The sequence below is a fragment of the Roseimicrobium gellanilyticum genome (assembly GCF_003315205.1).
GTDB lineage: Bacteria > Verrucomicrobiota > Verrucomicrobiia > Verrucomicrobiales > Verrucomicrobiaceae > Roseimicrobium > Roseimicrobium gellanilyticum.
On the sequence record NZ_QNRR01000012.1, the window covers coordinates 173015 to 230685 of the forward strand.

At 58.8% G+C, this 57671-nt stretch carries 50 protein-coding genes and 1 pseudogene (2 of these 51 running past the window's edge); 30 read left to right on the forward strand and 21 right to left on the reverse strand.

Translation table 11 applies throughout. From position 1 onward, the window contains the following. The 4 genes in view from DES53_RS26050 to DES53_RS26065 are tightly spaced (at most 32 nt apart) and all read left to right on the forward strand, a layout consistent with a single transcriptional unit that may run on beyond the window. On the forward strand, nt 1–745 hold the 3' portion of the coding sequence (locus tag DES53_RS26050) for an aldehyde dehydrogenase family protein (RefSeq protein WP_113961319.1). 656 nt of this gene lie to the left of the window's left edge; only the last 745 of its 1401 coding nucleotides appear in the window; its start codon lies off the left edge, out of view; its stop codon occupies nt 743–745. 14 nt (nt 746–759) lie between these two features. Then, entirely contained in the window at nt 760–1524 is a 765-nt protein-coding gene (locus DES53_RS26055; protein ID WP_113961264.1) for an alpha/beta fold hydrolase, read from the forward strand. A 29-nt stretch (nt 1525–1553) separates the two neighbouring features. Next, nucleotides 1554–1886: a putative quinol monooxygenase gene (locus DES53_RS26060; RefSeq protein WP_211325696.1), complete on the forward strand. Its 333-nt coding sequence runs from the start codon at nt 1554–1556 to the stop codon at nt 1884–1886. A 32-nt stretch (nt 1887–1918) separates the two neighbouring features. After that, the gene (locus DES53_RS26065; protein WP_113961265.1) at nt 1919–2590 is read left to right on the forward strand and encodes a type 1 glutamine amidotransferase domain-containing protein; all 672 of its coding nucleotides are present in this window, start codon (nt 1919–1921) and stop codon (nt 2588–2590) included. Nucleotides 2591–2737: 147 nt separating this feature from the next. Here the strand turns inward: DES53_RS26065 and vccD are convergent, their stop codons facing one another. The 6 genes from vccD to DES53_RS26095 all read right to left on the reverse strand — a co-directional run bounded on the left by vccD (nt 2738) and on the right by DES53_RS26095 (nt 17454). Further along, a complete protein-coding gene (vccD, locus tag DES53_RS26070; protein ID WP_113961266.1) occupies nt 2738–3379 on the reverse strand; it encodes a Verru_Chthon cassette protein D in 642 nt (213 codons plus the stop codon). Beyond that, nucleotides 3369–4481 (reverse strand): Verru_Chthon cassette protein C, encoded by a 1113-nt coding sequence (gene vccC, locus DES53_RS26075; protein WP_113961267.1) that lies wholly within the window; start codon nt 4479–4481, stop codon nt 3369–3371. The genes vccD and vccC overlap by 11 nt, the downstream gene beginning before the upstream one ends. A 7-nt stretch (nt 4482–4488) precedes the next feature. Further along, complete coding sequence (vccB, locus tag DES53_RS26080) at nt 4489–5007, reverse strand: Verru_Chthon cassette protein B (RefSeq protein ID WP_113961268.1); 519 nt, start codon at nt 5005–5007, stop codon at nt 4489–4491. Then, complete coding sequence (gene vccA / locus DES53_RS26085; protein ID WP_113961269.1) at nt 5004–9017, reverse strand: Verru_Chthon cassette protein A; 4014 nt, start codon at nt 9015–9017, stop codon at nt 5004–5006. The genes vccB and vccA overlap by 4 nt, the downstream gene beginning before the upstream one ends. Before the next feature lie 85 nt (nt 9018–9102). Continuing rightward, complete coding sequence (locus DES53_RS26090) at nt 9103–16407, reverse strand: autotransporter-associated beta strand repeat-containing protein (RefSeq protein ID WP_113961270.1); 7305 nt, start codon at nt 16405–16407, stop codon at nt 9103–9105. 330 nt (nt 16408–16737) lie between these two features. Then, nucleotides 16738–17454 (reverse strand): AraC family transcriptional regulator, encoded by a 717-nt coding sequence (locus tag DES53_RS26095; protein WP_113961321.1) that lies wholly within the window; start codon nt 17452–17454, stop codon nt 16738–16740. A gap of 431 nt (nt 17455–17885) precedes the next feature. Here DES53_RS26095 and DES53_RS26100 point away from each other — a divergent pair, with 431 nt between their 5' ends. The 4 genes from DES53_RS26100 to DES53_RS26115 all read left to right on the forward strand — a co-directional run bounded on the left by DES53_RS26100 (nt 17886) and on the right by DES53_RS26115 (nt 24143). After that, a complete protein-coding gene (locus DES53_RS26100) occupies nt 17886–20936 on the forward strand; it encodes a sensor histidine kinase (protein WP_113961271.1) in 3051 nt (1016 codons plus the stop codon). An 11-nt stretch (nt 20937–20947) separates the two neighbouring features. Then, entirely contained in the window at nt 20948–21574 is a 627-nt protein-coding gene (locus DES53_RS26105) for a response regulator transcription factor (RefSeq protein ID WP_113961272.1), read from the forward strand. Nucleotides 21575–21870: 296 nt separating this feature from the next. Next, nucleotides 21871–23208, forward strand: coding sequence for a tyrosine-type recombinase/integrase (locus tag DES53_RS26110; RefSeq protein ID WP_113961273.1), 1338 nt, complete (start codon nt 21871–21873; stop codon nt 23206–23208). Between the two features lie 158 nt (nt 23209–23366). Beyond that, nucleotides 23367–24143 (forward strand): polysaccharide deacetylase family protein, encoded by a 777-nt coding sequence (locus tag DES53_RS26115; protein WP_170157422.1) that lies wholly within the window; start codon nt 23367–23369, stop codon nt 24141–24143. Here the strand turns inward: DES53_RS26115 and DES53_RS26120 are convergent. From DES53_RS26120 to DES53_RS26145, 6 genes are all read right to left on the reverse strand, one after another. Then, nucleotides 24112–24825 carry a hypothetical protein gene (locus DES53_RS26120; RefSeq protein ID WP_113961275.1) on the reverse strand — a complete coding sequence of 238 codons (714 nt, stop codon included), beginning with the start codon at nt 24823–24825 and terminating at the stop codon, nt 24112–24114. The genes DES53_RS26115 and DES53_RS26120 overlap by 32 nt on opposite strands. A gap of 161 nt (nt 24826–24986) precedes the next feature. After that, nucleotides 24987–26000, reverse strand: a complete 1014-nt coding sequence (locus tag DES53_RS26125) for a zinc-binding alcohol dehydrogenase family protein (protein WP_113961322.1) — start codon at nt 25998–26000, stop codon at nt 24987–24989. A 29-nt stretch (nt 26001–26029) separates the two neighbouring features. Next, complete coding sequence (locus DES53_RS34100) at nt 26030–26458, reverse strand: sensor histidine kinase (protein ID WP_113961276.1); 429 nt, start codon at nt 26456–26458, stop codon at nt 26030–26032. Then, nucleotides 26419–27072, reverse strand: coding sequence for a response regulator (locus DES53_RS26135; RefSeq protein ID WP_170157423.1), 654 nt, complete (start codon nt 27070–27072; stop codon nt 26419–26421). The genes DES53_RS34100 and DES53_RS26135 overlap by 40 nt, the downstream gene beginning before the upstream one ends. A 54-nt stretch (nt 27073–27126) precedes the next feature. Continuing rightward, nucleotides 27127–27552, reverse strand: coding sequence for a c-type cytochrome domain-containing protein (locus DES53_RS26140; protein ID WP_113961278.1), 426 nt, complete (start codon nt 27550–27552; stop codon nt 27127–27129). A gap of 18 nt (nt 27553–27570) precedes the next feature. Beyond that, nucleotides 27571–27855 carry a hypothetical protein gene (locus DES53_RS26145; protein ID WP_113961279.1) on the reverse strand — a complete coding sequence of 95 codons (285 nt, stop codon included), beginning with the start codon at nt 27853–27855 and terminating at the stop codon, nt 27571–27573. A 326-nt stretch (nt 27856–28181) separates the two neighbouring features. Here DES53_RS26145 and DES53_RS26150 point away from each other — a divergent pair, with 326 nt between their 5' ends. The 6 genes and pseudogenes from DES53_RS26150 (at nt 28182) to DES53_RS33615 (ending at nt 32441) form a co-directional block, all read left to right on the forward strand. Further along, on the forward strand, nt 28182–28658 hold the full coding sequence (locus DES53_RS26150) for an Hsp20/alpha crystallin family protein (RefSeq protein WP_113961280.1): 477 nt from the start codon (nt 28182–28184) through the stop codon (nt 28656–28658). 158 nt (nt 28659–28816) lie between these two features. Then, nucleotides 28817–30445 (forward strand): annotated as a pseudogene (groL, locus tag DES53_RS26155) (chaperonin GroEL). A 177-nt stretch (nt 30446–30622) separates the two neighbouring features. Further along, nucleotides 30623–31039: a TraR/DksA family transcriptional regulator gene (locus DES53_RS26160; protein WP_211325697.1), complete on the forward strand. Its 417-nt coding sequence runs from the start codon at nt 30623–30625 to the stop codon at nt 31037–31039. Further along, nucleotides 31036–31725: a dienelactone hydrolase family protein gene (locus tag DES53_RS26165; protein WP_245958273.1), complete on the forward strand. Its 690-nt coding sequence runs from the start codon at nt 31036–31038 to the stop codon at nt 31723–31725. The genes DES53_RS26160 and DES53_RS26165 overlap by 4 nt, the downstream gene beginning before the upstream one ends. Before the next feature lie 23 nt (nt 31726–31748). Beyond that, nucleotides 31749–32255 (forward strand): phosphoribosyltransferase, encoded by a 507-nt coding sequence (locus tag DES53_RS33610; protein ID WP_281270208.1) that lies wholly within the window; start codon nt 31749–31751, stop codon nt 32253–32255. A gap of 27 nt (nt 32256–32282) precedes the next feature. Continuing rightward, the gene (locus DES53_RS33615) at nt 32283–32441 is read left to right on the forward strand and encodes a hypothetical protein (protein WP_211325699.1); all 159 of its coding nucleotides are present in this window, start codon (nt 32283–32285) and stop codon (nt 32439–32441) included. 59 nt (nt 32442–32500) lie between these two features. Here DES53_RS33615 and DES53_RS26175 read toward each other — a convergent pair whose 3' ends face one another. After that, the gene (locus DES53_RS26175; RefSeq protein WP_113961282.1) at nt 32501–33445 is read right to left on the reverse strand and encodes a universal stress protein; all 945 of its coding nucleotides are present in this window, start codon (nt 33443–33445) and stop codon (nt 32501–32503) included. Between the two features lie 174 nt (nt 33446–33619). Between DES53_RS26175 and DES53_RS26180 the strand changes: the two genes are divergently transcribed. Beyond that, on the forward strand, nt 33620–34981 hold the full coding sequence (locus tag DES53_RS26180) for a universal stress protein (RefSeq protein WP_170157425.1): 1362 nt from the start codon (nt 33620–33622) through the stop codon (nt 34979–34981). 151 nt (nt 34982–35132) lie between these two features. Further along, nucleotides 35133–36743, forward strand: a complete 1611-nt coding sequence (locus DES53_RS26185; RefSeq protein ID WP_113961284.1) for a bifunctional aminoglycoside phosphotransferase/ATP-binding protein — start codon at nt 35133–35135, stop codon at nt 36741–36743. A 156-nt stretch (nt 36744–36899) separates the two neighbouring features. Here DES53_RS26185 and DES53_RS33985 read toward each other — a convergent pair whose 3' ends face one another. Then, a complete protein-coding gene (locus DES53_RS33985; protein WP_113961285.1) occupies nt 36900–37574 on the reverse strand; it encodes a DUF2934 domain-containing protein in 675 nt (224 codons plus the stop codon). Continuing rightward, nucleotides 37519–38463, reverse strand: a complete 945-nt coding sequence (locus tag DES53_RS26195; protein WP_113961286.1) for a universal stress protein — start codon at nt 38461–38463, stop codon at nt 37519–37521. Before DES53_RS26195 ends, DES53_RS33985 begins: the two co-directional genes overlap by 56 nt. Nucleotides 38464–38752: 289 nt before the next feature. Here DES53_RS26195 and DES53_RS26200 point away from each other — a divergent pair, with 289 nt between their 5' ends. The 9 genes from DES53_RS26200 to DES53_RS26240 all read left to right on the forward strand — a co-directional run bounded on the left by DES53_RS26200 (nt 38753) and on the right by DES53_RS26240 (nt 49931). Then, nucleotides 38753–39808: a zinc-binding dehydrogenase gene (locus DES53_RS26200; RefSeq protein WP_113961324.1), complete on the forward strand. Its 1056-nt coding sequence runs from the start codon at nt 38753–38755 to the stop codon at nt 39806–39808. Between the two features lie 38 nt (nt 39809–39846). Beyond that, complete coding sequence (locus DES53_RS26205) at nt 39847–42528, forward strand: cation-translocating P-type ATPase (RefSeq protein WP_113961287.1); 2682 nt, start codon at nt 39847–39849, stop codon at nt 42526–42528. A gap of 684 nt (nt 42529–43212) precedes the next feature. After that, nucleotides 43213–43803, forward strand: a complete 591-nt coding sequence (locus DES53_RS26210) for a YceI family protein (RefSeq protein ID WP_147263626.1) — start codon at nt 43213–43215, stop codon at nt 43801–43803. A 6-nt stretch (nt 43804–43809) separates the two neighbouring features. Beyond that, nucleotides 43810–44979: a type III polyketide synthase gene (locus DES53_RS26215; RefSeq protein ID WP_113961289.1), complete on the forward strand. Its 1170-nt coding sequence runs from the start codon at nt 43810–43812 to the stop codon at nt 44977–44979. Nucleotides 44980–45100: 121 nt separating this feature from the next. After that, the gene (locus DES53_RS26220) at nt 45101–47038 is read left to right on the forward strand and encodes an FAD-dependent monooxygenase (protein ID WP_211325701.1); all 1938 of its coding nucleotides are present in this window, start codon (nt 45101–45103) and stop codon (nt 47036–47038) included. 126 nt (nt 47039–47164) lie between these two features. Beyond that, nucleotides 47165–47959, forward strand: a complete 795-nt coding sequence (locus tag DES53_RS26225) for a helix-turn-helix domain-containing protein (protein WP_113961291.1) — start codon at nt 47165–47167, stop codon at nt 47957–47959. Between the two features lie 77 nt (nt 47960–48036). Next, entirely contained in the window at nt 48037–48516 is a 480-nt protein-coding gene (locus DES53_RS26230; RefSeq protein WP_170157426.1) for a c-type cytochrome domain-containing protein, read from the forward strand. Nucleotides 48517–48578: 62 nt separating this feature from the next. Further along, nucleotides 48579–49520 carry a universal stress protein gene (locus DES53_RS26235; RefSeq protein WP_113961293.1) on the forward strand — a complete coding sequence of 314 codons (942 nt, stop codon included), beginning with the start codon at nt 48579–48581 and terminating at the stop codon, nt 49518–49520. 57 nt (nt 49521–49577) lie between these two features. Then, complete coding sequence (locus tag DES53_RS26240; RefSeq protein ID WP_113961294.1) at nt 49578–49931, forward strand: helix-turn-helix transcriptional regulator; 354 nt, start codon at nt 49578–49580, stop codon at nt 49929–49931. Nucleotides 49932–50001: 70 nt separating this feature from the next. Here DES53_RS26240 and DES53_RS26245 read toward each other — a convergent pair whose 3' ends face one another. The 4 genes from DES53_RS26245 to DES53_RS34105 form a co-directional block, all read right to left on the reverse strand. Further along, nucleotides 50002–50796: a sulfite exporter TauE/SafE family protein gene (locus DES53_RS26245; protein ID WP_113961295.1), complete on the reverse strand. Its 795-nt coding sequence runs from the start codon at nt 50794–50796 to the stop codon at nt 50002–50004. A gap of 42 nt (nt 50797–50838) precedes the next feature. Then, a complete protein-coding gene (locus DES53_RS26250; protein WP_113961296.1) occupies nt 50839–52263 on the reverse strand; it encodes an MBL fold metallo-hydrolase in 1425 nt (474 codons plus the stop codon). A 26-nt stretch (nt 52264–52289) separates the two neighbouring features. Further along, nucleotides 52290–52862, reverse strand: a complete 573-nt coding sequence (locus tag DES53_RS26255) for a rhodanese-like domain-containing protein (RefSeq protein ID WP_113961297.1) — start codon at nt 52860–52862, stop codon at nt 52290–52292. 101 nt (nt 52863–52963) lie between these two features. Further along, nucleotides 52964–53557 carry a rhodanese-like domain-containing protein gene (locus DES53_RS34105; protein WP_113961298.1) on the reverse strand — a complete coding sequence of 198 codons (594 nt, stop codon included), beginning with the start codon at nt 53555–53557 and terminating at the stop codon, nt 52964–52966. A gap of 61 nt (nt 53558–53618) precedes the next feature. Here DES53_RS34105 and DES53_RS26265 point away from each other — a divergent pair, with 61 nt between their 5' ends. Continuing rightward, the gene (locus DES53_RS26265) at nt 53619–53942 is read left to right on the forward strand and encodes an ArsR/SmtB family transcription factor (protein ID WP_113961299.1); all 324 of its coding nucleotides are present in this window, start codon (nt 53619–53621) and stop codon (nt 53940–53942) included. Between the two features lie 90 nt (nt 53943–54032). On the opposite strand, the gene DES53_RS34110 is transcribed toward DES53_RS26265, so the two are convergent. Then, nucleotides 54033–54437, reverse strand: a complete 405-nt coding sequence (locus DES53_RS34110) for a c-type cytochrome domain-containing protein (RefSeq protein ID WP_113961300.1) — start codon at nt 54435–54437, stop codon at nt 54033–54035. 251 nt (nt 54438–54688) lie between these two features. Next, nucleotides 54689–54928 (reverse strand): hypothetical protein, encoded by a 240-nt coding sequence (locus DES53_RS26275; RefSeq protein ID WP_113961301.1) that lies wholly within the window; start codon nt 54926–54928, stop codon nt 54689–54691. A 451-nt stretch (nt 54929–55379) separates the two neighbouring features. Here DES53_RS26275 and DES53_RS26280 point away from each other — a divergent pair, with 451 nt between their 5' ends. From DES53_RS26280 to DES53_RS26295, 4 genes are all read left to right on the forward strand, one after another. After that, the gene (locus DES53_RS26280; protein WP_113961302.1) at nt 55380–55682 is read left to right on the forward strand and encodes a hypothetical protein; all 303 of its coding nucleotides are present in this window, start codon (nt 55380–55382) and stop codon (nt 55680–55682) included. A gap of 265 nt (nt 55683–55947) precedes the next feature. Then, nucleotides 55948–56172, forward strand: a complete 225-nt coding sequence (locus tag DES53_RS26285) for a hypothetical protein (protein WP_113961303.1) — start codon at nt 55948–55950, stop codon at nt 56170–56172. Between the two features lie 111 nt (nt 56173–56283). After that, on the forward strand, nt 56284–56877 hold the full coding sequence (locus DES53_RS26290; protein ID WP_113961304.1) for a hypothetical protein: 594 nt from the start codon (nt 56284–56286) through the stop codon (nt 56875–56877). Further along, nucleotides 56874–57671, forward strand: partial view of a RecB family exonuclease gene (locus DES53_RS26295; protein ID WP_113961305.1) — the 5' portion only. It continues 39 nt past the right edge of the window; 798 of the gene's 837 nt are visible here — the first part of the coding sequence; it begins with the start codon at nt 56874–56876; its stop codon lies beyond the right edge, outside the window. Before DES53_RS26290 ends, DES53_RS26295 begins: the two co-directional genes overlap by 4 nt.

Below are 57671 nucleotides of genomic sequence, written 5' to 3' on the forward strand. Positions count from 1 at the left end.
TCTCCGCTCCAAGATTGCGCCGGGCACACGCTGCGCTTTGGAGCATGGCGGCTCAGCGCCGGTCATCATCGATCGTCATGCCGATCTTGACCAGATCATCGAGCCTCTGGTGAAGGGCGGCTACTACCACGCCGGACAGGTCTGTGTATCCGTCCAGCGCATCTATGTGCATGCAGACTTGGAGAAGGAGTTCGCGGAGCGCTTCGCCGCACGAGTAGCGCACTTGATTGTCGGCGATCCCACCAAACCTGAAACGGAAGTCGGCCCCTTGATCGCACCACGTGAGGCAGACCGTGTGGCGGAGTGGATTGACGAGGCCGGGAGCAAGGGTGCCCGACTTATTGGCGGAGGACGACTGAGTGAAACGACGCTGCGTCCGGCCATCCTCGTGGAACCTCCCCCAGACGCAAAGGTTTCGACCCACGAAGTCTTCGGACCAGTCACCTGTGTCTACCGCTATACCGAACTCGATGACGCCATCGCACGAGCGAATGCACTTCCGGTGGCATTCCAGTCGAGCATCTTCACCCAGGACCTGCAAACCGCCTTCTACGCTGCGGAACGTCTCGATGCCTCCGCTGTGATGATCAACGAGCATACCGCATTCCGGACTGACTGGATGCCATTCGCCGGCCGCCGCCAGTCAGGCTACGGCATCGGCGGCATTCCCTGGACCATGCGGGAAATGACGTCCGAGAAGATGATTGTCATTTCGGATTCACCCCAAGCACCAAGCCAAACTTAACACCCCACCTGCATATGAAGCTAGCCACTGCCATCACTGTCACCGCCTTCACCCTGCTCTCAAGCGCCCTTGGCCAAGACGAAAAACCCATGAACGCAAAACCCACCATTGTCCTCGTCCACGGTCTGTGGGCAGATGGTTCCTCCTGGAACAAAGTCATCACCCCCCTGGTAGAGGATGGATTCGAAGTCATCTCCGTGCAGAATCCCACCACCACCCTCGAGGATGATGTGGCTGCGGCCAACGCGGCGATCGAGCGTGCCAAAGGTGATGTGATTCTCGTCGGACACTCGTGGGGTGGATTTGTCATCACCGAATCCGGAGCCCATCCCAAGGTTAAAGGATTGGTCTATGTCGCGGCGTTCGCTCCGGACAAAGGGGAAACCGTGCCGACACTCAGCGCGAATGCGGCTCCGACCAAGCTCACAGATTTCCTCAAAGAAGCCAACGGCCTGCTGACTGTCTCCAAGGAAGGCGTCGCCAAGGTGTTCGCCGGTGATTTGCCGAAGAGCGAGCAGGAGGTAATCTACGTCGTTCAGCAACCGGCTTCGCCCAAAGTCTTCGCCGGAGTCGGCCAGCATGCCGCATGGAAAACGAAGCCCTCCTGGTATGTCGTTGCATCACAGGACAAGACCATCAATCCCCAGCTTGAAGAGTGGATGGCGAAGCGCGCCAAGTCGAAAATCACCGTTCTGGAAGCCAGCCACGTGGCGATGCTCTCCAAGCCCAAGGAAGTGCTGGAAGTCATCCTGGATGCGGTGAAGAGCACCAGCAAGTGACGCCCCAAACCTCGCCGGAGGCCGTGTCCATGAAACGCGTGCTCCGTCCCAACACTGAGAGGAAACGCATCATGCAAAAAGAGATCATCGCCATTTGGAAAGTCAGGGCATCGGAAACAGAAAGGGTCCTCGGGCTGCTGCCAGCGTTGGCGGCGCAGACGATGAATGAAGAGGGAAACATCTTCTACTCCGTCTACAGGTCGGAGACTGACCCCAATGAGTTCATCCTGCACGAGTGCTATGCCGACGAGCATGCAGCCGATTCTCACCGCAAGTCGGACCACTACCAGAACATCGTTGTAGCTGAAATCATCCCTTGTCTGGAATCCCGAACCGTGACGGTCGTCAGAAAGCTTCTGTGAATTAGTGAATCGTTCTCAACCTGCAAACCCATATGTCCAAGAAAGTCCTTATCATTGTATCGAACGCCAATGTCATCGGCCCACACAACCGGAGAACAGGCATCTTCCTTCCCGAGGTGGCGCATCCGTATGCCGAGTTCGACAAGGTCAAATATCAGGTCGACTTCGCGAGCCTTACGGGAGACACCCCGTACCTTGACGCGCTCCATCTCGCCAATGATCCTGCGAACCTGGCATTCCTCGTGGGCGACGGATGGACCAGGATGCAGAAGGCCAAAAAGCTCTCAGACGTCGATGTTCGCCCATACGACGCGATTTTTATCCCGGGTGGTCTGGCACCCATGGTTGATATGCCCGAGCATCCGCTGTTGAAGCAAGTCGTGCGCGAGACCTATGAGCGCAAGGCCATCGTTGGAGCTGTGTGTCATGGCCCGGTGTCGCTGCTGAATGTGAAATTGAGCGACGGTTCCTACATCGTGAAAGGCAAGAACATCACCTCATTCACGAATGAGGAGGAGGAGAACTACGCCAAGACCGATGTCCCCTTCGAACTGCAAACAGCGCTCACTGGCCAGGGCGCCATCTTCCATACGGTGAGCCCCTGGCAACCCAACAGCATCACAGACGGGCTCCTCGTCACCGGTCAGAATCCGGCGTCCGCCCAAGGAGTCGCCCAGAAGATGATCAAGCTGTTGGAAGCTTGAAGAACACTTGAAACCCGGTCGCAGGCGGACGTGGTGTGCAGTTCGATGATCACTCCCGCAAGATCGAAAGTGTTGCTGCTACCGCTAAAAGTGATGAATTGCCACTGCTTGCGCTGCTGGCGTCCCTCGATCGTGTTCGGCGGGACGTCAGTATTCCGCAATGGCTCCAGTGTGGGCGTTGAGCACAAGTGTGCGAAAATTCGCAGGCAATCTTCCTGGCGTACGTTCAACGTCGCCCGACAGCGCGAGAGTAACGCACCATTTGGGGGCGCTGGCAAACTTGGGAAGGGTGGTGCCTCCGTTGGGCTTGAAGGCGAAGAGCGGCGGCGTGGTATCCTCATCGTCCACATCTCCGGGATTCGCGAGTGAGGTGACGTGCAACAGGGTGGAGTAGATATCATGCGTCATCATCACCGTGGACGGATCGAGCCGGTATGCCTCACCGAGGGGACGCCATTTTCCGGTCGTGCGGTCGGGTGCCAAAAGCTGCCAGGCGCGGTACTCCTCCGCTGCGCCTGGATCGGATTCATCCGGAAGCTTGAGAAAGCGGATGCCGACGAGGCGGTTCTCCCTTGCTGCAAGCTGGGCAGCGTAGGCAAGGTCATTGCTGAAGCGCATCGTGGAGGACGATAACTGCTGGGCGGCTATCACATGGCTCACGGAGGTTGTCGCAAGCGTCAGGAGTATCGCCATGATCGAGACCACGAGCAGCAGCTCGATCAGCGTAAAGGCGCGGGCAACTCGGCACGCGTGTCCGTCTGGGCAAGGGACTGGAGGTCTAGTCTTCAAGGCTGGAGGTGAGCTTGGCCGCCGGTATCTGGACGGCAGTGGAAAATACGCGGAAGCTGAGCTTGCGCTGGCCCAGCTCGGCTTCTAGTCGTTGAAGGTCCTGCTCATAATCTGCAGACTTCTGAAAGAGCGTGTTGTTTACCAGCCCAGTGAGTTCCAGGGCGAGCGCGTCCGCTTTCGCGGTGTCGAATGCGCTCCATTCACGTTCATCCAGGGCGATGAGGGTGAGCCGCAACACCGGAGGAAGCTGGTGACGGGAGTGGATGGCTTCGGTGGAAGTCTCCGGCCACTGGTAGCGGCGGGTGTCGTAGAGGTAGTTGGCTGCGGCATCGATGCTCGCTCCAGTCTTTCCGGTGGTGGCAGGCCATACGGGCTGGATGAGGACGGCGAGGACATTTTCCGCCACCGGCTGGGAGTCGACTTCGAGAGAGTCACGAAACCACTGGTACAAGGCGTCCCTGCCGGTCTGCGCTTCCACCCACGGCACGGGCATGCTGCCGCCCTTGGGATCGGGGACCACACCATAAAGAGCAAGCTTTTCCGTCGGCTGGCGAAACTCCATGAGACGGAAACGCTTCTTCTCCGGGTGGGCGACGTCGGGCCCGAGAAAGTCGGGGCGGCGTGGCAGGTCGCTCTCATATTGCGCATACCAGCCCCAGCCATTCAGAAGGTTCTCCAGCGAGGATGAGGAGGCAGTGGCGCTGGTATCGAGCGTTTCCCCGAGCGGTGCCTGGAAAAAGACGGCATGTCCCGCAGTGTGCTGGGCATCGGGAAGGAGGGCGGCTGCGGGCCCGCTTACGTAGTGCAGCTCAGACTGGCGGTGATAGAGAGTGGGGGTGCCATTGCTGTCCAGCTTGTACCCCCAGTAGGAGTTCAGTGTCACCTGTGAAAGACGGCGGGCAATGGCCTCAAAGGCCGCGCGCGACTCGCGGAACTCGCCGACACGCGCCCTGGCCTGGCCCCAAGTGCGCTGCGTGTCAGACAGCACTTGCGCGAGGAAGATCATGAGCACGGACAGTACGGTCATGGAAACCAGCAGTTCCACCAGGGTGAAGCCACGCATTGTCACCACTCGCCTCGATGATCCGGGGGGCGCATTCATAGCAGGGTTAGTTAGACGCCACCGGCTGGTTCACCGCGTATTTGTCCATCTGCGCTACGAGGGTCTGCGCCTTGCGACAGGATTCCGGTTTGGCCAGGGCCGCAGCAGGGTTCGGACTTTCCGTCATGAGCATCTGCACGGACTTCAGCCGCGGATTGGTCTGCTGCATGCCCGGCAGCGTCGGCGCGTCGCTCACGGTGACTCGCACGGTGAAGATGGCACTGGTGTCGCCGTCTTTGACGCGGGTCCCCTGGCCGTCAAAGATGTAGTCCTTGCTTCCACCGCTATTCTGCTGTTGCAGCACCTCGCTCCACTCCCGCATACGATAGTCTGCGGCGATCGCCTGCACAATGCGAGCCTCAGCGGCCACGTTGGAGGACTGGCGGAGCGCATCCAGAGAAAGAGGAATCATTCCCACGAGGGTGACGATCACAGAGGCGGCGATACCCACGGCAACCGCTGTTTCCGCGAGTGAGAATCCCGCCTGGTATTTTTTTGAGGCAGGTGATTGGGGTTTCGTATTCATGGCGCAAAAGTTTTTCTTCCGATCACGCGGAAGCGGTAGTAGTCGTCCAGCGAACCGTCCTGGTCCGGATTGGCGATAAAGTCGGGCAGGCTGGGATCATTGGGATCCAGATAGCGCTCGATGGTGGCGGATCCGCGCTGCTCGGCGGAGATGGTGTCCGTCTCTTCATCCCATTCGGCGGGCCCAGTGGAGCGCGCTTTCTTGAGCACCTGCACACGGTAGTGCACCTGGTAGATGTTGGACTTGGTGGTGAGGCGCGGGTAGAGCTGGTTATAGGGGGACTCACGTGTGTTGTCGCCCGTAAGCTCGAAGCCATCTTTCTGGGTATTGAGGTTGCCATTCCACCACTCAGTCATGTCATCGTAGCTGGGAGACTTGCTGGGTTTGCCGTCGGATCGCGGATAATAGGGCGAATCCCCAGAGCCGGTCTTGGTCTTGGGTTTGGGCACCAGAAAGATGTCGCAGATCTCCGACGCGGAGCGGAAGATGTCGCCCTGTTCGAAGCGACGTTGGAGGCCCTTCACCGTCTCCTCCGCGTTTACCTCGTAGACGGTGTCGTATTTCAGCCAGTGTTCCCAGCTCTTGTAACACTCCTCCAGTTGGGATGCGGTGACGGCCAGCGTGGTGCCGTCCTTGACCCAGGCGATTTCATAAGGAAGTGCGCTGATCCTGACGCTACGCAAAGCAGCGTGCAATCCGGTGGCACGCTGAATGTAGGCGAAGGGCATGATCTGGCTGTTCATGTTGATCTTGCCCGCCGTGGAAAGCGGCTCGCTGATGGCATAGGGTTCCACGACCGGCATCCAGAACAGATCCAGCATCAGGTGATCGCGTGGTGCTTTGAAGCCGTAGTGATCCGTCTGGGCCGGGTCTGCGGTCGAGGCGCGGGACCGTGAAGGTGGATTAGGACAGAAGAGAAGCGTCTGCCACGGACTCACCTTGTTTGAATTTGCCGGGATGGGATGGATTCCCGTAGGCAGGGATCCGAAGGCTACAGCGGAGCAGATCTGGCGGTTGGGAGCGTAGACTCTGCCGGAATTCTCCTCAGTGAATCCATCACGGGCGAAGTAGCCATTTCTGACACCCGTGTTTCCTGTCATGCCCGTGTCATCCGGCTTGTTGATGTAGGGGCCATCTTCGATACGTCCCATACCATTGTCCCAGTCTCCTGGGCGACCTGCACCGATGGCATTATAGGCGCCATCCAGGCGGTAAGGCGTAGCAGGCTGGCAGTCCTGCCAGTAGGGCACGTCTTTGAGGAGGCCATACGGCTTGTCGATCTTGGTGGGTGAGGTGATCACATAGCCCGCCATCTGCCAGGTGTGCTGCCTGCCTTTCGTGTTGGGAGTGATGTAGGAAGCCGCAAAGCCCCGGCCGTAGTGACCTGACCACGACGTGCCTGAGTGGCGCAGGGATTGAGCCTCCTCCTTGGTGTCGCTGTCGTAGTCCGCGTGCTTGGTATAGTAGTCCTGGCTGATCTCGCGCATGGCACACATCACCCTGAAGTCGCCCTTGGCCGGACTGGTGGCGCTGGTCACCACAGAGCGGGCGGTGTCACCGAGCACGATCAGATAGTTCTGGGGATCATTCTTTCCGAGTCGCTGTTGCAGATCCATGTTCGCCATGGAGACGGTCCAGTCCTTGCTGGGGTCGACCCCCGAATCCACCCGGACGCGCGGGACGGGCCAGCGGCCAGTGGGGGTGGGGAAATTCAACGTCGCCGTCTGGATGAGTGTCTTGTCATCCAATTGACCGGGCGGGCCGGCGCCGAGGTGAATCTCCACCGTGATGGGACCTCCGGTGAACTGAAAATTCGGGTTATCAGACACATCCACTTCCTGGCTCACAAAGGGGAAGGAATTCGTCTCATCCGCACCTGATCCGCCCACGGCCACGGTCTTTGCCGTCTTGTTGGCCTTGAAGAATTGGGCGTGCATGGAGGTGTACGCCGTGGAGTGTCCTCCATCGAAGGTGGATCCTGCGGGCACCCAGGAGCGGTTCACCGCGGCGGAGGGGAAACCCAGGGGTTTGCCATTGGCCTTCCAGCTTTCCAAACCCTTGATGCGGTAGCGCACATTGGGAGTGTAAGGCGGCATACCCACCACCGGGGTGAACGGCTGCAACACCAGAAAGGCCCGCATCTTCTTCGTTTTGTCCGCCCTGTTATCCTTGGGAGCCTTGTCGAGGGGCTGTGCCGGTGTCGTGGTAGTATCCATCTCCACCTCGGTGGCCATGAATACGACGGAGGCCTCGATGATCGTGGGGTAGCGGCCAAAGGCCTTGAGTTTCGTGCCGAAAGACTCGGTGCTGGTACCCGAGGCGACGACCGGCACCGCGGAAGCCTCCGCGAGAAAGGAGGCATTGAGCCCGGTGTAGGCACGAGGAGGAATGTAGTGGTACTTCGGCGTAGTGTACGGATTGGAGGCATTCACCCCCCAGCGAACCAGATCGAACATGGAGAGCAGGATCTGATTGCGGTTCAGTGCACCATACTTCTCATCAAATGTGGCCGCGCCGAAGCCGGGCACGCCCTTCTTCGTGAGTGTCTGGAGATAACCAAACACCTTCTGGTTTTGCGAGAGCGCGAAGTCCTCCGTGGGGCTCTGGGATGAACCTTGCTTGGTCGAGTTGTTCTCCCACGTGGAGGCGCGCTGGAAGCAAGCTGTCTGCCCGGCGGCAGTGGTGCAGAAGGCCAGCAGCTTGTCCTTGGCGGTGCGTTTGGTTGTCTCTGCCTGGATGGGCCAGAGGGATACTCGCGGACGGTTGAAGACATTCACCTCCGGCGAGCGGCTGTGTGCGGTGAGAAAGAAGCGGCTCATCTGCAGATCCGCTGCATCTACCGCACCGCCGGAGGGGTTCACCGCGCGCTGGGCCGTGCCGGTGTTGAAAGTGGAACCATAGAAAAACTCGTCCACCGAGGTGAAGAGCCGCTCACGCTTCACAGGAAGGCCGTCGGCATTGGTGGGCGTCTCCGTACCTCCGCGTGTCCCTTCGCCCGCGAGACCTGGATTGGTCCTGGGAATGAGATCGTAGATGCTCTTCAGGTAAGTCTGGTAGGCGGACTTGTTTCCGACGGTGCCATCGTTCTGCACAATCGGAAGCTGGGGTTTGTAGCGGTCGTCAAAAGCCTGGAGCACCGTGCTGAGGCACGTCATGGCCGGATGACCCGGAAAGCGCTGGAATTCATTCTGCGCGGGAATGTAGTAGGCGAAGTTCCGATCAGACCAGCCTGCGGCCCTGGGAACATCCCAAGGCGTGCCCTCGGCAGCGGTGTTGAGGTTGACCTTGCAGCTTTCATCATCCGTCCAGAAAGCAATGCGACCGACGATGGGATTGGCCCTGGTGACAACGCCTTCATCAAACGTGGCTTTGTCCCCTGCCCCGCCATTGGGAACCACCAGCCGTCCATCCTGCAAGACATAGAGCCAGCGCACCGGCATGGGCAACGGCTGCTCCGAGGTGCTTCCTGGAACGGGTATGGTGTTTGAGAGGCCGAAGCCAGCGACCTTCCCAGTCTTGCTGCCGCCCGCAGCATCCTGGAGTGCGGATGCATCCAGAATCGGATAGACGCGCCTGGTATTTCCCTCGCCATTGATCTGGGCCACTGGCTCATTCAGGTCCGTGAATTGCGCTCGTGTCTCCTTCCATTTGCTGAGTGTATCCGCCTCGGTTGCGGCGTTGAAACGCGTGCCTTCTTCCGACATCTTGTCAGAAGAATAGAGCCGCCATGCGGTCTCCAGTCTGGAGCGGCCGCCCGGTCCTCCTGACTCCGTGCCGAACACGCGAATCATACCGGGCTGTGACGCCCACGACTTCGTCATCCCCAGACCGGAAGTTGCCTGCCGGATCTGCCCCATGATGATGCTCACGGGCATGTCCGAGAGGGTGCGAACCTGGGAGGACTGGCTGAACGCGGATGAGGAACGCGTCTCGGACGACCCCATCGACAGAAGCGCGAGCACCAGCACCATGAGCAGGGCCATGATGGCGAGCACCATGACAATCGCCATGCCGGATGGCCGCAAGCGCCTGGATATGAATTGCTGTTTCATCGTGGTATACGACTTTCTAGTACAAACTAATACTACATAGTACTCACGGGCGGCGGCGACGCAGGACGAGGAGCGCGAGGCCACCCAGCAGAAGAAGAGCCCGGTCAGGCTCCGGCACGACAGCCACCGCGATGTAAAACCCACTGGCATCTGTGGAAGTGATCCAACTGAGTCCCGAATCCAGCGAGGGAAGGTCCAGTGTGGTGAAGCCGCCCGTAAACTTTGTGGCCTCGGTGACACCAGACCAGTCGAGCAACTGCCACTTGTCCCCTGCCGCCCAGTCCGTGGCGGAGAAGGTAGTGGTATCCGTGACCTTCAGCGTGCCGCTGAGAACAATACTGGTATCGCTGAAGAGGAGAAGCTGGTCATTCGATTCTGCGGAATTCTCGCCACCGAGATTGTCGTAGATATCAAAATCCAGCGTGCCCAGGAGAGAAATGGTTCCTGCGCCGCTGGTGGCGACACTCAGGTTCTCCGCTGTGATGTCTCCCGGACTACCAACTTCGAGCACGCCACCGCTATTCACGGTGATGTTCTGCGTGCTGGTGATCAATCCCACCGTGCCCGTACCCCCGAGGCGCCCGCCGGAGACCACCACCACATTTCCCGAACCGGTCGCAGAGCCGGCAGTGTTGTTCGCCCGCAGCGTGCCTGCATTCACCGAGGTGCCTCCGGCATAAGTATTGGCACTGGTGATGGCGACGGTGCCCGACGTGGTCTTCGTCAGCGCTCCGCTGCCACCAAGGGTACCGCTCACCGTGCCGCTCTGCACTGCATAGGAGGAACCTGTCAGCACGCCAGTGGTGCCGGTGATGGTTCCGCTCATCAGCATGACCGTGCCCACAGTGTCGCTGTTAACACCCACATCCAGCGTGCCGCCGTTCACAGTGACCGCACCTGAGTCCACAAGGGTGTCCGTGACGTGGCCGAGCGCGAGTGTGCCTTCGTTTACCGTGGTGCCTCCCGTGTAGGTGCTGGTCCCGGAAAACGTCAGCACACCCGCGCCGACCTTGGTGAGACCGCCACTGGTGTTGGCGGCCAGACTGATGGTGCCGGCCATCGCGGCGGTGGTGGCACCACCGCCGTGGAGGGTTACGGTCAGCACATCACCATCCGCATAGCCGGTGCCGGGATTGGTGATCACAAAGCCGGTGACGACCCCGTTGACGACCGTCGCAATCGCCGTGGCTCCGCTGCCGGAACCGCCGCTGAGGACCACCACGGGCGTGTCGACATATCCGGAGCCACCATCGATCACAGCGATGGAACTCACACCGCTGCCGGAGGGAGCCTGCAGAGCCTGGGAGACCGTGATATCGGAGCCACCGGAGTCAATCTTCGCGCCACCGGCATGGACGTAGGCGTTCGTGAGGCCTGTCATGAAGGTGGCGTTGGTCGCGTTGGCCTTCAGGGTGCCTCCGTTGAAGTTGAAGGTCCCTGTGCCCGCACCCTTGTTCACCCGGTTGGTGGTGATGGTTCCGCCAAGAAGATTTACGGTGCCATTGCCGCTGGCCAATTGTCCCAGGGTCAATCCATTCGTGGCAAGATTGACGCTCGCCGAGCCGGACACGTTCAGGGTCCCCAGCCCATTCTCACCCACGTGCATGCCTCCGCTGCCACTCGTCGCAGTAAAGGTTCCCGTGCCACTGGCATTGTACACGCCGATAGAGCCGGAACCGCCTGCACCGATGGTCATGCGGTTCGAGTTGAGCAGGATGTTTCCGCCGCTCTGATTCAGGATGGCGCGATCGTTGTTGAAGCCCACGACAAACCAGCTCGCGCTCGTCACACTGCCGTCGATCAGCGACATGGCGGCAAAGGCTCCAGTGCCGCGGCCCAGATGAAACTCGCTGCCAGTGGTGATGGTGCCGGAGGTCATCTTCACGAAGCCACGGCTGTTGGCGACCGAGCCGACGGCAATGCTGGGGCTCGTGTTCTTGGAGGCATTCAGCGTGCCGCCCTCGATCGAAAGCACCGCGTTGACGTTTGCGGTATTCCCGACAGTGGCCTGCCCAACATTGGCAGTGTTTGCGGCATTGATGGCTCCCGTCAACAGCAGCGTGCCCGCGCTTACCGTGGTGGTGCCGGTGTAGGTGTTCAGGCCCGAGAGCGTGAGCATGCCTCCCCCGGTTTTGATCAAGGCGCCGGTTCCGCTGATGATGCTGGAGAAGGAGATCGCATCGCTGCGGTTGAAGGTAAGCGTACCGTTGTTGGTCACATTCCCGGTGCCAAGCGTTCCGGTTGTACCGCCCGTGCCAACTTGCAGCGTGCCGGCGCTGATGGTGGTAGTGCCTGTGTAGGTGTTGCTGCCGGTGAGAGTCTGCACACCCGTGCCGAGTTTGGTGAGAGACAGGGCGCCTCCGCCCGAGTTCTGAATGATCCCGGCGAAGGTGGTGGTGGCGTTGTTGGCTCCAATGGCCAGCGTCGCCGCGATCGCGGCGGTATTGTCCACCAGCGCGGTGGCTGTGGTGGCAGCCAGTCCATCAAAAGTTTCTTCGTTGCCATTCAAATCAAAAATCCCGCTCGAAGCGATGGTCACATCCGTGGTATCGACAATCTGATTGGCGGCGAGCAGCTGGACGGTATCCGCGCTGCCGACTCCATCCCCGATGGTCAGGGTGGTGCTGGCAATCGCATTCACACCCGCTGTCTTGCCCAGTCGCAGGATGCCGTCATTCACGGTGGTTGCACCCGTGTAGGTGTTGGCCGCCGTGCCGCTGAAAACAAGCGTACCCGCGCCTGTCTTGGTGATGCCAAAGGCCCCGCCGCCAGCCCGGATGTCGCCACCCACAGTGAGCGTGCTGGCCGTGATGGTGAGGATGCGATTGCCCCCCAGATTGACCGTGCCGGTGCCCAGGTTCAGGGCATTGCTACCGGTGAAGGTGAAGTCTCCATTCCACTCCTGCACGTTATTCGTCGCGAGTGTCAGTGCGCTGCCGCTGGTGTTGTCAATCGTGCCGCCATTGATCAAAAAGGTGCCGGTACCGATGGCGGAATTGCTGGAGGAGGTTCCTCCATTATTGAGATTGAGCGTCGTGCCGGCGACCAGGGTGGTGCCGCCGCTGTAGGTGCTGTTGCCGGAGAGTGTCACGGCACCTCCGGTCTTGTTTGCCACGAGAGCGACATTGCCTCCGCCCGAACCATTCGCGATGACACCGCTAAGGTTTGTCGAACCACTGCCAGATCCGCCGAGGGTCAGGGTGAATGTTCCGGATGCCGCGAGTCCAGTCACGTTGCTGCCCACGGTCAGGGCGTTGCTGGAGTTGTTGTTCCAGGGCTGGCTGGCTCCCAGCATGACGGTCGTCGCGGTGATGGAAAGAGCACCCGCGCCGGACTGCTGGTTGATGCCGCCAGCACCCGCAAGGGTCAGGCTGTTGCCGCCGGCGATTCCCACACTGCTGGTGGATGAAACCGTCAGGCTCTTGATGCTTGTGTCCGCACCGAGAGCAGTGTTCAGGTTCGCAGCGCCATTCGCGGCAAAGAAGACATCCGTTGCCGCCTGCGGAAGTGCGCCGGCGTCCGTTCCGCCGGATTGAGAGGAGTCCCAGTTGGTGTTGCCGGAGTTGTTTGTATTCCACAGAGCGTTCACATCCCCCTTCCAGTAGGCACTCAGCGGAGCCGAGGTCGAGAGAGTTACCGCGAGCGTGTCCCCCGTGAGAATGGAGAGACTCAAGTTGAATCCGCCCAAGGTGGAGACGGACGAGGTGAAGTTGCTGAGGCTGATGCCCGCCGCACCGGTAATCAAATTGTAGGTGCCTGCCACGGCGCCGATATCCGCAAAGTTCAGCGTGGTGACGCCGCTCACGTTCAATACGCCACTTGTCAGGGCGAGAAGATCCGCCGCACTGCCAAGATCAAAGCCCAAGGTAGATGCTCCATTGATGGTCAGTCCCGAAGCCAGCGTCAGGGTGCCCGCTGCGCCATTCTGCATGTTGAGAAATGAGCCGCTGTCGAGTGTGAGCAATCCAGCGATGGTGCCGGTGCCAGCCATCGTCGCCCCGGAGGAAACAGTGGCTGTTCCCGCCAGTCCAGAGATTGAGAGCGTGCCGCCGCTTACGTTGGTGCCGCCTGTGTAGAGTGTGGGCGCGCCGAGAGCCAGCGTGCCGGTGCCGGACTTAATCAGGCCACCGGTGTTGCTAGCGGCGAGTGCTGCGGCATAGGACACACTCTGGCCATTGGTGTCGATCCTGATGGCACTCGTGCTGTTGATGATCTTCGCGGAGTAGTCGACGGCGTTGTTGATGCCATGCTGCAGTGTGCCTCCCGTGAAGGTGATGTTACCACCTCCTCCAAGTGCTCCGGCACTATCCAGATGGAGCGTGCCCGCATTGATGGTGGTGACGCCTGTGTAGGTATTCACTCCAGAAAGCGACATGGTGCCCGCCCCTGTCTTGGTGATGCCGACTGCGGCGTTCTGCGTGATGGCGGCATAAACGAGCAGGTCGGTGGCCGCCGCGCCGTCCTCCACAGTAAAGACGACGCTGGTGTTTCCGTTGTCGTTACGGAGATGCAGGCGACCCGCAATGGTCGATGTGGCAGCGCTGGCGAAGGAATTCACCGCATCAGACTGCCCAGCCATCTTACCCAGCACCCAATAGCTGGTGGCGGCGGCGCTGCTGAGGCCTCCGTTGGATGTCATAGTAGCGCCGGTCAGGTTGTACGTGGTGTTGAATCCCTGGTCACCCGCAGCCGTGGTTTCGAGCGTGCCGCCGAGGTTATTGACTGTCGTAATGCCAAGGCCGATGTTGTATCCAAAGGCATTCACTGTGGTGGCTTGCACCAGGGCTCCTGAATTGATGGTGAGTGCTCCGCGAACCGTTCCAGTCCCGTTGTTTGCTCCCGCCAACACCAGGGTTCCGGCGTTGACGATCGTACCACCGGTGTAGGTGCTCTGGCCGGTGAGCGTCAGGGAACCAGCGCCGTTTTTCGCAAGGCCACCGCTCGTGTTTGCCGCGGTGGTGATGGCGTCGGTGCTGACAGAGGTGGTGGCATAGCCTCCGCCGCTGAGCGTGACTGTCGTGGGCGCTACGGTGTAAACACCAGGGTTGGTAATGGTGATACCCGCGAGATTGCCGCTGGCATCAATGGTAGCTACCGCCGTGGCACCGGAGCCGGTGCCGCCGCTGATGGTCACCAGCGGAGCGGTGGTGTATCCAGTCGTGGTGAAGCCGGTTCCAGCCAGAGAAATGGACGAGACACCGGAATCCGTGGGCGCGAGTAGTGCCTGCCCGATGGTGATCGTCTGGCCGTTGGTATCAATGTTCGCGCCTTCACTGTACACATAGGCGTTGGTGAGGCCAGTCATGAAGGCGGTGGCAGCTCCGGTGCTCGCCTTCAGGATACCTCCGTGGAAATTGAAAGTAGCGGTGCCAGATCCTTTACGTACCCGCATCGCATCAATGGTGCCTCCACCCGCTCCTATCGCTCCCAGGTTGACGATGCCGGTGCCTGCCGCAGTGCCAAGGTTTCCACCAATGGTCAGGCCGGCGGAACTTGCACTCCCCCCCAGAGTGGCCAGGCCCGTGCCGGAGACGTTCAGGATGCCGAGGCCGTTTTCACCGACGAAGATGCCGCTGGCAGTGCCAACGGTCTGCGTGTTCGTGAAGCTGCCCGCCGTGATGTTCATCACACCGGTGGTGTTGGCCGTGGCACCCAAGGTGGCTCCGAAGTTGCCAATGGTGCCGATGGAAACCGCACCGCCGTTGATGTTCCAGATGCCGGTGGCGCCGACGGTGGTGATGCCGCTCACAAGGTATCCGCCAATCGTGACGGTCCCGCCGCTGATATTCGCCACCCCGAAGCCAGCCCGCCCAACCCAGATCTCCCGAAGTGTGGCGGTGCCCCCCGTGGTGATGGAGCCGGACGTCATGTCCAGGATGGCCGTGCCCCCCGTGGTGTTGCCCACCACGAACGCCGCATTTCCCGTGAACGACCCGCCGACGAGAATAGAGCCGCCTTCTACCACCATTCGAGCCGTGGTGCCTGAGGCAGGAGTGATGAGGATGTGTCCGGCCGTGTTGCCGGCGTTGATGGAGCCCGTGACCTTGATCGTTCCCAGATTCAGTGTGGTCCTGTCTGTATAAGTACTGGCGCCGCTTAGCGTGAGGGTGCCCGCACCGCCTTTGTTAAGTCCCAAGCCCGCTGCGCCGCCATTCTGCAGGACGCCGGAGAAGGTGTTGTCGACGGCGTTGTTGATGAAGAGCCACCGTATCGCGCCACCGCCGTTTCCAATAGTGCCGCCGCCGGTGAGGCCGGTGGCGATGAAGTCGTGGGTGGTGCCGGCAGCGGCCCCGGTGTTGAACCGGAAGGTGCTTCCCGTGGCGACATCAAGGGTGCCGCCAATGTTGCTGGCCGCCGTGGTGGTAATGGCCAGAACTCCGGGGCCGGTCACATTGAGGCCCGTGCTCACGCTGGTCATACGGCCCACAGTCAGTGTGCCGGCACTGACATTCACTGTACGTGATCCGGATCCAGTCAGGGTCACGACACCGCTGTTGAAGTTCAGATCGTTCGTCCCGCTGAAGGTGAAGTCGCCTGCCCAGGTTTGAGCCTTCGCGGTGGTGGTGGTGATCGCGGCGCCGCTGGTGTTGTTGATGATGCCGCCATTGATCGTGAGCACGCCTGTCGCGGTGTTACCCAGAGCGGCGGCGTTGTTGATGTTCAACCGTCCTCCGTTGAGCGTCACGCCACCTGTATACGTGTTGACTCCCGAAAGCGTGAGCGTGCCCGCGTCGCTCTTGGTCAGCGCCACCGTGCCGGTGGTGCCGTTGCTGATTATGCCGCTGATGAGGGTGTTTCCTGCTCCCGCCACGGCCAGTGTTTTGATGCCTGCACCCGTGGATCCACTGATGCCACCAGCCAGAGTCAGCAGTTGCCCTCCGGTCGTGCTGTTGTTGGTGATGGAGAAGAGCTGGGCCGTGCCGTCGTTTCCAAGGACGAGGCCGGCGTTGATGAGCTGGCTGGTGGTGACAGTGGCATTGATGGTAATGGCACCGCCATTGTCCAACGTAAGCGTCTGGCTTCCCGCCGCGCCAGAGCCGATCGTGTATGCCCCTGCACCAGCCGTGTCAAAGAGAAGCGTGTTGAGGATGATTCCCGCGCCAAGGTCAATGTTGGTGTTTCCATTGCCTGCGTTGTTGAAGGTTGCGGTGTCACCTGTGCCCGGCACCAGGCTGGTGTTCCAGTTCGTCGTCGTTCCCCAGACAGCATCTGTCGTACCATTCCATGTCGCCGTAGCCGCAGGTGCGGGTTGCAGTGCCAGCAGGAGGACACAGGCTCCCACGATGGCAGAGGCGAGTCCTGGCAATCCGATTCGCGGGCCACAGTGACTGATGATGTTTTTTTCCATGATTAAGAAGCGCTGCGAATGGAGGCTCAAACAAAGTGCGTTCTGCAGCCTTAGCGGGCGGCGAAGAATCCGGCTCAGAACTTGATGCCCGTGATGAAGTCGTGATCGACGCAGGTCAGAGGCACAGAAATGCCTGCGCTCGGCGCATCTGACGGAGTGCGTGTGATCCACATGCGCTCCATCGTGAAGGATGCGCCTCCTGAATGATTGTCTCCTTCAGACGATCTTTGGTAACGATCCGCCGCCTTGTGTCCGCAACCAGCCTGCTGGCATGTCGACTGCAATGATGGGTATGCCGCATGCATCTATTCGATGTGCCGATGGTGCGCATCATTTCCTCTGCGTCTTCCGGCGGCGGCTGCGGAAGGTCCGTGGTGTCTCGCCCGTGTGCTGGCGGAACTGGCGCGTGAAGGCGCTCTGGTCGTAGAACCCATGATTCAGCGCGACCTCCGCAATTGAGCTTTCCGTGGCCAGGAGTTCATCACTCGCTGCCTGGATGCGCGTGCGCACGATGAACTCCTGGGTGCTCATGCGATACGTCTTCTGGAAGCGCCGGTTGAGTTGCCGCTCGGAGAGGTGGGCGATTTGGGCGAGATCCGCCACGGCGAGGCGCTCCCGAAAGTGGAGATGAATGTGGTCCACCACCTTCTGCAGTTGCTCGTCATCTTCGCCACCTCCCGAGCCTCCGTGATACGGGCGGACAAAGCCCATGACTCCAATCACCTCGCCATGGGCGTCCAGGATGGGCAGTTTCGTGGTGACAAACCAGTCCTTGGCCCGGGTGCGTGCATAGAGTGCCTCCACCCGATCAATGATGGGCTGGCGGGTCTGCATGACATGCAGGTCATCCTGCCGGATGGCCCGCGCGACATACGGCGGATGGATCGTCGAGTCGCTCACCCCAAGCAACTCCTCCTCCCGCGTGGCTCCAATGCGGCGAAGCATGCCCTCACCGATGGCGACGAATCGTCCTTCCGTGTCCTTGGCAAAGAAATCCGTGTCCGGCAGATGTTCGAACAGCATGCGGAACTGCTGCATCGATCCCATGCGCTTGAAGAACGCCTTTTGAAACTCGCTTGGTGCGCTGAGGGACTCGCTTCTCTTCGCGGGGGGTGCCGCGGGTTCCATTCCCAGATTGAAAATGGGGTGATGTGATGCTTCGGCAACATGCAGGATCCGTGATCCGGCATGGCCCTCAGCACGGTTCAGATGGCACGCAGACCCCGGTGGCGTCTGCGGCATGAAGGACAGGTGGCTTCCGAGGAACATAGTAAGGAGCGGCGGAATCGCCGGCGCAACGAACCGGCGGTTGGTGAATGCAATGTCGTTACTCCCCAAGCGTAGTGATCCCCCTCACGGGCATCTACAGAACGAATGTTCTGTTTTGATGGCGTTGCGTTTAAGCCAGTACTGGCACTCAGTGGGCCAGGTGAAGTACTCTAGTCTCTGGAATACATCAGCTCGTCGCTCCTTCCTCCATGACCATCCTGTATCGATGCGCATGCAAGCCGCTCACGAGGTTTGTGGTGTCCGGCTTTTTGTTGCTGCTCACTGACGTATGGCTGCAGGCAGAGGGTGAAGAGGGCGTTCCCAACCGTGAGCCCACCAGTGAATCATCCTGGCTCTATCATGCCTGGCAGACAGATGATGGACTGCCCAACAACGATGTGACCGCCGTGACGCAGGCGTACGATGGCGCCATGCTCTTCGCCACGCAAAGTGGGCTGGCGCGGTTTGATGGCTGGAGGTTGCTGGAACCAGCGGACTTGCCCAAGACATGGAATTCACGCGGGATCGGTGGCGTGATGTCTTCCCAGGATGGCACCCTGTGGCTTGCCACCAATATGGGCCTGGTGGCACATCGGGTCGGAAAAGAGCCTCAAGTGGTCGCTCAAGAGCTGGGCCGTGACGGCCGGCCAAATGCGTTCTTTGAGCAAGCGGATGGCACCATCTGGCTGAGCCACGAGCAAGCAGGAGTTTTCCGGCTAAGAAATGGGCTCCTCGCCAATGTCACCAGCGTGAGCCGGCCTGGAAATCCTCCCGTCCGATATAGTGCCCAGATGGTGGCACAGGATGAACGGGGTGCCATTTGGGCGGCAGGACGTGAGATCCTGGCACGATGGCAGGGAGACATGTTCGAGTGGGTGGCCGACCTGCCCGACGCAGTCACGCTTTTGTGCAAAGCAAAAGGGGGCGGCCTGTGGATCGTGAGCGGCAGGCAATTGTTGAGATTCACCGAGGCTGAAGGGCTGAAGGCAGTGGCCACGCTGCCCATCGGTCCTCCCGGCACCCGTCCCTCTGCCATTTTGGAAGATGCGCATCAGCGTCTCTGGATCGGGACATTCGCAGACGGCCTCTACCTCAGAGAAGGCAGTTCATTTGAGAAAATCCCGCTGTCCAACTATGACGTGTGGTCGCTCTGTGAAGACCACGAAAGCAATCTCTGGGCTGGCACCGGCGGTGGCGGCGTGTGCCTGGTGCGGCCACGCGTACTTGAGACGCTCCGCGAGGAAAACGCTCCCATCTTGCAAACCGCGCGCAGTTTGTGCACGGATGCACGAGGCGACATCTGGGTGGCGATGCAAACCGGGCAGCTCTATACCAGGCGCTCCGGAAGCTGGCGGCACCTGAGGGCTCCCGCAAACTGGCCCGGCCCACTGGCGACCTGCGTCACGGCGGATACCCTCGGCAATGTCTGGATCGGCGCCAGCGAGAATCGCGTGGTGCGCTGGGACGGCGACAAGTATGAAATCGCCCCTCTCCCCCCCGCGCGCGAAGGTCAGTTGCGCATCAGGGCCATCATGGTGGCACGCAATGGGGAAATCTGGATCGCCCAGGCGGAGTCGATCACACACGGAGAGCCCGGCATGTGGATCTCACTCAAGCTCCCTCCGGATGCCGGAGAGATTCACGCCCTGGCGCAGGATATGGATGGACGCATCTGGGTAGGCACTCGCGGCAGCCGTCTTCTGCTGGCGCAGGGTGACGCGCTCTTGGATCGAACGCCGCCCGGATTCCCCGGAGACGGCGGCATCCGTACGATCCTGGCCACCGACGATGGCTGCCTCTGGGTCGGCACCGGAGGTGATGGACTGGTCCGTGTGAAAGAGGGCCGCTGTTCGGTGCTCACCACAACTCATGGTTTGCGGCACAATGTGGTGTCCCAACTGGTGCTGGACCACAAGGGCCGGCTCTGGGGCGCGGGAGATCGCGGCATTTTCCTTCTCTCCCTGGACGAACTTAATGCCGTGGCGGAAGGCCGTGCGGAGAGATTTCACACCATGGCGTTTGGCGCCAGCGAGGGTGCCCCGAGTCTGCAGGCAAACAGTGGCTATGCTCCCAACACGATGCTCGCGTCTGACAACCGCCTGTGGTTCTCCTCGCGAAGTAGCGGCATTGTCATCGCCAACCCCGAGTTGCCGGGTGGGAACAGGGCACCGCCACCTGTTGCAATTGAGGATTTCGTAGCCAACGGTAGAACGGTGCCAGATGGCGTCCCGGGTCCAGCCGAGATTGGCCCCGGGATCATCAGTGCGCGCTTTCAACTCAGCGCAAAAAGCTACACTGCCCGCGAGAATGTCGTGCTGCAGCATCGGCTTTCCGGAGTGGACGCAGGGTGGGTGACCAGCGGACGTGATCGCATCGCGAGCTACGCCTCTCTCGATCCCGGCAGCTATGTCCTGCGCGTACGCGCGATGAACAACGACGGCGTATGGAGCAAGCGGGACGCCACACTCGCGTTCACCGTGGCCCCTTTCCTCTGGCAGCGTACGTGGTTTCGCGCGGTGGCCGCAATAGCGACGCTCGCTCTGGCCGCGCTGGTGGCTAATGCCCTCACGTCATGGAGGGTGCATCGGCAGAACGTTCTTCTGAGGCAGGAGGTGGCGGTGAGAAGAGAGCGTGCCCGCATTGCAAGGGATGTGCACGATCAGATCGGCGCAAGCCTCACAGAGATCTCCATGCTTTCCGATCTTGCCCAGGCAGATGGCGCCGCCCCCACCTCCTACCTGCCACGTCTCGCACGCACCGCCCGGAAGGCCGCGGCAGAAATGGACGAAATCGTCTGGGCCATCAACCCCGAGCACGACAACCTCGCCAGCCTGCTGGACTACATCGGCCAGCAAGCCATGGATCTGACAGGCGCTGCAGGCGTGCGCTGCCGACTCGACTTCCCTGATGAGATTCCCACAAAGCACCTCACGGCCGACTTCCGTCACCACCTTCTGCTTATTGTTCGCGAAGCCGTGAACAACACCATCAAGCATGCTTCCGCGAACGAAGTTCATATCGAGATCACCCCGGGCGACAGCGAGCTCCGGGTGATTGTCACCGACAACGGACAGGGCTTCGAGCCCGGCGCAGTCACCACGGGGGGCGATGGCCTCGCCAATATGAACACTCGCGCCAAGGCCTTGCGCGGCACACTGCAGATCCGTAGCAAGCCCGGCGCTGGCACCTCGCTTGTCGTACACCTGCCCTGGCCCTCGGATGCCTCTCCTATGACCCCTGCAGCATCGAACCACCCATAACGCCACTCCCCATGCTCATCAAAGTTTCCATCGTGGAGGACGATCCGGCCACGCGCGAAAACCTGCTGGCCATCATTAACCGCAGTGATGACCTCACTGGCATGGAAACCTATTCTTCTGCGGAAGACGCCATCCGTGGCGTACCCAAAAATCTGCCGGATGTCCTTCTGGTCGACATCAATCTCGGCCGCCGCAGCGGCATCGAGTGCGTGGCCGTGCTCAAGGCAGCCCATCCCAAGCTGCAGATGATGATGGTGACCACCTACGATGACACCAAGCTTATCTTCGAAGCTCTTCGAGCGGGAGCCAGTGGTTATCTCCTCAAGCGTACCCCTGCCGCTGAAATAGTTGCTGCCATCAAGGAGGTTCACGAGGGAGGGTCGCCTATGTCCGCACAAATTGCGCGGAAGGTAGTGTCATACTTCCACCCCAGCCGTTCTCCGGTCTCCGAGATGGAAACGCTCACCCCGCGGGAGCACGAGATCCTCACGCTGCTCGCAAAAGGTCTGCAGTACAAGGAGATCGCCGATCATCTGGATATCAGCACCAGCACGGTGCGCGGACACCTTCACCTCATCTACGGCAAGCTCCATGTGCAGTCACGGACCGAAGCGGTGCTGAAGTACCTGGGGCGGTAACGGGCCCGGCTTCGTTCATTGATACGCCGCGCTGCGGGCCATCCCAATGAGATCGCAATTACCTGAAGAACGCGGCCACGCCCAAATGAATTCGTAACTCGTTCATTCAGTGGCGGACAGGGAGGGATTCGAACCCTCGGTACTATTTCTAGCACACACGATTTCCAATCGTGTACGTCAGTGATTCAAGCTGATTCAACGCGAGTCACAATCACTCACCTTGAGGGTTTTATGACACATTGAATTTCGCTGAATCATGTTGAATCACCCGAAAAAGGGTTAAACTGGGGTTAAACATGAGACGCGAAGACAGGCCAAAGCAGGCGTTCACCCGCCGCGGAAATCGCATCTATCGCCATGCCTATCATCGGGACGGAGTAGAGACTTTTGCTGAGGGGTACACGTTCCGAATGAAGAAGGATGGCGTGCAGCACTACTTCTCCTTGGGCACCGAACTTGAGGCTGCAAAGTCGATGGCGGATCGAATCGGAGCCTTCTTGTCAGTTCCCAGCAATACGGTGGAGCAGCTCTACGACCACTCGGATTTCGCTCATCTGCGACCATCAAGACGAGTCACCCGGGCGAAGCATGCCAAGCCCCCGACTGTGGAGACCAAGAAACCCACAGTTGGAGAATTTTGCCTCCGTTACGAGGCCGTGACCGGTCACCTGAGCCGCTTCTCTGTTTCTGACAATTTGAATTCCCTTCGGCGCATCGTTGCTCACTCGCTCGGACTGCCAAGGCTTTCGCGGCACGCTAACAAGGCGGAAAAGACCGCTTGGCACGCAAAAGTCCGCGCCGTGCAACTGGACTTAGTCACTCCTGTCGTTGTGGAATCCTTCCGCCAAGAGATGCTGAAGTCAGCCGGGCAAGACCACCTCAAACGAGCCAAAGCTGCCACGACCTCGAATTCCTACATCCGTTGCGCAGCCAGCATGTTCGCACCGAAGCTCAGCGTCCATTTTCAGGATTTCGAGTTGCCCGCCATCAATCCCTTTCGGACCACGCGCCCCCTACCCGAACCAAGTCACCGGTATGTCTCTTCAATAGATGCCTCCGACCTGCTCAAACTCGCACGAACCGAACTCGAAACAAGCCAGCCTGAAGTTTATCTGGTCATCGTGTTGGCACTTTGCTGTGGAATGCGGCGAGCGGAGATTGATAGACTCACCTGGGAACAAGTCGATCTAGCAGGGGGCCACATCTGGATTCGCACCACTGCTTACTCCCGCCCCAAAGCGCGCAATTCGGAAAGCCGCATCGATCTGGCTCCCGAAGTCGTGCACATCCTCAAAACCCACCGGCACTCATGGGAAGCCGGACCATTCGTCATCCCGGGTTCCCTCGATCTCAAGGTCCGGGTACGATGCATGCCCACGTTTGCCAAAGCCCTTCAATGGCTCAGAAGTCATGGCGTCAAAAGCGTCACTGCACTTCACACCCTCAGGAAGGAAGCCGGCTCATTAATCTTTAGCCAGGTAGGCTCCATTGACGTGGCTGCGGACTTTCTCCGAAACGACGTCAAAGTGGCCCGCGAGCACTACATTGGACGCAAGCAAAGACTACAACTTCAGTTTCCTGAGCTCGCCGTGACAGCTCCCGCGTTGGACGTCCACGCAAGTGCTAGGACCTAAATGCGGAGCACGAAAGGAGTGGCAAAACGCAAAATGTGGGGAGCGCTCGCCCCTTCAGGCCACCACGTTACCGCGTACCTATCTTCACCGGAGGAGAGGCGATGAAACCTATCACACTTAGGAAATCGGCTGCCTGTTTGCTCGCAACATCCTTGGTAATGTGGCTCCCAAATTCGAGTGGCCAGCAACAAAAGCCGCAAACCACGGGAGACGAGACTCTTCCGCAGTCGCCCCCGGCCGAGCTTGCCCGTGGCCCGCAGAATCTGCGGCAGATAGCGCTCACCTTTGATGCAGAAGGCGACGACACAGGTCTGGAAGACCTGCTACGCATGCTGGAACGTGAGAGGGTCAGCTCCACCTTCTTTCTGACCGGTCGATGGGCATTTGAGCATCTTTCCCTAGCGAGGATGATTGCGGCTCAGGGGCACATCATAGGCAATCACTCGTGGGATCATAGGGACCTCACCGGGGCGGAAGACTGGCAGGTTTGCGAGGAATTGGTTCGAACAGACGATCGCTTTGTTGGATGGTTTGGACGACAGTACTTGCCATTGTTCAGAGCTCCCTATGGGGAGGTCAACAAACGGGTGCTGAGGCAGGCGCAGAAATTGGGCTTTTTCAGCATTCGATGGACCGTCGATACGCTCGATGCCGTGGAGGGCCGCAAACTGGCGACCTTCATCGAAGGGAGGGTTCTGGGGAAAAGTGACGAGGAACTGCAAGGAGCCATCATCCTCATGCATGTGGGCTACCCGGAAACGGTCGAGGCTCTGCCAGTCATCATTCACAATCTCAGGGAGCGCGGATTCGAATTCGTCACGATTCCAGAGTGGATTCCAGAGCTACAGCGCAGAACGCTCGCGGGCACCAGTTCACCTGGCAGCCCAGTTTCCCCGGTGACAATCAGTCCTGACGCATCACCTGATTGTGACTAACGTGAGCTTCTGCACCTGCGAAATAGCAGTGGTGCCATGCAAGCCACAGCCAGGCGTACATGATGAAAAACCCCGCGCGCTGCGTCAGCCCCCTCCATTCGTTCATATTGTCACAGGCGATAAACAGAATGGACATCGCCCCCACCGCAAACCATGTGAATTTTGCGAAGCTGCTCCGCTTGCTCCACCCGATGGCAGTTCCCAGCAAGAGCATGCCCGTGAGACTGGAGCAGAGTACAAGGCGGATGGCACGATAGTGGACGTCAGAGTAGGCATCTGCCATTCCATGTTCATACTCGGTCTGTGCCTTCGCGGCGGTAAACCACCACGAGGGAGCCCACCATTGCCTGGATGAGTAGGGCGGCTCCGCTGCCTCCCGAACAGGCGCATACGCCATAAAGAAGGTGCCCATCGAGGCCGAGGAAAGCAAAAGACACCCAAAAAGCACCAGAAGCTTCTGTCGGTACTTTAACAGAAACCCCAATGCGAGGAGCTGAAGCAGCACTGCGAAGACAAAGCTCGCCACGGTGAGACACGGCCAGTGCGGTGCCAGCTTCATGTATTCGGTGACGTAGCTGTGGGCCAGCGACAGCTTCATCGTGGAACCGTCCCAGTGGCCATACACAGCCGAAACGAGCATCACCAGCAGTGCGACAACCGTGGCCAGGCTCAGGTATCGCATCACTCGCGGGACAACCGCCCGGCAGGAGGCGTCGCTCCCACGACCTGCCGGCGGAGGCCATCCACCTGCCGGATCTTCACAGGATTCCATTGTCGCTTGGAAACCTGAAGCGCGGGCTTTGTCTGTGCTTCTCATAACGAAACGATTCAAAGCGAGAACAGTCAACTTGCGGGCGACAGGGGATATGCCAGGGAGGGTACGAGCACTGCCGCCCCGCTGATCCTCCCCTCGCGAAGGCGGGTGAGAGCCTCATTGGCAGCTTCCAAGGGGAAGGCGTGTGTTTCTGTGGTCACCGGAATAGAGGGAGCAAGTGAAAGGAACTCGACGCCATCCCTGCGCGTGAGATTCGCCACCGAGACAATGCTGCGCTCCTCCCAAAGGTAGGCGTATGGGAATGCCGGGATATCACTCATATGAATGCCTCCGCAAACGACCACCCCGCCCTTCCGCAGGGATCGCAGCGCGAGGGGCACCAATTCTCCCACCGGAGCAAAGATGATTGCCGCATCTAAAAGACAAGGCGGCTTATCCTCCGAAGCCCCTGCCCACACAGCTCCAAGGCTCCGCGCAAACTCTTGTGCCGTATCATTGTCTTTCCGCGTGAACGCGTACACTTCGCGCCCTTGATGGCGTGCCACTTGGATGAGGATGTGTGCAGCTGCACCGAATCCGTAGAGCCCTAAACGTTGGCCATCACCCGTCTTCAACAGCGAACGATAGCCAATCAATCCTGCACACAGCAGCGGTGCAACGGCCACGCTCGGCATGTTCTTGGAAAGTGGAAAGCAGTATCGTGCGTCGGCAATAGCATACTCGGCGTAGCCCCCGTCCAGGGTGTAGCCGGTGAACTTCGCAGCGTCACACAGGTTCTCGCGCCCGGTGAGACAATACTCGCAACCGCCACACGTCCACCCCAACCAGGGAATCCCCACGCGGTCATGGAGTCGCACACCCTCAACGCCCATCCCCAATGCTGCCACCTCCCCGACGATCTCATGACCTGGAATCAAAGGAAGCTTGAGGAAATGGAGTTCGCCATCAATGACATGCAAATCTGTCCGGCACACTCCGCAGTCCTCCACCTTCACAAGCACCTGGCCCGGCCCTGGAGACGGTACTGGGACCTCCTCGAGTTCCAGATGCTCGCCGGAACACTTCAGCACCATGGCTTTCATGAACTGCATGGTTCAAGCCGGAAAGTTATTCATTCCCACGGAAAAGTGCAAACAACCTCCGTGCCTGACGACTCGCGAGGGTGAATCTGGAGCTCTCCCCCTATCAGCCTGGCGCGGTATGTCATGGTGTGAAGTCCCATTCCATCCCCGCCCGTTAACTGCGCGACAGGTCCAGAATCTCCATCGCTCAAGATGCGCAACACAACACCTGTCTTATCACGTGACAAGACGACATCGATACGCCGCGCCTTGCCATGTCTGACTGCATTGTGAATCGCTTCCTGAGCGATGCGATAGACGTGAGTGGCCATTCCATGGTCCTCCACGTGCACAGGCTCGTCGCAGTGAAAGTTGCAGCTGACCTTGAAAAGCGTGGATCCGTGGTCAGTGAGGCTCTTTAGCGCCGACATCAGGCCGCTCATCTCCACCTGCACGGGTGAAAGGCCACGGGCAAGCATGCGGGTCTGCTGAATGGCGTCCTTGACATAGTTTGAGATGGCACCGACCGCGTCCGCATCTGCGGGTGAGCTAGAGGAGAGACGCCGCTTGAGCACGTCAAGAAGCGTGTCCACACCAGCCCGTTATGGAGGTCATGTCCAATGCGCCTTTGCTCCTGCTCGCTAATGGCAAGCAGCTCGCGCTCCAGCCGCCGTCGTTCCTCCTCCGACTTTGCCAACGCGGCTTCACGTTCCAATTGGGCAAGCGACCGCTTTACCGCCGCCGGCAAGTGCTCCAGGAAATTCGAGTCTTTGGCAACATAATCCAAGGCGCCCTGCTTCATCAGCTTCACGGCCACCCTCTCGTCCCCCTGCCCCGTGATAACGATGAATGGGATGCCACATTGTTGCTTTTCCAGGATATCCAACAGCTCCGTTCCCTCCATGTCCCTGAGCTTCAGATCAAGGAGCATCAGGTCAGCTCTCTTGATTCGCAACCAGTCCACTGCCTCAGCGCCTGACCTGGCACTCTCCGTGAGATATCCCTCCCGCTGAAGCAGCCGCGCAATCAAACGCGAAATCCCCTCGTCGTCATCCACCACCCGAACGGTTCGAGGTGAGATTTTGGAGTTCATGTGCATTGCTCGTTTTGGTTGCTTCGAATACAGCTGGCACCCTCTGAACCAAGATCACTGCGGCAGGCGCAGCCTCCCACGCTCTCCCGCCGGCCAGACCGCACCCTTTTTGATCCAAGCGCGGACAGAGGCCAGTTGCTCGTCAGAAACCTTGTCCGGAGCCGGGGGCATACCCAGCGGATCTTCATGTCCGAATCTGAGCACTTTGTACAAGAGACTCGCATCAGGATTGCCGGGGACGATTACTGGCGAGTTGCGCCCTGTCGTCATGGCCTCCCGTGCCGTTTCTATGCTGAGTCCTCCATACTGGCCCCTGGACTTCGAGTCATGGCATTCGATGCAGTAGTATTCCAGTACGGGCTTCACTTCGCTGTGGAAGAGGCCCTCCACTTCAACCGGATGCGACTCCGTGGACACACAGGCCGGAGAACCCAGCATCATGAACGCACAGACAACAGCTCCAAGTGCAATGTCTCTCATGGGAAACGCCGGTGAATTTCAGGCCGCAAAACCGAAGCGATGCTTCGTTGCAATGGGATCGATGTGCAGAGAGCGAGACAGCAATCGGGTACTGAGCCGCTCCGCCGCCGTACGCAGCATGCGGTCCTGCTGGGTTCTCTCAAGTTCCATGCCCTCATGCTTGATTCCGTGGATGCGCGCCCCGCAAAGCAGGAGGCTCATCAGGAACTCCTCCGCGGCCACCGGGTCATCCGTCCGATGACTCGATACCTTGTGATTGTGCTCAGGGAAGACCGTGTATTCGATGTCGTATTTCGCAATCATAGTGAGAACAGGTGGCTGGTTCTGGTTGCGGTAATGTACGAATCAGTATTTCACATCTGGGCCATCATGCGCATGGCGTGGCTTGCCTTGTTTGCGCCATATTTTGCCGGGTAGATTGCTGCTACCTTCTCCGTCTAACGCCAAATCTTAAGGAATTGCTCGCAATATCGGCGGAGCAAAAGGGCGCGCCTTCGGGTAGTTATGACTCACAGAGATGAAATTGGAGCGCGTTCCCGCGCCACCGAGCATCGAAAGCCTGGATGAAACGGGCGGAGTTCCCCCAGACCGACCATCGCAATCATTCCGCCGCCAACTGAAACAGCGTTATGAGTGCACTCACCAGATTCAATCCGTTCCGCAGTTCCACCTGGGATCCCTTCCGGGAAATCGGAGAACTCGAAAACCGCCTCGAAAAATACTTCGGCAAACCGCTCATTCCTGGCAATGGAGGCAAGGAAACCATGGCCATAGCTGAATGGGCGCCGCTGGTCGACATCACCGAGGATGCCAAAGAGTACCTCGTGAAGGCGGAACTGCCTGAACTCAAGAAGGAGGACGTGAAGGTCAGCGTCGAGGACGGCGACCTCACGATCTCGGGCGAACGCAAGTTCGAAAAGGAGGAGAAGGGCAAGAAGTACCACCGCATTGAGCGATCCTATGGCAGCTTCATGCGGACGTTTACGCTGCCTGAGGGAGTCGCTGCTGAGAAGGTGAACGCCGAATTCAAGGACGGCATCCTTACCGTACATCTTCCCAAGGACGAAAAGGCAGCACCCAAGACGGTGGACGTCAAAGTGCAGTAGCACACTCCCGCCAATCGCAAATCCAAACACGCCGAACAATCAGGGTGGCGACGGAGCTGTAACAAAGCGCGATGATGCGCTGAAAAGTTGCGAGGTCTTCTTTAAGCACCGTCGCCGCCCACCCGCGGCAGGCAAATATCCGTGTGGAGGACCCTTCCATGTCACACAAACAAGTCACCTTCCGCTCTCAGGCACGCGAGAAGATTTTGCGTGGCACCAGCGCTCTCGCAGACGCCGTGCGCATCACTCTGGGCCCAAAGTCAAAGTCGGTGTTGATCGACAGAAAATGGGGCAAGCCCCTCGTTTGCAATGACGGGGTCACCATTGCCAAGGAATTCGACCTGAAGGATCCTGAGGAGAACCTGGGAGCCCAGATGATTCGCCAGGCCGCCGAACGTACCGGAGAAGCCGTGGGCGATGGCACCAGCACCGCCACCGTCCTTGCGCATGCGATCTTCTCTGAGGGCGTGCGCAATGTTACCGCGGAAGCTTCGGCAGTCGATTTGAAGCGGGGGCTTGATCGAGGCCTGAAGGTGGCTGTGGAGGCCATCCGCAAGATCTCCCGTCCCATCAACAACAAAAAAGAAACTGCCCAGGTGGCAGCGATCTCCGCCCACAATGATGCTGTGATGGGCGACCTGGTGGCCGATGCCCTGGAAAAGGTCGGCTCTGAAGGGGCGATTACCGTGGAAGAAGCCAAAACCACCGAGACCAATGTGGAGGTGGTGGAGGGCATGCAGATCGACCGGGGATACCTCTCCCCCTACTTTGTCACGGACACTGATAAGATGGCGGTGTCCCTAGATGACCCGGTCATTGTTCTCACAGACAAAAAAATTTCGCACATGCCCTAGCTGCTACCTCTGCTTGAGCAGATAGCCAAGAGCGGCAGCGCGCTGGTCATCGTGGCGGAAGATGTCGATGGCGAAGCCCTGGCCACGCTTGTCGTCAACCGCCTGCGTGGAGTTCTTTCCTGTGTCGCGGTGAAGGCGCCTGGCTTCGGAGATCGACGCAAAGCTTTGCTTCAAGACATGGCCATCCTCACCGGTGGCAAGGTAATCTCCGACGAACTCGGCATGAAGCTGGAAAAGGCAGTGCTTCACGATCTGGGCCGCGCTCGCCGTGTCCTTATCACCAAGGACACCACCACCATCGTTGATGGACAGGGGACAAAAGAGGCCATCACCGGTCGCTGCAAGGAACTGCGCCGGCAGATCGAAGAAACCACCTCAGACTATGACCGTGAGAAGCTCCGAGAGCGCCTTGCCAAGCTGTCCGGCGGTGTGGCGATTATCCGCGTCGGCGCCCCTTCTGAATCTGAAATGAAAGCCCGCAAGGATGCTTTCGATGACGCCATAAGTTCTACGAAGGCGGCCATCGCCGAAGGCATTGTCCCGGGAGGTGGGTTGGCACTCCTGCGCGCTGTCGATGCCGTGGATGCCGAGATAGCAGAATCAGACGGAGACGAACGCACCGGCCTCATGGTGCTGAAGCGTGCGCTCGAAGCGCCGGCACGCCAGATTGCGGAAAACTCCTCTGTCGATGGCGGGGTGGTGATTGCCAAGATGCGCGAAGGCAAAGGTAACTTTGGATTTGACGCCTCGCGCGGTGAGTATGTCGACCTCATGGACTCCGGCATCATCGACCCCACCAAGGTCGTACGCATCGCCTTGGAGAACGCCGTCTCGGTGGCGGGTATCCTCCTGCTCACAGAGGCGACCATGACAGACATTCCAGAACCCAAAGAGGCACACGGAGCCGCAAACTTGGAACACGCCATGGAGTAGGCCATGAAACGAGAAAACCATTTTCGCATTTCGCCCGCAACCGCGGAGACAGAGAGTCTCACCGGAAGAGCATCTGGCTCACCGCACCCGCGACCAATCATTCCAGAACAGTGGGTCTGGCACTTCCGTGCCCTGATCGGACTGCGGACACGGCTGATGAACGATCGTGACAGTCAAATGGCTGAGGCTGCGGAGCCAATCGAGGTGGACACCGAGTCAGCCAACAGCGCTACGGATGAGTTTGACCACGACCTCGCGCTGGCCATGTGGGAAAGCGAAGATGAGATGCTCCAGGAGGTCGATGCGGCCATTCAAAGGATCAGAGAGGGGCGTTATGGCCTTTGTGAAGAGACAGGAAAGGTCATTCCATCAGCCCGCCTGATGGCGATGCCGTGGACAAGGTACACACTTGAAGCGGAAGAGAAACTGGAAGGCCTAGGTCAAAAGCTTGGACCACAGCTCCGCCGGCTGCACCCCATAGCTCCGCCGGGAGAGGCGAATGCCGGGACATCTGACGAATCTGACCCGCCCCAAAAGTTGGGCGTCCCCGACTTGGACCAAGTCGCAGCCCCTGTCGATGACAGCACTCCATGAAACAGCTTTCTCCAGTATTGAACCACCAACATGTGCCCGTCGAAGGCATGCGGGTGCACATCCCAGTAAGCGGTGCCGTGCTTGAAGGCATGCTGGATATCCCTGAAAGAGCGCCAGGCATCGTGCTCTTCGTGCACGGAAGCGGAAGTAGCCACCACAGTCCCCGAAACCAGTTTGTCGCCGAAGAGATTCGGAAGAAGGGACTCGGGGCTCTTCTGTTTGACCTGCTCACCCAACAGGAGGAACTGGCGGACGAAGAAACCCTCGAACTGCGGTTCGAAATCGGATTCCTGGCCAAACGGCTCATCGAGGTGACGAACTGGCTGCTGGACCAACCGGAAAGCGCAGGAAAGCAAATCGGATTCTTTGGCTCCAGCACGGGAGCCGCTGCGGCTCTGGTGGCAGCTGCACATTTTGGAACCCGAGTGGGTGCTGTCGTCTCCCGAGGTGGCAGACCCGATCTGGCAGATAATGCGTTGCGTGAAGTCAACGCCCCTACCCTGTTGATTGTCGGCGGCAGCGACTACGAGGTTCTCCAGTTGAACGAAGCGGCACTGCGAGAACTGCGCTGTGAGAAAGCCATGAAAGTGATTCCCGGGGCCACCCACCTTTTTGAAGAATACGGCGCCCTGCCGCAAGTGGCTCACCACGCTGCGGTATGGTTGCGCCACCATCTGAAAAACTGAAGCAACCCTCCAGGAGACTGCATATGCAACCCAAGTGTTTCTTGAATCGCGGCCATGCCGGGCAAGTTCTGGCACAGGCCCTCATGCGCTACGCCTTCCGGAAAGACGTCCTGATCCTCGGGCTCCCGCGCGGAGGCGTACCCGTGGCCTACGAGGTCGCGGAGGCGCTCCACGCACCGCTGGATGTGATGGTAGTGCGCAAGCTGGGTGTCCCGGGATGGGAGGAACTCGCCATGGGAGCAATCGCCAGCGGAGGCATACGTGTCATGAACGAGGATGTGGTGCTGGCGACAGCCGTTTCACCAGAGGCGATTGAACAGGCCATCACCATTCAACAAAAGGAACTCGAGCGCCGCGAAATGCTCTATCGAGGCCATACGCGAGCTCCGCAGATGACAGGAAAGACGGTCATCCTGGTAGATGACGGAATTGCCACCGGGGCGAGCATCTGCGCTGCCATCAAGGCGATTCGCAGCCAGGCACCGGGCCAGCTCATTGTCGCAGTGCCGGTGGCAGCCGCTGAGACTTGAGCCGATCTTCAGCCGACGGTGGACGACTTGGTTGCCCTACTGGTGCCGGACAACTTCACTGCCGTGGGACAGTGGTACCAGGACTTCTCCCAGACCAGCGACGAAGAAGTCACTGAATTGCTGCGGCAAGCTGCAGAAGATTTCACTCCTGCCAACGCCAAATCCGCTACCACCACCTCGCACTGAGGTTCGTTGCGAAATTTGGCTGTGGTTTATTCGTGGCGATCTATGCGACCGATTCAGGCCTACTTCACCACGAGCACTGGACAAGGGGCTGAGCGCACTACGCGTTGCGCGGTGCTGCCCACGTAGGCATGTCCCCACCGAGTGTATTCATGAGGTCCTACGATGACAATGTCACTGCAGGTTTCTTTCGCAGTCCGGACAATCACATCCCAAGGCTCACCAATCTCCACCCGCAGATCCCAGTCCAGGGACTCTGGAAAACGTCTCCGACGGACTTCCACGAGCCTCTCAAGTGCCTCTTGTACACACACCGCTCGTTCTTCAGCGCTCGAAGGACAGTCTGGCATCACTGGACCCGGTTCCAGCGCGTGCACCAAGGTCAGGTGGCTTCCCCTGTTTTTGGCCAGTTCCCAGGCCATGTCCAGGGCATGACGTGCTCCCGCTCGATGGTCATAGCCGACCAGAAGCCTCATGAATCGCAACGGGACGGGTGTTACCAGCAAGGTGCCAGCACTGTCTTTCGGTGGTTTGGCCACCAGAATGGCACAAGGAGCTTCCTGTACAACCCGCTCGGCAACGCTGCCGATCAACACTCGCGCGAGGCCCGTACGCCCGTGGCTGGACATTACGATGAGGTCATAATTCTCTTCTCTCGCCAGGTTGCATATCGCGTGCGCCGCATTGCCCATCACGATGCGAGTGTCCAACTCTGAGCTGCACCCGCATTCCGTCCTCAGCGTTTTCATCAGCTTGCCCGCATGATTCACACGAGCCACAAGAGGATGCAAATGCGACACATCTCCACAATCCAGATCCACAGCAGACTCACCAGGATCCACCGCGTGCATGAGGGTCAGGGACGCCTCAGGATTGCCTTCGAGCATGGTCACTGTGGCACAGACGGCAGCCTTCGATAGCGGAGAAAAGTCCGTAGGTGCCAGGATCCTACTGATGCGTGTAGCAGGAACGACGGTCTGACCCAACGATTGATTCGCCGTGTTCATGACAGCGTAGCCTACCAAATGCGCGACTGCAGTCTCGGCGAGGATTGCGATCCTCTGTGCAGGGATGGATCCCGTGACTACAAAAAGCGCGCCAAAATCAGCATGGCCAAAACCAAACGCAGAGGAGCTTTCGGACGTTTGAAGTTGGAGAATGAGAGCGTGAGGAAGCACGCCATGAATATCCTCTGCGCGACCGACTTTTCTGATTCTGCCAAACGGGCCGCCGACGTAGCGGCCGGCATGGTGGCCAAGTCCGAAACTGGCAGCACGGTACAACTCCTGCACAGCGTTCCAGACTGGCTGGTTTCCGCTGAAATGCCTGGCACGGCACTTCTGGCCGAGCGCTCCGATGGTGACCTCGAACGTGAGGCCCTTCGGCTGCGTCATGCCGGAATCTCCGTTAGAAAGGACCTCCGCTACGGCCCGCCTGCCGAAGAAGTACTTCTGGCTGCAGAAGACCACCCGCCCCATCTCGTGATCATGGGTTCCACAGGCGCAGGTCTGGGCAGCCGCTGGCTTATCGGCAGCGTGGCAGAACGCGTAGCCTCTCTCGTCCCCGTCCCCATCCTGGTGGTGCGAAACTCCGAACCGCTGCTTGGCTGGCTGCGAAAGGAAAGGCCGCTTCGAGTGCTCTGTGCGGTGGACTTTACCGTCTCTGCAGATGCGGCCATGGCCTACATAAAGCAGCTGCTCTCGTGGGGACCCGTGCATGTGGAAGCTGCACACGTGACACCGGAGAAGGGAGACTCCGATACAGGAAGAAAACCATCCGTTCCAGCACAAGGCGGGGAAACTGAGGAAACCACCAGTCTGGAACGAGACATTTGGGAACGCCTTCACGACGCCCTTGGAGACCTCCCCATCGAGGTCTACGTGCGCCCATGTGCCGGCAATTCGGCAGCCACCTTCCTGGAATTGGCCCGCGAGCGCGAGGCCGACCTCCTGGTGGTTGGTTCAGACCAGCGGCATGGAATGCGCCGATTGGCGGCGCCGTCCTTCTCTCATGGAGTGATCGTTCACTCACAAACCAACGTGCTTTGCGTCCCCGTCAAATCATTCCATCCAGACTACACGGTGCCCACCATTCGAAATGTGCTCGTGGCAACCGATTTCTCCCCTGCTGGCAATCATGCCATCCTCTATGCGCAAAGCCTCCTGCCATTTGGCGGTCGAATCAAACTGTTCCACGTTTGCCACGACCCCTCACCAAGCGTAAATCCGATCATTGCTTCAGAAATCTATTTCGAGCACAGCATGGCGGTGACCAAAGAGAAGGACGAGGCGGAGACAACCATAGCCTCCCTGATTCCACGGCAGCTTTCCACATCCGCCATCTTGTTCAGTTCCGAAGTGGTCGTGCATGGAGACGCAGCCGAGGCAATCCGTGAAGCTGCCGGGAAGTTTGGGGCGGACGTGATTTGTATGGGCACTCACGGAAGAAACCGGGCAACCTCAGTACTGCTGGGCTCCACCGTCCAGCGCCTCATTTCAAAATCGACCATACCCATCTTCGTTGCGCACGCTCCTCGTGTATAGTGGGTGCTGTTCCACTGGCGAGTCCGCCTCATGGCTGCATCCACGGGTTGCTCCAGACATTCAGCTAAGTTCGTTACCGAATCGGTGGACAAGGGAACACCCACACCCGTTAAACGTTTGTCGTTCCTTCCGGCAGTTCATCCAAGATTCCATGCCCGACGCCAACACTCAACGACTGCTGGACTTCATGCTTGATGCCCACTCGTATAAACACGGTCCGTCGGACGTTTCGATGGTCGAGACCCACGCCTCGTGGGTGTTTCTCGCTCCTCCCTTCGCCTACAAAGTCAAAAAGCCGGTCAACTATGGATTTCTGGATTTTTCCACCCTGGACCTCCGTCACGCTGACTGTGAACGCGAACTGGTGCTGAACCGACGGCTGGCACCGGAGATCTATCTCCAGGCAGAGGCCATTCATGAGTCTGCTGATGCCTTGCACTTCGGCGGTGGGGGCAGGGTGTTTGAATGGGTGGTGAAGATGAAGCTGATGGATTCCCGCTTTTTCCTGAACAATCTTATTCGTGAGCAAGAAGTGGGCATCCTCGAGATTGACCGGGTCATCGAGTTGCTTCGCTCGTTTTACGCCAAGTCCTCCCCCTTGGATTCCCTGACAGCTCGCTCCGCGGGAGTCCGCACTCGAAAAAGTGTGCACGACAATTTCGAGATACTTCGCCCCTTCCGCAATGCGCCTCTCAGCAGCCATGCACTTGATGCCATCGAATGCTTCACCACGGAGTTTGAAAGGCAGCATGACTCTCTCTTCAAAGCAAGGGTTGAGGGCGGCTGGTTCCGCGATTGCCATGGCGACCTGCGTCTCGAACACGTCTACCTGGCTCCCGAGGGTGTCTCCATCTACGATTGCATCGAGTTCAATGAAGCGTTCCGCCACATTGATGTCGCCTCGGATCTAGCGTTCCTCGCAATGGACCTGGATTTCAACGGCAGAAGCGATCTCTCCGCTCATCTCATCCAGCAATTCATCCAGACGTGGGGTGACGTTCAGATGATGTCCCTTTTGGACTACTACAAATGCTATCGAGCTTGTGTCCGCGCCAAGGTGGCATGCCTGCGTAGTGACTCAGCCACCTTGACCCCACAGAAGAAGAAGGTCTCCCTGGACTTGGCTCAGCAATATCTTGTTCTCTCGCTTCGCTACGCGCTTGCTGGTTCGAAACCACAAGTGTTTGTATTCATGGGCAAGGTCGCTTCCGGAAAGTCTTCTCTCGCAGAGAGACTTGGCCAGGAGACCGGTTGGAAGGTCCTTTCCTCAGACGTCGTCCGCAAGACGCAAGCAGGTGTGCCACTCGACTACCGCGGCACCGCAGCCGAGCGCTCCAGGCTTTATGACCCAGTGGCGACATCATCCACGTATGGTGCCCTCTGCCGGCAGGCGATAGAAACGCTGGAAAGTGGCCGGAATGTCATTCTCGATGCCACCTTCTCCAAGCGCGAACACCGAACCATCCTGAGCGAACAGCTCCGGGAGGCAGGCCATCAACTTGCCTGGATCGAGGTTGTGGCCCCGAAAGAGCTGGCTCTTGAGCGCCTGAGAAAACGTGAAACGAAGGCAGGTGTCGTCTCGGATGCTAGAACGGAGGACTTCGAAGCCCTCACGCAATCCTTCGAGCAGCCAGATGAACTTCCGCCCTCGATCAGAACCACAATAAGTGCAGATGATGCGCCAGATGCAAACTATGGGATGCTGCTAAGGCGGCTCGCCATGCGACACGCATGTGATGGGGTCTTTCTAAAAGGCACATAGCCAGATCGATAGAGGGGAAGATCGCGAGTCTGGTTTGCCGCACTATCTCGCCGCGAATTTGCAGGTTGCTTGTGTTGTGGATGCACAGCTCCTCCAGGGGCTGCGGAAAAGAGCGGGAGAGCCCCCAAAAGCTTTACGACTGTATTCTTGTTGTGATTACTCTGCGGCCCTTTGACTCCCATGACCACGCTTTGGCTGGCGGCGCTGACCAGATCGTTCGGGTCGCCGTTCAGACTGTCGGGAGCCCATCACACGGTGAGCGACTTCCTGGATCCCTCCCCGGTTTCCAGCCGCATTTGTCCTCTCCCCAGTTCTTCCGGTTTTCTTGTCGCCGTGCAGCATCCCATCCTTCTGCGTGGAAGAATTCCCCGGAATGGCGCTCGCGTTGGCCTTGCCCCGGTTTCGTCGCGAACGAGCCGATGATATCCGCTCTCTGTCTGATTCCTGCGAAACTGCATTCAAAACGCGAGCCGGCATTTTTCGAAGTTCCTCCTTCAGCTCTGCTTCCGCCTGCAGCCAGTGTTCCATGTCATGGCCTTCCGGGCGGCCTTCCAGAACATAGATCTCGTAGGCACGCACCGCGATTTGTTTTTTGGTTGGAGAATTACCAAGCGCATTCATGTGTAGCCTCCCAAGGGTTAGAGTGTCAGGATCATTCTGGCAACTCCGTCCCAAAATTCTCGGCAGAACTTGGGCGACACTGGGCTCATTCTGCGTTCGACCGTAGCCGTCAGATATTCTTGACCTCCTCCGAGAGGACCTAGTATCTCTCCCATCAGACCCTCCCGACCATTGCAGCACTATCGGACCCCGTCCGATGCGGCCCTGCATCCTTCGCGGGCAACAGACTCACACACAAAACATTTGTCGTTGAGTGGGCCAGCACTCGTCGTGAAAAGGATGGATGCAGCAACCGTTGAAGTCCGTGCTTGTGATGGGAACCAACCACGACGAGGTCAGCCTTCACATTGTCGGCGATGGTAATGAAGTCGTAGGCAGGATTGCCAATCGCCTGGCGCACGTGCACGGCAATAGGTCCAAAACCTGCCGTTTGGTTGAAAGCTTGTTTCATTCTCGACTGGATAACTCCTATCTCTGCCTCATCTGGCACGAGGAGCGCGGGGTGTACGGTTCGCCAGTCCGTGGCTTCAAGCTGATAGGCCCCTACATGCATAAAATAGGCGCACTCAACTTCGAGAGGGCCCACAAGAAGGAGATCCGCAACTGCTTGGGGGATGGCGGCTTCCGACTCCCCGGCATCAATCGCGCAGAGCACCTTCAAAGGTTTGTTGTTCAACAGCCAGTTCAGCAATGGCTGGGCGTTCCGGACCACCCATGTTGGAACACTCGCGGACTCCGCAACGTGTTCTGCAACGCTACCGATCAACGATCTGGCGAAAGCACCCTTTCCGGTGGCTCCCATCACGATCATGGAGGTATCTTGAGCGGACTCGGTAATGAGGTGGTGACTGACGTTGCCGTGCAACAGCTTCGTTTCAACCATCTGCTCTTTGGAGCACACCCGTCCAACTTCATCGTCCAACAGCTCCCTGGCTTGGTCGTCCAGGGGATGAACCACCGGATAGTCCGGCGGAACCAACCAGTCAGCGAGACAGTAGACCAGGGAGAGACGATGTCTCAATCTCGCGGCCAGGCTGGCGGCCACCTCCGCTGCATCATTCGCTGACTGGGAGAAGTCAGTACCGCAAAGAACTTTCATAACCTATTGCTGGTTGAGAAGGAAATGCGGCCAATTTGGCTGCATACTCGAAAGTCCAGAATACCACTTTGCGTGGTGGCTACTCTGCGTGGCTTGCTCGTAGCGAGGCATATTTTGAAGCGTCTTCAGACGTCGGTCCTGGCCTGCTGAATGCAGGCAAGATAGAAGCGGGATTACTCAAGACGTGCGGAGAACAACATCTGTACGGGGGGTAGACTTCAGACATGCGGCTCGGGCCGTCCCAGCCCGGCACTGTCCTTCCAACCAACCTTTCCTCACTATGGAAACCATGCTTGCCACTGTCTTTCGCGCGCCGCACAAGCTGGCTTTGGTATCCGTACCAAGGCCTGTTGCAGGCGTGGGTGAAGCCGTTATTCGCATCACCGCCACCACCATCTGCGGGACGGATTTGCACATTCTCCGCGGTGAATACCCCGTCGCACCCGGCTTGGTGATTGGGCACGAACCGGTGGGCGTCATTGAAGAACTTGGCCCCGGCGTCCACGGCTATAGCATCGGAGATCGTGTGCTTGTGGGAGCTATCACCCCCTGCGGGCAGTGCCGGGCCTGTCTGTCCGGCCAGTTATCCCAATGCGGTCAAGGCCATGGTACCAAAGCCATCGGCGGCTGGAGGTTCGGGAACACGATCAATGGCGCCCAGGCGGAATACCTTCTGGTGCCGGACGCTCAGGCAAACCTGGCGCCGATCCCCAACTCGCTCTCGGACGAGCAGGTGGTACTCCTTGCCGATATTGCCTCGACAGGATTTGGCGGAGCTGAATCTGCGAACATCAAGCTGGGAGATACCGTGGTGGTATTTGCCCAAGGACCCATCGGCTTGTGCGCGACGGCGGGTGCCCGATTGATGGGAGCCTCTCTCATCATTGGGGTGGACAGCGATGAGCATCGCCTGGAAGTAGCCCGTCACTTGGGAGCAGACGTCACGCTGAATTACCAGCACTGCCACGTGGTGGAAGAGGTGCGACGCCTCACCGGTGGCGGAGCCGATGTGGCAATCGAAGCACTTGGAACTCAGCAGACTTTTGAGAACTGTCTGCGCTGTCTGCGCCCCGGCGGCACACTCTCCAGCTTGGGTGTCTATTCTGGAAAGCTTGCCTTGCCCTACGACGCCTTCGCGGCAGGTCTTGGGGATCACCGAATCGTCACCACGCTGTGTCCGGGTGGGAAGGAACGCATGAGGCGGCTCATGAGCTTGGTGGAAAGCGGCCGCTTTGACCCCGTTCCCCTGATCAGCCATCGCCTTTCCCTGAAAGAGATTCTTGAAGGTTACCGAATCTTTGGCGACAAACAAGGCAGCGTGCTCAAGGTCTTGATCACACCGTAACAACATTATCTGATCACAACGGCTTCTAACAAACTCAGATGACGCCCGACAACTCTTGGCACGCATTGTCTCTCAAAGACGTGTGCTCGATCTTAAGCGTCGACGCGAGCCGGGGCCTGACAGACGCAGAGGTGCAACTCAGGTTGGCGGAGCATGGCCCCAACCTTCTGCCCGAGGCCCGTCAGAGACCCTTGTGGCGTGTCATTGCGAGCCAGTTTGCCAGCCCGCTTATCTATATTCTATTCGTGGCTGCGGTCATCTCGGCAGCCATGGGCCACTGGACGGATGCAGGCGTGATTCTATTGGTGGTATTTATCAATGCTGGTATTGGCACCTTCCAGGAAGGGCGAGCGGAACGTTCGGTCGCCTCTCTCCGTCGGCTGTCTTCGCTGAAAAGCCGGGTGTTCCGCGACGGACACGAGCGCATCATCGAAGCGCGGGATCTGGTCCCGGGTGATGTGCTCGTGCTGGCTGCGGGAGACGCCTTGGGAGCGGATGCCAGACTCATCCACGGAGCCGCACTCGAGATCTCAGAGGCAGCGCTCACCGGCGAATCACTTCCCGTGGCAAAGCAGACGGAGCCGCTCGGTGAAGACACACCTTTAGCCGACCGCACCAATATGGTGTACTCCGCCACCCACGTCACGGCGGGGAGAGCACGTGCGGTCGTGACATCGACCGGACAAGCGACGGAAGTGGGCAAGATTGCCAGTCTGACACTGCAAGCCAAAGATCCAAAGACACCACTCGAGCAGCGGCTGGCACAGTTTGGAAAATGGCTCACGGCCGGCGCTGTGGTCTTGTTCCTGGCCATCTTGATTACCGGCTACCTGCGGGGCCTTCCATTTGGCGATATCTTCATGGTTGCAGTGAGTCAGATGGTCTCCGTGGTTCCGGAGGGACTTCAGGTGGCCATGACCATAGGCCTCGCAGTGGGAATGCAGCGCATGGTAAGGCGCCGCGCGCTCGTGCGCAGGCTGGCAGCGGTGGAAACACTGGGCTCCACCACGATCATCTGCACCGACAAGACCGGCACCCTTACGCGCAATGAGATGACTGTCACCGTGGCAGTGCTTCCCGATGGCCGCCGCGTCCAAATCACCGGATCTGGCTACAATCCCGAGGGCGGACTACTGGCAGGAGACCAGCCCGTGGCAGAAGATGACTCCGCCGTGCGCTCTCTCACTGAAGCCGTGGCTCTCTGCAATGATGCCTCGCTCGTGCCGCCGGATGCGCGTGACTCACGCTGGCGTGCTCTGGGTGATCCCACGGAGGCGGCTCTGCTCGTTTTCGCGGTGAAGCATGGAGTGGACATACACGCCCTCCAACGACGATGGCAGCGCCACGCCGAGATTCCCTTCGATTCGGACTCGAAGCTCATGGTGACCCAGCACCGTTGTGGAAACGCCATCCGAACGGTGATCAAAGGCGCTCCGGAGAAAGTGCTCGCTCTATGTGGAGACAGTGCCGGACAGCAACGTTTCCTGAGCGCCACTGAAGCACTCGCACAGGAAGCATTGCGCGTGCTGGCGGTGGCAGAAGCCACCCATGAAAGCGTGGACCTGCAGCAGGGTTACGATGCCTTGGGAGGCAGAATACAGCTGCTGGGCTTGGTCGGACAGATGGACCCACCCCGCGAAGAAGTGAAGGCGGCAGTAGAGAAGTGCCTCGCGGCTGGCATCCGGCCCGTGATGGTTACGGGTGACCACCAAATCACCGGACTGGCGATCGCACGCATGCTAGGCATCGCCCGGGAAGGTGACATGGCGGTGGACGGAGCCAAGCTGGACATGATGCCGGAGCAGGACTTGCGGGCCTCGCTTGACCGCATCAGTGTTTTCGCAAGGGTTCATCCCGCGCAGAAGCTCCGGATCGTGGAGGCGCTCCAAGCGCAGGGACAGGTGGTGGCAATGACTGGCGATGGCGTGAATGATGCTCCAGCCCTTGCCACGGCCGATGTGGGTGTGGCCATGGGAATGACGGGGACGGAGGTTGCCAAAAGTGCAGCAAAGATGGTGATCACTGATGACAACTTCGCGAGCATCGTCCACGCCGTGGAAGAGGGCCGCCTTGTCCGCCGGAATCTGGGAAAGGTGGTGCTGTTTCTCTTCGCCACTTCGCTGGATGAAGTGCTTGTGCTCATGCTTGCGTTGCTGCTGGGGTATCCCCTGCCCCTCGCCGCAGTTCAGATCCTGTGGATCAACATCGTGACGGAAGGCACCGTCACCGTAAACCTGATCATGGAGGGCCTTGAGGGAGACGAGATGAAATGCCGGCCTCCAAAAAGAAATGAGGCCCTGATTGGTCGCGAATCGCTGAATAGATTGCTCGTGATGGTAGGCACCTCCGTGGCAGTCGTGTTTGGATTCTTTCACTGGAGGCTCTCCACCGGCGTCTCCCACCCGCTGGTGCAGACTGAGACATTCACACTCATGGCCGTATGCCAGTGGTTCAATGTATTGAACTGCCGCAGTGCCACAAAATCGGCCCTAACCTTCGATGTCTTTCGCAACTGGTGGCTCGTGGGAGGCCTCCTCCTGGGCAATCTCCTGCACTTCCTCGTCGTCTACACGGAACCGATGAACCGGTTGTTCCGTACAGTGCCCATCCCGCTGGCTGACTTCTTCCTCATCGGCGCTCTCGGAAGCCTGGTGCTCTGGGCAGAGGAGATTAGGAAGCGCCTTCTTTCCATGAGGCTTCCCCATTCGGCAAGCGCCTGAGGGCAACTGCTATTGAGACCGGTTAGCATTGCAAAAAAATCATTCAACGCTTTCACGGTCACGTAGTCACATCTTCCACTCCTGTTCCGCGAGTTAGAGTGACAGTACTCAAATCTATCCTTTGTGTGTGGGCGAGCCTGCAGCTGGTGCTGCCAGGCTGTCTCTGCCAATTGTTGGAGCCACTGGGGATTCACGTTCCTCATCACCACCATCACGGAACAGCTATCCGAACGGAGAATCCAGGCCCATCTCGCCTGACTGCTCCTCCAGTGGAGGGAAATCAGCCGGAAATTCCGTGTCACTGCGATGAGCGCCCGGACCGCACGGCAGACGACTCGCTCGCCAGTTCGGTCTCCGAAACTCTTACAGAGGAAAACAGCGAGTGGGAGATGCTTCCTGCGTGGAATCACCCAGCGCGTCTTTCGGCTGCTCGATCGACGAAGCTGTCGGCAAGAGGCCCTCCTCATGACGGGATGGGCTCCCCTGAAGACGCGCGGATCGCGCGCTGCGTGCATCTACTTTGAACAAGCCACCGATCACGCATGATGCTCCAACGAGCAGCATGCTGCTGATCCATGCTCTCCCCTGGCCGTGACGGGTTCCGGCCATGGCCCCTTCGTGCCGGTACGTCATGAGGACGACCGCCCCATCTTGTTCAACTGCATTTCAACTTCAATCATCAACATGAGAACTTCTTTTGCCCTGATAGCCACACTTGCCTCCATCCTTGGACTGCAGCATCACGTTTTCGCAGAGACAACCACCCAGTGGAAAGGTACGGCCGCACTCACCTTTGCAGGTACCTCCACGCTTCACGACTGGTCCGGAACCGTCAAAGCCCAGCCATTCCTCACCACTGTCGGCATGACCGACAGCACCAAGCCATCCTCCATCAAAGCCAAGGTGGAGGTGAAGGTCGTGGAGATGGACACCAAGGAGCCAAAGCGAGATGAGAACCTGCGCAAGGCCATGCGCATGGCAGACTTCCCGCTGGTGACGGGTGAGATCGACACGGAATTCCCCAAGCTCATGCCCGGCATTGGCACGGCACCTCAAGTTCTACCGATCCAGCTCACACTTCTGGGTAAGAGCCATTCAGTCATGGGAGTGATCACCAACTGGAAACAGAATGGCGACAAGGCGTCGTTCGATCTGGATTTCGAGGTCTCACTGAAGGCCTCCGGCATACGAGTGCCTTCAGTGATGCTGGTTATTCGTGTCGGAGACGTAGTGAAGGTCCACGCCGAGATCACGCTACAAAACACCAACGCCTGAACCCCTATGAGCGCATACATTCACCACATCTCGACCCTGGCGGCGCCCTTCTCCTACCAGCAAGACACCGTGCGCGAGCGGATGATGGGATGGACATCAGACGAACGGCATCGCCGCCTGCTGAGCGCGCTGTACAAGCGCTCCGGCATTGAGACGCGGCACAGCGTTTTGGAGAGTTTTTTCGAAACAGGCGGTCACGGTTTGTTTCAACCTAACGGCGACAACCGTCCGGGCAATCCAGGCACGGCAGAACGCAATGCGAGATACGCCAGCGCATCCCGCGAAATGTCCGAGCAGGTTGCAAGGAGGGCTCTCCAAGATAGTGGATTCACTGCACGCGAAGTCACCCATGTCATCTACGTCACCTGCACTGGCTTCGTAAATCCCGGGCCAGAGCTGCACCTCGTGGAGGCGCTGGGCATGGATCCTGGAGTGGAGCGCTATACCCTCGGTTTCATGGGCTGCTATGCTGCATTTCCAGCATTGCGCATGGCCTCGCAGTTCTGCAAGGCGCGTGAAGATGCCGTGGTTCTCGTGGTGTGCCTGGAGCTTTGCACCCTCCACTTGCAGTTGGAGGACAAGCCGGACGTGATGCTGGCGAATTCTCTCTTCGCCGATGGCGCTGCCGCAGCTGTGGTGAGTGCGCGTACCCCGGCTGTGGATCGCCCAGCATATCGCCTGGACGGATTCATCTCAGAGCTCGTTCCGTCCGGAGCGAGTCATATGGCGTGGGACATCGGCAATCATGGCTTCGAAATCAAGCTGAGCAGCTACGTGCCTGAGATTCTGGGAGGCGAGATGGAGACTCTCATGGCACGGGTGCTGGACAAACAAGGTTGTTCTCCTGAGGATATCACGGAGTGGGCTGTCCATCCCGGCGGACGCGCTATTTTGGACAAGGTCCAACAAGGTCTGCGATTGCCGGAGACTGCACTCGCAAGTTCCCGTCGCGTGCTGCGGACTCATGGGAACATGAGCAGCGCGACGGTACTTTTCGTCTTGAGGGATCTGCTGGACACGACAGCACCGAAGGAGGGCGCCACCTGCGCTATGGCCTTCGGTCCAGGGCTCACGGTGGAGGTGGCACTGCTGAAGCGCGTGGGTTGCAAGCCACGGCTTCGGGGCATGGAGATCACTGCATTGCAAACCCTTCACGAAACCGCGTCAAATGGCTGAAGACCAAACACCCCCGTCCACGACGGTACACAGGCTGCAGCCCGCGACATGGCCTGAGGCTCCCCCCTACACCAGACTGCAGCGGTGGACAGCCCTTGGCTACGGAGTGCTGTGTCATGGCATGTTCGTCATCTCGGTGGCAGCCATGTTCCTGGCGCTTCACGCAGGACTGACCTCCGGATGGAGCCCGCTCTCCGGCTGGAAAGGCACCGTAGGCAATGTCCTGCTACTCGTGCAATTTGCCGCCGGCCACAGCATACTGCTCGCGGATCGCGGACGAAAATGGATGATGCGCCTGGCGCCCTTCCGCCTGGGGCGGCCGCTTTCCACCACCTTGTTTGCGACCATATCGTCATTCCAGCTTCTGCTGGTGTTCGTATTCTGGTCGCCTTCGAGAACGCTCTGGACGGTTCCAGAGGGATGGCCTCTTCATGCAATGGACGGACTCTATGTCCTGTCATGGATCTTGCTCGCGAAATCGATGTACGACGCCGGCATGGATGTCCAGATCGGGCTTCTCGGATGGCGCAGCATCTGGAGAAATGAGCCGCCAGTGTATAAACCCTTCGCCCGAACTGGAACCTTCCGCATCGTTCGCCAGCCCATCTACCTCGCCTTCACCCTGATCCTGTGGACAGCTCCCATATGGACACCGGATCATCTCATGGCTGCCCTGCTCTGGACGGGGTACTGCATCGCTGCGCCAGTGTTGAAAGAGAAGCGATATGTCCGCTATTATGGTGACGCCTTCCTTCGGTATAAGGAAAGAGTGCCCTACTGGAACCCTTTCTCACATTCCAAAGATCGCGTCCCCAGTGGGACAAAGCATGGCACGGACTACGATGTCGTCATCATTGGTGCCGGGCCGGTGGGATTGCTGCTGGCCAATCTCCTGGCGGATCGCGGCCTGCGCGTACATGCCATAGAGCAGAGCGAGGAGTCTTCCATGCCGTCGCAGGCGATCGGCATCACTCCGCCGTCGCTGGAGATCCTTTCCCGGCTTGGACTGGCAGCGTCTGTCATTGAGTACGGTTTGCCCATACGGAAGGTAATGGTTCATGGAGAGCTTGGACCAGCTGGCATCTGTGACCTCTCCAATCTGCCTGGGGATCACAGGTTCGTGCTGAGCGCACCACAGTATGCCGTCATGGAATTGCTGCGCAGAAACCTCAAGCACTACCCAAATGCCTCCCTCCAGAAGGGAACACACGCAAAAATCCTCCTTCAGGATGGCGGCGGTGTAGAGGTGGACATTGCTCATGCCGGTATGATCCATCCACAGACGGTGCGAGCACTTCATGTGGTGGCATGCGATGGCAGCCATGGGAAAACTCGCGACCATCTGCGCATCCGTTCCCATGGTGGAATGTATGGCTGCCACTTCGCCATGGCAGACTTTCTGGACCGAAGCCGCCTCGGCACAGAGGCACATCTTTTTTTCACTGCGGAAGGTGCTGTGGAGTCATTTCCGCTGCCCGGAGGCCATCGGCGCTGGGTAGTGCAGATCCCGGACCGACACAGTTGTTCAGAAATCGGGGCAGCCACCATTGCGGACATCGTCTTTCACCGCACAGGGCTCTCTCTCATGGCTGACAAAGACGAGGCGCCACAAGTGAGTGTCTTCAGTCCGCGCTGGATGCGATGCGAAACCTTTGTGGACGGACGCATTTTCCTCTGCGGTGATGTAGCGCATGTCATGAGTCCCATAGGTGGACAAGGCATGAACACCGGCTTCGCGGATGCAGAGTTTCTGGGCGTTGCACTCCCAGCCATGCAACGAAACCCTCATACAGCGGCGACCTGGTCGGCTGCTTACGACCAGGTTCGTTCACGCGCGGCCCGTGTCGCCACCCACCGGGCAGCTTGGGGCATGCGACTGGGAACACTGCGTGGCCGATCTAGCGCCATTCTCCGTGAAGCGTTTATGCGTTGGGTCTTGTTCTCGCCTCTATTGGCGAGTCATCTCGCGAACTGGTTCTCCATGAACAGCATTCCGGGAGCGACGTTGAGCCGCGTACCGAAAAACAAGCTTCCCTCCGCATACAGCCGACGGTCTTGAAGGTACAAGACCGCCTCAAGCTGCCTGACCCGTAGAGGAATCCCCTACGCCACGAATACGTCGGCTACGAATTCACGAAAACATCAAGGAGTCCTAGCATGGAGTCGTCAGCAAACACCGCGTCCTATGAACTCCTCAGAGCAATTCGCTCCCGCCACTTATGAACGTCTTCTGAACGGAGAACTGTTTCAGAACTATCGGGAAGCCTTCCAAACAACGACCGGACTCCGCCTGAGCCTGGATACCGCAGAAACCATCCGGCCGGAATCGGCGATCCCAACCGTCACCCGCCTGCGCCTGCCGGTGCGTGTCTCTGAAAAGGTCGTGGCTTGGGTCACCATGCAACCTGTGGTCGTCCAGAGCGACAAGTACAGCAACTTCGAAGACGTAGCCCGTGCCATGCTAGAGAAGGATGCCAGTGCCGCTGAGATCAAGTCCGCACGGGAAACGTACAGCAAGATGTCCGCAGTGACACGCGCGCGTCTCAAGGCCGTCCAAACCCTGCTGCAGGTTCTGGCCGTTCAACTGAGTGAAGTTGCTGAGCAACTGTTTTTGGAAGCGACAGAGAGCGAACCTGCCCCAGTCCGCAAAGCCCGCGAGTTCGTCATGAAGCATCTCTCTGAAGCCATGTTCCTTGAAGACGTGGCACGATATGCCGGCGTAAGCGCCTTCCACTTCTGCAAGGTCTTCAAGAAGCACACCGGCCATACGTTCACCAGCTATGTGAACCACGTCCGCGTCGAGCATGCGAAGAAGCTCCTTATGAAGCCCCGCTACTGTGTGACCGAAGTTGCCTTTGATGCCGGCTTTCAGTCCCTCTCCCAGTTCAACCGCAGTTTCCGCCGTGTGACCTCCAAATCACCAACGGAATATCGCAGTGAGCTCCGCTCGAAGGGGGCGGTTGTAGCACACGCCGCCTGATCTTGTGCAACGCCACCAAGAGGTAGCAACCTCCCATGCGGTGGCATACCCCTCACTTCACCCACATTCGGCACGCCATGACCAAGCCCCGTTCTCTCACAGGCATCGCAGTCCTCGCGATGCTCGGACTGGCACCATCCTGTGTCTCTACCTGGATGCAGAATGCTGCCGAATCCGAAACGGCCCCAGGGGACTACAGCGCGCTCGAGAATGCGCAATTCCCCGGTTCATCGGAAAGGGTGAGTTTCAGCCGGCATGTGAAGCCGATCCTGAAATTGAAGTGCCTGCCGTGTCATACCAGCGAAGTCATCGCTACCGCCTACCGGCTCGATACCAAGAAGGCTGCCTTCGCTTCCGGCCCAGCAGGCTCGCGCATTGTACCGGGAGATCCCAAGAAGAGTCTCCTGCTGAACGTTGCGGGGGTGCACCGGAACATCGCCGTGATGCCGCCAGTCGGGAACCGGCTGACTGAGGCAGAATCCCGCCTGCTCACACGCTGGATCAAGGAAGGCGCGTCCTGGCCTGAGGGAACTGCGGGACACCTTCAAGCTCCGTGAGCAACGGCTGATACCTTTCCATACCGAGCTTCCTCAAATTCGAACCTCAACCGCCCAAAGTCATGAAAATTGTATGTGGCACAGACTTCTCCGAAGCAGCGAAGGACGCCGCGGAAGTCGCAGCGGCCATGGCCGCAAAACTCGAGGTGCCCCTTCATCTCATCCACTGTGTATCAGACTGGCTCGTACCAGCAGACATGCCCACGGATGAGTTCCTGGAGCCCGACGCGCGCCGCTCACTCACTGCTGAATCACTCAGACTCTCGAAGCCAGGCCTGAAAATTTCTACAGAACTGCTTCACGGCAATGCCGCGCATCACCTCCTTGCAGCCTCTGCGTCAGAGACCGTGTGCCTGGTAGTGGGCTCCACCGGAAAGGGGACCATGCAGAGGCTCCTGCTCGGGAGTGTATCAGAGCACATTTCTCAAAAGTGCATGGCACCAGTGCTGGTCGTAAAAGAGAAAGAGTCTCTTCTCGACTGGCTCGACGGTGAAGTGCCACTCCGTACGCTGTGTGCGGCGGAGTTCACCGAGAGCGGCGATGACGCCGTTCAAGCGATGAAGCTTCTGACGGGCCTGGGCGAGCTGTCCTTTGAAGTGGCACACATCATCGCCACAGACATGCTGCTGATCCAGGCCGCTGGCTTCATCAGCCAACCGATAACAGACGACGCAGAAGCACCGGAGAAAATTGTATCCCTGCAAAGAGACCTTGCGGACCAAAGTAGAGACGCTCTGGGCATCGTTCCAGACGCCGTTTACATCCGGCAATCCTTGGGAAATCCGGCCTATGAATTTCTCAGCCTCGCCCACGAACGGAATACCGAACTGATTGTGCTCGGCTCGCACCATCGCCAGGGACTGAGCCGCCTTGCCCATCCCTCGTTTTCTCGAAGAATCCTGGGCCATTCGACCGCCAACGTCCTTTGCGTTCCTATCTGCGTGGCAGCGAACCAACGAGAACACCGTGGTCACCTTGCTACAGTATTCTCTGATATCGATTAGGCATGCACCATTGAAAGACCAATCTGAGCGAGGGGTAGTACTGGACCTGTTGCCCCTATGGCCACCGACCCCGATGTCGCCGAACGAGCGTTGATCCAGCGAGTAATTGCTCGTCTGGTGACGGACATTGCGAATCCTCCCGACCTCGCGGAGTTGGCCAAGGAAGCATCACTGCCCCCCTACCAGTTGAGCAGCATATTCGGTCGCATCTTGGGCAAATCCATTCCGTCCGTTCTCAGAGCAAAACGAATGGAGATCGCTGCGACACTGCTGCTGGAGACGGATTTGCAGGTGGGAGCGTTCGCTGCAAAGGTGGGCTACAACAACTTGAGAGCATTCCACCAAGCATTCACCCTCGAAATTGGCCTTGGGCCCTTAACGTACCGTCAAGGCAACCCTCGAAGAGCCTGAACTATAAGCTGTCACGCAAGAGGCTGTGTTTCCCTCGATGAGTAAAAGCATGGCAGAACTTCATTTGGCGCTAGCGAGCAGAAACGTTTTTCGCCAGCATCCAGATGGCTACGAGCCACATCCCGAGGGCGAACACTCGTTGCAGACCTTGTCCCGAGAGGCGTGCGCGCATGGCATTGCCGAGCAGCATGCCGGCAATGCCTCCTGTGACAAACACCAGGCTGAGGGGCATGGGAAATAGCTGTCCATGCGCCACGTGAGCAGCCACACCCGAGAGCGAAATCAGGAAAATGACCAGCAGCGATGTCGCTACCGCGCTGTGAATGCTCATTCCGGTGACCATCAACAACGTCGGCACGATGATGAAGCCGCCTCCTACACCAAACAACCCGGAAAGCAGCCCCGCTACAGCTCCACCGCCGCCCAAACGGAGATAACACTCCACACCAAACCTGCCCGGCCCCCGTGCAATGCAACGACTGTTTTCCGGCTGTTCGTCATCCGCGCGTCCGCGCCACATGCGCCAGCCCACATATCCCATGAGCACGGCAAACGTGCTGAGCAACAGAGCCGGGGCGATATGGCGACCCAAGGTCGTGCCCAATTGGGCGGTGATCATGCCGCCCATGGCGAAGAGCAGACCCGCCCTGGCCTCCACCTCCCCATGTAGAAACCTCAGTAGAGCGCCGAATCCCGCAGTAACCCCAACAGTGGCCAGGCTCAGCCCCATCGCGGTGCCCACTGGAACAGAAAGACCATAGAGCAACAATGGAACTGCAAAGATTGAGCCTCCTCCTCCGGTCAGGCCCAGCGATGCTCCGACGAGAAAGCCGAAGGTCACACCGAGTAGGTCCGAAAATTCCATGATGCACACATGTGGGAGTGATGGGATAGGACAACGCCACTCTCAGGCTAGAAGCGCGATAGGTACGTTTTTGAACGAGTCGTCAACGAAGTACACCCGACGGCCCTCCCTCTGCAGCCAGGCTACGGCTGCCGCAGCCCGATTGCCACTCTGGCAATGTACGACGAGCGGTGCTTCCTTTGCCAATTCAGTCGAGCGTGCTCGCAAGCGCGTGTGGGCAATATTCACCGCACCGCGTAGGTGCCCGGCTGCAAACTCTCCAGCGCGGCGCACGTCGAGAATGCGCATGGTCGGCTCTCCCTGGATGAGTTCGTGCAGTTCACTGAAGGTCACCGTGGGGACATCCCTGAGTGTACCCCAGCCAGCCTTTGCCAGTTCATTCGCTGAGAGCCAGCCAGCGATGTGATCAAAACCAATTCGGCGCAGTTGCGTCGTCAGGCCAGACACTTGATCTTCAGAATCCACTACCAGTACTACTGTCTCTTCAGGCATGAGATAGGATCCCGCCAACCCGGAGAAGTCTCCCTTTGCAGGAGCATAGAGGCTGCCTTGAAGGTGGCCGGAGATGAAGGCCTTCCGATCAGACCGTGCGTCGAGCACCACGAAGCCCGGTTCCGTCAATCGCTCGCTGACTTCGGTGAGGGCCACCCTTGGCGGAGCAGGCGCCTCACCGAGTATTGCAGGTCCCAACTTGTTCACCCGTTTCATGTTGGCGAAGTAGAGCGGAGGCTCGGGCTGTCCTTCGAGAATGAACTTCACAAAAGACTCCTCCGTGCCGTTCAAGGCAAGCTTGAGCGCATGATTGAATTTCTTCTCGTAACCCAGAGTCGAGACCGGGACTGCGCCGAGCGATTTGCCACAGGCACTACCCGCTCCATGAGCAGGGAGAATTTGCAGGTGCTCAGGCATGTCACGAAGCTTCTTCAAACTCTGGTAGAGCTGTGAAGCGCCCGCCTCCTGGGTACCAGCGATCCCCGCAGCCTGCTCAAGCAGGTCCGGCCTCCCGACGTCACCGACAAACAGAAAGTCGCCGGACACAAGCGCAATCGGTTCATCTGCCCCGCCTCCTTCATCCGTGACAAGGTAGCAGAGATGCTCAGGGGTATGCCCCGGCGTGTGCACGGCCTGCAGCTTGATGTTGCCGATATGGAATTCGTCGCCATCGCGCAGCAGGTGGGTATTTGGCAGGTCCCTGGCCCACTCAGACTGCCAATCTGGTCCTCCCTCAGCAGAGAGAAAAACCGCCATTTTGCCATCAGCAGCGAATTCGCGTGCGCCGCTAACGAAGTCGGCATGAATGTGGGTCTCGGCGACTGCAGAGAGTCTCAACCCCTCCGCCTCTGCAATGGCGTGATATTGAGCAACATCGCGCAAGGGGTCGATGACTATGGCCTCGCCCGTCTTCTGACAGCCGATGACATAGGCGTACTGAGCCAGGTGTGGATCGTAAACTTGTCGCAGATACATGGTTTTGAAGGTGAATGGTTTGCGTTTCAGCGAGCGGTTGGTGCAGGGCAGGTGGGCATTTGAGGAGAGCTCTTTGCTTGATTCCACGGCATCCTGGCGAGGAGCATGCCCATGCCGCACCAGTCAGTCATGCCGGCGAAAATCAGACCCGCTCCGACGAAGCCCGAGAGCCACACAAGGGCAGGATGCACCCACCAGGACAGCAGGACTCCCATCAGGACCAGCAGGCCTGCAGCGATGCGCACCTGCCGCTCAAGGGAAATCACTTTGCCTGCCCCACGATTCACTGGAAGACCCGCCTCCGCCCATCCGACGGTACCGCCATCGACGACGTGGCATGCGGAGAAGCCTGCACGCTCCAGCTTTTCAGCTGCTTGTTTGGCACGGCTGCCAGAGCGGCAGAACACATACAGAGGTGTGTCTTTAGTAAATCCTGCTGTGATTGCCATCTTCTCAGCGTCCAGTTTATCCAACGGGATGAGGTGTACGCCCGGCACGTGCACCTCCGCATGCTCAGCGAGAGTGCGTACATCCAGCAGAGGAACAGGTTCTCCACGTTGCTGGCGTTCGTGAAGCTGTTTGGGAGATATGGTTTTCATAGATTTGGAGACAGAGCATCAGTCAGCTCTTTCACAAACTTATATCGCTATATAGCGATATGCCAGTACGCAATTGCCTTTTCTGCAGCATGCTTTGGTCATCATCCGTTCTTGTTCATCCTCCGTTCCGGTCTCAGCAGCCTCCGAAACAGGCGGCGGTATGAGTGCACTCGGGTCCCCCCCCGCTCTCCATCACTCATCAATGCTTGAGCCTCATTGGCCCAGTCGAAGATTCCCCCTGCCAGGTTGTATACCTCCAGCGCTCCCATTTTACCCAGTCGACGTGCCATCTCTGCACCCCGGTATCCGGCCGCGCAATAGCACACCATTGCCCGCCCTCTAGCCTGTTCCAGGCGCTGGCGCAATTCTTCACCTGATATCCCCAGTGGCACGTGGATTGCCTGCGGTAGATGGCTCGTTTCATATTCCTCGCGGGTACGCACATCCCAGAGCACAGGCGGTTCTCGGCGCTCATCCCTAAGCCACTCCGCCAGAGCCGTTGAAGAAATCTGACGGACAACCGGAAAACGCCAGCCGATCACTGACCGTGCCCAGCGCATTCCCCTGCGATGATCTGCCAGCCACCATAGCACTACCAACCCACAAGCAGCCAAACCCGTCGTCACCACCACCCGTGTCATGGTCTCGGACAAGACGTGGCCAAGCTTTGAAATGTTCGAATCGTGCGCGCGCATGGCCACCAGAAACTATCGCTTGCACTCCATCGCTACATGACGATACTCCACACAGAAACTTATGGCGAAGCAAAATCGCGCAGCCCTAGAGAAAATTGCCGCCAGCTTCCGAGCGCTGTCGGAACCCACCCGTCTTGCCATTCTCCAGGAACTCAAGCGCGGCCCCATGACCGTCAACGAGATCGTGGAGGCTCTTGGCCTCTCCCAAGCAAATGTGTCCAAGCAGCTGAGCGTCCTGCGCGAGGCGGGGTTCCTCAAGCGCGAACAGCAGGGCACCAGCGCCCGGTATTCCATTGGAGATCCCATGGTCATGAAACTCTGTAACCTAGTATGCGACGGCCTGAACAAGCGCGCCCTCGCTGCGGTGGAGATGTACACCATCTGAGTCTCCCATTCGCCAGAACCGAAGGAACCTGGAGATGCGTCAGGCTCGATGAATCACTGACGTTTGCATTTTCCGCGGATAGACCGGCCTTCAACGCCCATTCGGGCTCGCCGGTCTCGCCTCTATGGCTCCGTCTTTGCCACTGGGCCATTTGGCGCCTTCCTCGATCCACCGGCGGATAAATTTAATTTCGTCCTTTGGCAGACGGTGTGCAGTAGCCGGCATCGCCTTTCTTTCGCTCGGAGGAAGGGTGAGAGTCAGGTAAAGGGGACTTTTCTCCGGGTCATTCGGAACGATCACGGGCCCATTCTTTCGCTTTTTCATGGCCAGCTCTCGATTCTGCAGATTCAGTTCGCCAAGGAGCGTTTGAGAGTTGTGACACATGATGCATCGATCCGCGAAGATCGGCTTGATCTGCCTGGCAAAGTCAACAGGAGGCTCGGCGGCGGATAGAGTACCGAACAAGAGAAGCAAGGTGGCAGTAATTGCTTTCATAGGAATCACCTCTTTTGGGGTTCAACTCAAAGTACTATTCTTTAACATCATGGCGCAACACACGGTGAAATGGCTGTGCATCAATTGTCATAGCCCAAGCTGTCTTTGCTTTTTAGAAAACGGCAACCCACGAGAGGTTCAGACGGATGAACACCCTTTCACCCTTTACCTCAACATCACGCACTAGAACATGGCCAAATGGTTTGGGGGAGACGCCGATTTGGCCACGTTGCTCACCCAGGGCCGTGTCACTAGTTGCAGCACTTCGTCTTCTTTGACTTGAAGACCGCGATGTTTGTGACGTCACCGACGTTCCTGGTGGGCACTGCCGCACCACCTTTTCCGCTGGGGTTGGCAATGTAATGAGAAGGCCCGGTGACCGCCGTAGAGATCTTGGGTGCAGGGTTGTCCGGCACGACCGCGATGAGTTGCCCCTTGCTGTTGTAGACGGGTTTTGTGTCCCCCGCTTCCGCTATCAGCGGAAGTCCCATGGACAGGAGACACGCGGCCAGGATATAAAATGTTGGTTTCATGTTCGTTCTGGTTTGGAGTTCAGGCCTAAGACGGCCACTATTATTCTTAACTATGTGGGCGAGGTGATCGCTTCGTATTTTGGCAACTACCCTCCGAATCTTGATTTGCGCATTACGCCGTTCCCCTACTTGATGAAGGAGGGATCTGCCATCGCCCCGTCAACAGCCAGGAGGCCATCCCTGCCTCCTCGGTTGGCCCTCTGAAATCCCGGGCAAAAAATGCACAGTAATTCGGTAGGGATGCGGAGCGGCCAAATGCGGTCTCTGCCATCATTTCTCAAACCATAGGCCTCGTGACCTTTTCGCGGCTTAGAACGTGGACCCACAATTTGAACCGCTCCGATGGAGCACCTCCAGCCATCACAAGCAGCGGCCAAGCCAAACAACAAACACTAAACGACACCACACCATGAATACGAGATCACTTATTTCCCTGCTGCTCTCCCTGGCTGCGGCCTTCGGCCTCGCATCCTGTCAGACCACCACCGGCAGCAATGAACCCACGGAAGCCGTCACCTGCTCCAAGTGTCAGATGGTGGCTTACAAAAAAGTCGGCTTCGGCATCAACAAGCAGATCGAGGTGCTGAGTGGCAAGACCATGACATGCCCGGAATGCAAGTCGATCGCGCAGAACTTCTTCAGCAAGTCCGCCTCACTCAAGCACACCTGCTCGGCATGCGGCGGCGAACTGGCCCACTGCGTGGCGCATTGAAGTCCGAAGCGCTGCTTTGCAGTCCCGCAGCCGTGCCCCGGGCAAGACGACGGTGCCCATTGTGGTCGCCGTCGTCATTACCTTTCACAGGTGAGCGTCCGAATTCTTGCAGAGACGCACGCACGTAAATGATCTTACCGAGCACTCCTCGGGGGCACTTCGACGGTTTCTCGCGAACCCCATGGAGGTCCTCGTGCAACTGTAGCCATCTCCGTGTCATATATCTCTGAAGCCCCCATCTATCGGTGATGGCTTTACTTCCACTATGTCCAGACCCCGCTACTACGTACCCTGTATCTCGCGGAACCTGGTCTGTGCTCTCTACCATGAAGCGCGTCATCGCCGCAAACCGATGACGCGCCTTGTGGATGAACTGCTCACCACGGCCCTCCGGGGCACAGCGGGATGGCAGTTGGCCCAGGCACAAGCACAGACCTCATCCGTGATTCCAGAGCATCCAGACGACGCTGATATCGCTTCCGTGCGGTAGTCAGTCCCCCACCTTTCATCCCTAGCCTCCGAACCCGGCCCTAAGCCGGGTTTTGTCGTTTCTGGGCGGAGGGTTCATCCCCACTAACCCAATCGAAAGGAAACCAACCTCATGGCAGTTAAACTGTCCGCCAACTACAGCAAAAAACTCGGCCTGCCCGGCTTCAGCTCTCACAGCTTCAGCGCCTCTGTTGAAGTGGAACTCACCGACCTCTCCCAAGTGGAGGCCCAGTGCCAGAAGCTCTACCAGCTTCTTCAGCAATCCGTCGACCATGAGATCCAGCAGGTCGGCTTTGTTCCCGGGGAGTTCTATGGCATCAACGCCGTGGACCAGTCCGGGAACAACGGCCACCGAACCCAGCATGCCAATTGTCATACAAACGGCCACGCCCAGAATGGGAGCGGTCGTGGATACAATGTCAACGGTCACTCCCGGGCCAGTAACGGCAATGGTGGTGGCGAACGCTGGAACTGCACTGACGGCCAGCGCGGGTTCATCCTTCGTCTGGTCAACGAGCATAATCTCGACAAGCAGGAGGTCGAAGATCTGGCCCGCCAGTTCTTCGGCACCGGTGTTCGGGAGCTCAACAAGATGCAGGCCTCCCAGCTCCTCGACGAACTCCTCGCAAAGGTGGGTCAGCCCCGGCAGACCCGCCATCGCAGGCAGCCGTCGTCATCCCAACCCCAACCTGCTGTCGCATCATGAGCGCCCGCACCACCAATGCCGCTACGACTGCTTCCACACCGGGGGCAGGCGCACGGAGCGAGAAGGAAATCATTGCCGAGCTCTTGCAGACAGTGTCGGCTTCGCGGCTGACCCTGTTCCTGCAGTGCCGACTCAAGTTCTTCTTTCGTTACGTGCTGTCTATCCCCAAGCCCAAGGCACCAGCCCTGCATGTCGGCAACGCCGTGCATGCCGCGCTCAAAGCTCGTAACCGAGCCCGCTGGCTCCAGCAGCCCCTCTCGCTTAAAGCGCTTCACGACTCATACTCTGCGGCGTGGACGGATGAGAGCGAGGGCAAGGTGGACTGGGCAGGTGCCGAAGCTGAGGAGAAGGCCATCGGCTGGCGCCTGTTCGAAACATACCTCCGGGAGCATCCACTCCCGGAGGATCTCAAGCCGGATGCGATCGAAGTGTCCATCGAGGCAGACCTGCGCGAGCACGGTCTGCCTCGTCTGGTGGGCATCCTCGATCTCGTCCTGCAAAGCCGCATCATCGACTACAAGACCTCGTCCACTACCCCCAACCCGGAAAGGGTGGCTCACACCCACGAAGTGCAGACCAGTGGCTACGCCGTGTTGTACCGGCACAACACCGGGCAGCGCGAACTGGGGCTGGAACTGCATCACCTGGTCAAACTCAAGAACCCCAAGGTGGTGGTCACCCTCATGCCACCCATGAGTGACGAACAACAAACCCGGTTGTTCCATCTCATGGACGCCTACCAGACCGGCCTGCAGCGTGGTGACTTCGTTCCCTCACCGGGGATGCAGTGCGCC

Bases quoted from the DNA above. Each gene is read 5' to 3' on its own strand.
- DES53_RS26055 (WP_113961264.1), top strand. From the start codon at position 760: ATGAAGCTAGCCACTGCCATCACTGTCACCGCCTTCACCCTGCTCTCA.
- DES53_RS26060 (WP_211325696.1), top strand. From the start codon at position 1,554: ATGAAACGCGTGCTCCGTCCCAACACTGAGAGGAAACGCATCATGCAA.
- DES53_RS26065 (WP_113961265.1), top strand. From the start codon at position 1,919: ATGTCCAAGAAAGTCCTTATCATTGTATCGAACGCCAATGTCATCGGC.
- vccC (WP_113961267.1), bottom strand. From the start codon at position 4,481: ATGAATGCGCCCCCCGGATCATCGAGGCGAGTGGTGACAATGCGTGGC.
- vccB (WP_113961268.1), bottom strand. From the start codon at position 5,007: ATGAATACGAAACCCCAATCACCTGCCTCAAAAAAATACCAGGCGGGA.
- vccA (WP_113961269.1), bottom strand. From the start codon at position 9,017: ATGGCGATTGTCATGGTGCTCGCCATCATGGCCCTGCTCATGGTGCTG.
- DES53_RS26090 (WP_113961270.1), bottom strand. From the start codon at position 16,407: ATGGAAAAAAACATCATCAGTCACTGTGGCCCGCGAATCGGATTGCCA.
- DES53_RS26095 (WP_113961321.1), bottom strand. From the start codon at position 17,454: ATGGGATCGATGCAGCAGTTCCGCATGCTGTTCGAACATCTGCCGGAC.
- DES53_RS26100 (WP_113961271.1), top strand. From the start codon at position 17,886: ATGACCATCCTGTATCGATGCGCATGCAAGCCGCTCACGAGGTTTGTG.
- DES53_RS26105 (WP_113961272.1), top strand. From the start codon at position 20,948: ATGCTCATCAAAGTTTCCATCGTGGAGGACGATCCGGCCACGCGCGAA.
- DES53_RS26110 (WP_113961273.1), top strand. From the start codon at position 21,871: ATGAGACGCGAAGACAGGCCAAAGCAGGCGTTCACCCGCCGCGGAAAT.
- DES53_RS26115 (WP_170157422.1), top strand. From the start codon at position 23,367: ATGTGGCTCCCAAATTCGAGTGGCCAGCAACAAAAGCCGCAAACCACG.
- DES53_RS26120 (WP_113961275.1), bottom strand. From the start codon at position 24,825: ATGCGATACCTGAGCCTGGCCACGGTTGTCGCACTGCTGGTGATGCTC.
- DES53_RS26125 (WP_113961322.1), bottom strand. From the start codon at position 26,000: ATGAAAGCCATGGTGCTGAAGTGTTCCGGCGAGCATCTGGAACTCGAG.
- DES53_RS34100 (WP_113961276.1), bottom strand. From the start codon at position 26,458: ATGCTTGCCCGTGGCCTTTCACCCGTGCAGGTGGAGATGAGCGGCCTG.
- DES53_RS26135 (WP_170157423.1), bottom strand. From the start codon at position 27,072: ATGAACTCCAAAATCTCACCTCGAACCGTTCGGGTGGTGGATGACGAC.
- DES53_RS26140 (WP_113961278.1), bottom strand. From the start codon at position 27,552: ATGAGAGACATTGCACTTGGAGCTGTTGTCTGTGCGTTCATGATGCTG.
- DES53_RS26145 (WP_113961279.1), bottom strand. From the start codon at position 27,855: ATGATTGCGAAATACGACATCGAATACACGGTCTTCCCTGAGCACAAT.
- DES53_RS26150 (WP_113961280.1), top strand. From the start codon at position 28,182: ATGAGTGCACTCACCAGATTCAATCCGTTCCGCAGTTCCACCTGGGAT.
- DES53_RS26160 (WP_211325697.1), top strand. From the start codon at position 30,623: ATGGCTGAGGCTGCGGAGCCAATCGAGGTGGACACCGAGTCAGCCAAC.
- DES53_RS26165 (WP_245958273.1), top strand. From the start codon at position 31,036: ATGAAACAGCTTTCTCCAGTATTGAACCACCAACATGTGCCCGTCGAA.
- DES53_RS33610 (WP_281270208.1), top strand. From the start codon at position 31,749: ATGCAACCCAAGTGTTTCTTGAATCGCGGCCATGCCGGGCAAGTTCTG.
- DES53_RS26175 (WP_113961282.1), bottom strand. From the start codon at position 33,445: ATGAACACGGCGAATCAATCGTTGGGTCAGACCGTCGTTCCTGCTACA.
- DES53_RS26180 (WP_170157425.1), top strand. From the start codon at position 33,620: ATGAATATCCTCTGCGCGACCGACTTTTCTGATTCTGCCAAACGGGCC.
- DES53_RS26185 (WP_113961284.1), top strand. From the start codon at position 35,133: ATGCCCGACGCCAACACTCAACGACTGCTGGACTTCATGCTTGATGCC.
- DES53_RS33985 (WP_113961285.1), bottom strand. From the start codon at position 37,574: ATGCAGGGCCGCATCGGACGGGGTCCGATAGTGCTGCAATGGTCGGGA.
- DES53_RS26195 (WP_113961286.1), bottom strand. From the start codon at position 38,463: ATGAAAGTTCTTTGCGGTACTGACTTCTCCCAGTCAGCGAATGATGCA.
- DES53_RS26200 (WP_113961324.1), top strand. From the start codon at position 38,753: ATGCTTGCCACTGTCTTTCGCGCGCCGCACAAGCTGGCTTTGGTATCC.
- DES53_RS26205 (WP_113961287.1), top strand. From the start codon at position 39,847: ATGACGCCCGACAACTCTTGGCACGCATTGTCTCTCAAAGACGTGTGC.
- DES53_RS26210 (WP_147263626.1), top strand. From the start codon at position 43,213: ATGAGAACTTCTTTTGCCCTGATAGCCACACTTGCCTCCATCCTTGGA.
- DES53_RS26215 (WP_113961289.1), top strand. From the start codon at position 43,810: ATGAGCGCATACATTCACCACATCTCGACCCTGGCGGCGCCCTTCTCC.
- DES53_RS26220 (WP_211325701.1), top strand. From the start codon at position 45,101: ATGTTCGTCATCTCGGTGGCAGCCATGTTCCTGGCGCTTCACGCAGGA.
- DES53_RS26225 (WP_113961291.1), top strand. From the start codon at position 47,165: ATGAACTCCTCAGAGCAATTCGCTCCCGCCACTTATGAACGTCTTCTG.
- DES53_RS26230 (WP_170157426.1), top strand. From the start codon at position 48,037: ATGACCAAGCCCCGTTCTCTCACAGGCATCGCAGTCCTCGCGATGCTC.
- DES53_RS26235 (WP_113961293.1), top strand. From the start codon at position 48,579: ATGAAAATTGTATGTGGCACAGACTTCTCCGAAGCAGCGAAGGACGCC.
- DES53_RS26240 (WP_113961294.1), top strand. From the start codon at position 49,578: ATGGCCACCGACCCCGATGTCGCCGAACGAGCGTTGATCCAGCGAGTA.
- DES53_RS26245 (WP_113961295.1), bottom strand. From the start codon at position 50,796: ATGGAATTTTCGGACCTACTCGGTGTGACCTTCGGCTTTCTCGTCGGA.
- DES53_RS26250 (WP_113961296.1), bottom strand. From the start codon at position 52,263: ATGTATCTGCGACAAGTTTACGATCCACACCTGGCTCAGTACGCCTAT.
- DES53_RS26255 (WP_113961297.1), bottom strand. From the start codon at position 52,862: ATGAAAACCATATCTCCCAAACAGCTTCACGAACGCCAGCAACGTGGA.
- DES53_RS34105 (WP_113961298.1), bottom strand. From the start codon at position 53,557: ATGCGCGCGCACGATTCGAACATTTCAAAGCTTGGCCACGTCTTGTCC.
- DES53_RS26265 (WP_113961299.1), top strand. From the start codon at position 53,619: ATGGCGAAGCAAAATCGCGCAGCCCTAGAGAAAATTGCCGCCAGCTTC.
- DES53_RS34110 (WP_113961300.1), bottom strand. From the start codon at position 54,437: ATGAAAGCAATTACTGCCACCTTGCTTCTCTTGTTCGGTACTCTATCC.
- DES53_RS26275 (WP_113961301.1), bottom strand. From the start codon at position 54,928: ATGGGACTTCCGCTGATAGCGGAAGCGGGGGACACAAAACCCGTCTAC.
- DES53_RS26280 (WP_113961302.1), top strand. From the start codon at position 55,380: ATGAATACGAGATCACTTATTTCCCTGCTGCTCTCCCTGGCTGCGGCC.
- DES53_RS26285 (WP_113961303.1), top strand. From the start codon at position 55,948: ATGTCCAGACCCCGCTACTACGTACCCTGTATCTCGCGGAACCTGGTC.
- DES53_RS26290 (WP_113961304.1), top strand. From the start codon at position 56,284: ATGGCAGTTAAACTGTCCGCCAACTACAGCAAAAAACTCGGCCTGCCC.